General features: G+C 38.4%; 36 protein-coding genes and 1 other annotated feature (1 of these 37 only partly in view). Of the genes, 21 read left to right on the forward strand and 15 right to left on the reverse strand.

The genetic code is table 11. The annotated features are described in order from the left end of the window. A protein-coding gene (lolC, locus tag J3U42_RS08890; RefSeq protein ID WP_366518661.1) for a lipoprotein-releasing ABC transporter permease subunit LolC crosses the window boundary here: on the reverse strand, positions 1-297 show its beginning. It extends 906 nt beyond the left edge of the window; the window shows 297 of its 1,203 coding nt (coding positions 1-297); its start codon is at positions 295-297; the stop codon falls past the left edge of the window. Between the two features lie 172 nt (positions 298-469). On the opposite strand from lolC, the gene mfd reads away from it, so the two are divergent. From mfd to mmuM, 5 genes are all read left to right on the forward strand, one after another. Then, entirely contained in the window at positions 470-3,922 is a 3,453-nt protein-coding gene (mfd, locus tag J3U42_RS08895) for a transcription-repair coupling factor (RefSeq protein ID WP_267336246.1), read from the forward strand. A 32-nt stretch (positions 3,923-3,954) separates the two neighbouring features. Beyond that, positions 3,955-5,511 carry a DUF945 family protein gene (locus tag J3U42_RS08900; protein WP_267336247.1) on the forward strand — a complete coding sequence of 519 codons (1,557 nt, stop codon included), beginning with the start codon at positions 3,955-3,957 and terminating at the stop codon, positions 5,509-5,511. Between the two features lie 345 nt (positions 5,512-5,856). Next, positions 5,857-7,329, forward strand: a complete 1,473-nt coding sequence (locus J3U42_RS08905; RefSeq protein ID WP_267336248.1) for a YdgA family protein — start codon at positions 5,857-5,859, stop codon at positions 7,327-7,329. A 97-nt stretch (positions 7,330-7,426) separates the two neighbouring features. Next, positions 7,427-8,827 carry an S-methylmethionine permease gene (mmuP, locus tag J3U42_RS08910; RefSeq protein WP_220219521.1) on the forward strand — a complete coding sequence of 467 codons (1,401 nt, stop codon included), beginning with the start codon at positions 7,427-7,429 and terminating at the stop codon, positions 8,825-8,827. Continuing rightward, the gene (gene mmuM / locus J3U42_RS08915) at positions 8,817-9,761 is read left to right on the forward strand and encodes a homocysteine S-methyltransferase (RefSeq protein ID WP_267336249.1); all 945 of its coding nucleotides are present in this window, start codon (positions 8,817-8,819) and stop codon (positions 9,759-9,761) included. The genes mmuP and mmuM overlap by 11 nt, the downstream gene beginning before the upstream one ends. 313 nt (positions 9,762-10,074) lie before the next feature. On the opposite strand, the gene hxlB is transcribed toward mmuM, so the two are convergent. The 8 genes from hxlB to J3U42_RS08955 all read right to left on the reverse strand — a co-directional run bounded on the left by hxlB (position 10,075) and on the right by J3U42_RS08955 (position 17,012). Beyond that, entirely contained in the window at positions 10,075-10,611 is a 537-nt protein-coding gene (gene hxlB / locus J3U42_RS08920; protein WP_267336250.1) for a 6-phospho-3-hexuloisomerase, read from the reverse strand. A gap of 3 nt (positions 10,612-10,614) precedes the next feature. Then, complete coding sequence (locus J3U42_RS08925; RefSeq protein ID WP_267329379.1) at positions 10,615-11,271, reverse strand: ribulose-phosphate 3-epimerase; 657 nt, start codon at positions 11,269-11,271, stop codon at positions 10,615-10,617. Between the two features lie 13 nt (positions 11,272-11,284). After that, positions 11,285-11,800 carry a YjbQ family protein gene (locus J3U42_RS08930; protein ID WP_267336251.1) on the reverse strand — a complete coding sequence of 172 codons (516 nt, stop codon included), beginning with the start codon at positions 11,798-11,800 and terminating at the stop codon, positions 11,285-11,287. Positions 11,801-11,914: 114 nt separating this feature from the next. After that, on the reverse strand, positions 11,915-12,199 hold the full coding sequence (locus tag J3U42_RS08935) for a PTS sugar transporter subunit IIB (protein ID WP_220219516.1): 285 nt from the start codon (positions 12,197-12,199) through the stop codon (positions 11,915-11,917). A 14-nt stretch (positions 12,200-12,213) separates the two neighbouring features. Next, positions 12,214-13,551, reverse strand: a complete 1,338-nt coding sequence (locus tag J3U42_RS08940; RefSeq protein WP_267329382.1) for a PTS galactitol transporter subunit IIC — start codon at positions 13,549-13,551, stop codon at positions 12,214-12,216. Positions 13,552-13,582: 31 nt separating this feature from the next. Beyond that, positions 13,583-14,038, reverse strand: coding sequence for a PTS sugar transporter subunit IIA (locus J3U42_RS08945; protein WP_220219514.1), 456 nt, complete (start codon positions 14,036-14,038; stop codon positions 13,583-13,585). Beyond that, entirely contained in the window at positions 14,028-16,004 is a 1,977-nt protein-coding gene (locus J3U42_RS08950; protein ID WP_267336252.1) for a BglG family transcription antiterminator, read from the reverse strand. Before J3U42_RS08950 ends, J3U42_RS08945 begins: the two co-directional genes overlap by 11 nt. A gap of 399 nt (positions 16,005-16,403) precedes the next feature. Then, positions 16,404-17,012 carry a riboflavin synthase subunit alpha gene (locus tag J3U42_RS08955; protein ID WP_220219512.1) on the reverse strand — a complete coding sequence of 203 codons (609 nt, stop codon included), beginning with the start codon at positions 17,010-17,012 and terminating at the stop codon, positions 16,404-16,406. 294 nt (positions 17,013-17,306) lie between these two features. Between J3U42_RS08955 and crcB the strand changes: the two genes are divergently transcribed. Both crcB and J3U42_RS08965 read left to right on the forward strand, forming a co-directional pair. Then, entirely contained in the window at positions 17,307-17,687 is a 381-nt protein-coding gene (gene crcB, locus J3U42_RS08960) for a fluoride efflux transporter CrcB (protein ID WP_267336253.1), read from the forward strand. Between the two features lie 103 nt (positions 17,688-17,790). Further along, a complete protein-coding gene (locus J3U42_RS08965; protein ID WP_220219510.1) occupies positions 17,791-18,189 on the forward strand; it encodes a cell division inhibitor SulA in 399 nt (132 codons plus the stop codon). Positions 18,190-18,621: 432 nt separating this feature from the next. On the opposite strand, the gene J3U42_RS08970 is transcribed toward J3U42_RS08965, so the two are convergent. After that, complete coding sequence (locus J3U42_RS08970; protein ID WP_220219509.1) at positions 18,622-19,239, reverse strand: TetR/AcrR family transcriptional regulator; 618 nt, start codon at positions 19,237-19,239, stop codon at positions 18,622-18,624. Between the two features lie 199 nt (positions 19,240-19,438). On the opposite strand from J3U42_RS08970, the gene J3U42_RS08975 reads away from it, so the two are divergent. The 11 genes from J3U42_RS08975 to hisIE all read left to right on the forward strand — a co-directional run bounded on the left by J3U42_RS08975 (position 19,439) and on the right by hisIE (position 30,101). After that, on the forward strand, positions 19,439-20,647 hold the full coding sequence (locus J3U42_RS08975) for a Tm-1-like ATP-binding domain-containing protein (RefSeq protein WP_220219508.1): 1,209 nt from the start codon (positions 19,439-19,441) through the stop codon (positions 20,645-20,647). A gap of 14 nt (positions 20,648-20,661) precedes the next feature. Further along, positions 20,662-21,489, forward strand: coding sequence for a phosphoenolpyruvate hydrolase family protein (locus tag J3U42_RS08980; protein WP_220219507.1), 828 nt, complete (start codon positions 20,662-20,664; stop codon positions 21,487-21,489). A gap of 414 nt (positions 21,490-21,903) precedes the next feature. Further along, the gene (locus tag J3U42_RS08985; protein ID WP_220219506.1) at positions 21,904-22,314 is read left to right on the forward strand and encodes a DoxX family protein; all 411 of its coding nucleotides are present in this window, start codon (positions 21,904-21,906) and stop codon (positions 22,312-22,314) included. A gap of 550 nt (positions 22,315-22,864) precedes the next feature. After that, positions 22,865-22,990: a sequence feature (His leader region), on the forward strand. Positions 22,991-23,028: 38 nt separating this feature from the next. Continuing rightward, positions 23,029-23,928 (forward strand): ATP phosphoribosyltransferase, encoded by a 900-nt coding sequence (hisG, locus tag J3U42_RS08990; RefSeq protein ID WP_267336254.1) that lies wholly within the window; start codon positions 23,029-23,031, stop codon positions 23,926-23,928. Positions 23,929-23,935: 7 nt separating this feature from the next. Further along, positions 23,936-25,237: a histidinol dehydrogenase gene (hisD, locus tag J3U42_RS08995; RefSeq protein ID WP_267336255.1), complete on the forward strand. Its 1,302-nt coding sequence runs from the start codon at positions 23,936-23,938 to the stop codon at positions 25,235-25,237. 9 nt (positions 25,238-25,246) lie between these two features. After that, complete coding sequence (hisC, locus tag J3U42_RS09000; RefSeq protein WP_267336256.1) at positions 25,247-26,305, forward strand: histidinol-phosphate transaminase; 1,059 nt, start codon at positions 25,247-25,249, stop codon at positions 26,303-26,305. Positions 26,306-26,313: 8 nt separating this feature from the next. Then, positions 26,314-27,381 (forward strand): bifunctional histidinol-phosphatase/imidazoleglycerol-phosphate dehydratase HisB, encoded by a 1,068-nt coding sequence (gene hisB, locus J3U42_RS09005; protein WP_267336257.1) that lies wholly within the window; start codon positions 26,314-26,316, stop codon positions 27,379-27,381. Continuing rightward, the gene (gene hisH / locus J3U42_RS09010) at positions 27,381-27,968 is read left to right on the forward strand and encodes an imidazole glycerol phosphate synthase subunit HisH (RefSeq protein ID WP_220219501.1); all 588 of its coding nucleotides are present in this window, start codon (positions 27,381-27,383) and stop codon (positions 27,966-27,968) included. The genes hisB and hisH overlap by 1 nt, the downstream gene beginning before the upstream one ends. Before the next feature lie 17 nt (positions 27,969-27,985). After that, positions 27,986-28,723 (forward strand): 1-(5-phosphoribosyl)-5-[(5-phosphoribosylamino)methylideneamino]imidazole-4-carboxamide isomerase, encoded by a 738-nt coding sequence (gene hisA, locus J3U42_RS09015; RefSeq protein ID WP_366518662.1) that lies wholly within the window; start codon positions 27,986-27,988, stop codon positions 28,721-28,723. Continuing rightward, positions 28,705-29,481: an imidazole glycerol phosphate synthase subunit HisF gene (hisF, locus tag J3U42_RS09020; protein WP_220219499.1), complete on the forward strand. Its 777-nt coding sequence runs from the start codon at positions 28,705-28,707 to the stop codon at positions 29,479-29,481. The genes hisA and hisF overlap by 19 nt, the downstream gene beginning before the upstream one ends. Next, positions 29,475-30,101, forward strand: a complete 627-nt coding sequence (gene hisIE / locus J3U42_RS09025) for a bifunctional phosphoribosyl-AMP cyclohydrolase/phosphoribosyl-ATP diphosphatase HisIE (RefSeq protein ID WP_220219498.1) — start codon at positions 29,475-29,477, stop codon at positions 30,099-30,101. The genes hisF and hisIE overlap by 7 nt, the downstream gene beginning before the upstream one ends. A 67-nt stretch (positions 30,102-30,168) precedes the next feature. Here hisIE and cysB read toward each other — a convergent pair whose 3' ends face one another. The 3 genes from cysB to matP all read right to left on the reverse strand — a co-directional run bounded on the left by cysB (position 30,169) and on the right by matP (position 34,406). Further along, positions 30,169-31,140, reverse strand: coding sequence for an HTH-type transcriptional regulator CysB (gene cysB / locus J3U42_RS09030; protein WP_220219497.1), 972 nt, complete (start codon positions 31,138-31,140; stop codon positions 30,169-30,171). A 170-nt stretch (positions 31,141-31,310) separates the two neighbouring features. After that, the gene (topA, locus tag J3U42_RS09035; protein ID WP_220219496.1) at positions 31,311-33,911 is read right to left on the reverse strand and encodes a type I DNA topoisomerase; all 2,601 of its coding nucleotides are present in this window, start codon (positions 33,909-33,911) and stop codon (positions 31,311-31,313) included. Positions 33,912-33,941: 30 nt separating this feature from the next. Further along, positions 33,942-34,406, reverse strand: a complete 465-nt coding sequence (gene matP, locus J3U42_RS09040; RefSeq protein WP_220219495.1) for a macrodomain Ter protein MatP — start codon at positions 34,404-34,406, stop codon at positions 33,942-33,944. Positions 34,407-34,554: 148 nt separating this feature from the next. Here matP and J3U42_RS09045 point away from each other — a divergent pair, with 148 nt between their 5' ends. Next, positions 34,555-36,237, forward strand: coding sequence for an amidohydrolase (locus J3U42_RS09045; protein WP_267336258.1), 1,683 nt, complete (start codon positions 34,555-34,557; stop codon positions 36,235-36,237). A 139-nt stretch (positions 36,238-36,376) separates the two neighbouring features. Here J3U42_RS09045 and J3U42_RS09050 read toward each other — a convergent pair whose 3' ends face one another. Both J3U42_RS09050 and J3U42_RS09055 read right to left on the reverse strand, forming a co-directional pair. Continuing rightward, complete coding sequence (locus tag J3U42_RS09050) at positions 36,377-37,780, reverse strand: PTS fructose transporter subunit IIC (protein ID WP_267336259.1); 1,404 nt, start codon at positions 37,778-37,780, stop codon at positions 36,377-36,379. Then, positions 37,773-38,207 (reverse strand): PTS sugar transporter subunit IIA, encoded by a 435-nt coding sequence (locus J3U42_RS09055; protein WP_267336260.1) that lies wholly within the window; start codon positions 38,205-38,207, stop codon positions 37,773-37,775. The genes J3U42_RS09050 and J3U42_RS09055 overlap by 8 nt, the downstream gene beginning before the upstream one ends. A 552-nt stretch (positions 38,208-38,759) precedes the next feature. Here J3U42_RS09055 and J3U42_RS09060 point away from each other — a divergent pair. Beyond that, complete coding sequence (locus J3U42_RS09060) at positions 38,760-39,599, forward strand: SDR family NAD(P)-dependent oxidoreductase (protein WP_267336261.1); 840 nt, start codon at positions 38,760-38,762, stop codon at positions 39,597-39,599. Continuing rightward, positions 39,596-41,125, forward strand: coding sequence for an AMP-binding protein (locus J3U42_RS09065; RefSeq protein WP_267336262.1), 1,530 nt, complete (start codon positions 39,596-39,598; stop codon positions 41,123-41,125). The genes J3U42_RS09060 and J3U42_RS09065 overlap by 4 nt, the downstream gene beginning before the upstream one ends. The last annotated feature ends 208 nt before the right edge of the window (positions 41,126-41,333 follow it).

Below are 41,333 nucleotides of genomic sequence, written 5' to 3' on the forward strand. Positions count from 1 at the left end.
GGTGACTAAGGGCGTAATGCGGTTAACGCCGGGTATTTTTTCAAATTGTGATGAAGGAAAGGCAACCGGATCGAGTCGACCTTGTTGTGTGGTAATTTGCGCTTGCGGAAAAAACTTTAAAATACTGTTTTGCATCTGTTCTTCAAGTCCATTCATAACCGATAACACAACAATCAGACCGATAGAACCTAGCATAATGCCGATCATCGACAGCCATGATACAAACCTGCCAAAGCCGTCGGTCTTTTGACCGTAGACATAGCGCAAGCCAATAAAAAACACTAATGGGCGAAATATTTTTGACATAAACGTATACAATACCTGAAACTTTGTGATAAAGCTTAACGAGTTGAATGTAAAGTGCTTATCATACAGGATTAAACAGATATAGAAAACAACCACGTAATTACGTTATAATCCTGCGATAACTATCGCAACGATATCAATTAACCTTATCATGCCTAATATAATGAATATTTCGACAATCATTCCTAAAAAATCCGGTGATATCAAGCAAGTGGGTGAACTTGTTGGCTCATCATTATCTCAACTGTGTGCGCAAGTAATTGAAGCGCATAATGGCTTAGTTGTGATTATTACCGATGACATGCAACAAACTACCCGAATTAATGAGGAGCTGAAACAGTTTTCTCGCTTTCCGTCAATATTCTTTCCCGATTGGGAAACCTTACCTTATGACAGTTTTTCACCACATCAAGATATTGTATCGGAACGTTTATCGTGTCTTTATCATTTAGGACATTTGACTAAAGGTGCACTCATCTTACCGATTAATACCTTAATGCAAAAAGTCTGCCCACAAAGCTATTTAGGCGGGCATGTCTTTATGATGAAAAAAGGCTTAAGTATTAGCCGTGAAAATCTACGTTTACAGCTGGAAAATGCCGGTTATCGATCTGTCAGCCAGGTTATGGAACACGGCGAATATGCAACCCGTGGCGCCCTGTTTGATATTTTCCCTATGGGGAGTGATAATCCGTATCGGATTGACTTTTTTGATGATGAAATTGATAGCATTCGAACCTTTGATGTCGAAACACAGCGCACCCAAGATGAAATAACCGAAATACAATTACTTCCGGCTCACGAGTTTCCTTTTGATAAATCGGCTATTGAACTATTTCGCAGCCAGTGGCGTGAACAATTTGAAGTCAGACTTGAGCCAGAAAGCATCTATCAGCAAGTGAGTAAAAATATTTTGCCCACCGGCATTGAGTATTGGCAAGCACTGTTTTTTAGTGAGCCGTTAACGCCACTATTTTCCTATTTTTTAGATAATACGTTGATTATCAATACGGCAAACATTGAACAATTCGCCAATAAGTATTGGCAAGATATTTTGCAACGATATGAAAGTCGCCGTGTCGATCCTATGCGGCCATTATTAGCGCCAACGACGATTTGGTCTAAAACCGACGAAATATTTGCTTTTTTAAAAAATTATCCCCGCATTGTGGTTTCTCATACCGCCTTTAAACAATCGGCGAAAAGTATCAATCTGCCTTATCGCACTTTGCCCGATATTGCCATTGCGATGCAACAGAAAGATCCTTATTTACACTTTCAACAATTTATTGATGATTTTAACGGTAAAATTGTCTTTTCGGTCGAGTCGCAAGGCCGCAAAGAGGCGTTGCAAGAAGTGCTTGGTCGTATTCGGATTCACCCAACAACAATCGATCAACTCACTGAATTAAACCAGACTGAAAACCGATTTTGTTTGATGATTGGCGCCAGCGAGCAAGGCTTTATTGATGAACAACAAAACTATGCCTTTATTACCGAAAACGAGTTGTTAGGTCGGCGGATTATCCGTCGTAAAAAAGAGCATAAACAAGCGATTAATACTGATAGCTTGATTCGAAGTTTAGCCGAATTAACGCCCGGTAAACCGGTTGTGCATATTGAGCATGGGGTTGGACGATACGCCGGACTCACAACTTTAGAAACCGGTGGCATTAGTGCCGAATACCTTATCTTACTTTATGCAAATGACACTAAGCTTTATGTTCCGGTATCTTCATTAAATTTAATTAGCCGCTACTCAGGTGGTGATGAAGAAAATGCCCCACTAAACAAACTGGGCACCGATGCATGGAGTAAAGCCAGACAAAAAGCCGCCGAAAAAGTTCGGGATGTGGCCGCCGAATTGCTGGATATTTATGCTGAGCGGGAGAGCAAACCCGGATTTGAATTTAAACAAGACCGTGAACAGTATGAACTATTTTGCAGTGCATTTCCCTATCAAGAAACGGAAGATCAGCAAAATGCCATTGGTGCTGTTATTGGCGATATGTGTTCACCTTATGCCATGGATCGCTTAGTGTGTGGCGATGTTGGCTTTGGTAAAACCGAAGTCGCTATTCGCGCCGCATTTTTAGCGGTGATAAACCAAAAACAAGCAGCAGTATTAGTCCCAACTACCCTGCTTGCTGAGCAACATTATGAGAGTTTTTGTGACCGTTTTGCTAATTGGCCAATTCGAATTGAAAGCTTATCTCGCTTCAAAACCGCCAAACAACAACAAGCAATTATTAAAGCGTTGGGCGAAGGTAAAGTCGATATTGTTATTGGCACCCATAAATTACTGCAAGAAGATGTGAAATGGAAAGATCTTGGATTACTTATTGTCGATGAAGAGCACCGTTTTGGTGTTCGGCAAAAAGAACGAATTAAAGCCATGCGTGCCAATATCGATATTTTAACGCTAACGGCCACCCCTATTCCACGTACGCTTAATATGGCAATGAGTGGTATGCGTGATTTGTCAATCATCGCAACGCCACCAGCACGTCGACTCGCTGTGAAAACATTTGTTCGGGAATACGATGATTTAGTGATTCGTGAAGCGATATTACGTGAAATTTTACGTGGTGGTCAGATCTACTATTTACATAATGATATATCAGACATTGAAAGCGTAAGTGAAAAACTGGCGCAACTGGTACCGGAAGCTCGAATTACCATTGGTCATGGTCAAATGCATGAACGGGATTTAGAGCGGGTGATGAATGATTTTCATCATCAACGTTTTAACATACTGGTTTGTACAACCATTGTCGAAACCGGTATTGATATTCCCAATGCCAATACAATAATTATTGACCGTGCCGATAAATTTGGTTTAGCACAATTGCATCAATTACGAGGTCGTGTTGGGCGCTCTTATCATCAAGCTTACGCTTATTTATTAACGCCTCACCCTAAATTACTGAGTAAAGATGCGAAAAAACGCCTTGATGCCATTGCCACTTTAGAAGATTTAGGCGCCGGTTTTGCACTTGCCACCCATGATCTTGAAATTCGTGGCGCTGGTGAACTACTGGGTAGCGATCAAAGCGGGCAAATCGAAACTATCGGTTTTAACCTTTACATTGAATTGCTTGAAGATGCGGTCAAATCCCTAAAAGAAGGCAAAGAGCCGACGCTTGAATCCTTGCTTAATAGCCAACAGACTGAAGTAGAGTTAAGATTGCCAACCTTAATTCCCGATGATTTCATCCCCGATGTCAATACCCGTTTGTCACTCTACAAGCGAATTGCGAGTATTGAAAATCTTGATGAGCTAACCGACATTCAAGTTGAAATGCGTGATCGCTTTGGTCAATTACCCGATGCAACAGTGTTTTTATTAGCCACAACTAAAATCCGTTATTATGCTAACCAATTAGGTATCACAAAAATTGAATTTAGCGATAAAGGTGGTTATATAGAATTTGGTAATAATAACCAAGTTTCGGTCGATTATTTAATTGAACTAATTCAAAAAGAGCCTAAAAACTATCGTCTCGAAGGAACAAATCGATTAAAATTACAGCAAAAAGAGTTACAACAAAATCAACGTATTGATTATATTAATAATTTACTAAGTGATTTTGCAAAGCACCGTGAAAATCCATAATGAAATTTAACAACAAATAAGGAATTATGATAATGAAGAAGGCATCAGTCGCGATTGGGATAGTTGCTGTATTAGGCATAGCTTATGTTGGCTCAACTTGGTACTCGGGAAACCTTATTGAAGATAATATCGATGAGCAGATAACCGCTATTACAAAGCATCTTAACAGCAATAAACGTTCGGTTAGATTTAACCTGATTAAGAGTCATTACGAAAAAAATCTGTTTTCGAGCAAATTTCACTTAAAAGTGACGCTATCTCAACAACCTAAATACCAATCGGAGGCTAGCGATGATGATCAACTTACCCTATTTGAAGATGATATAACTATTCACCACGGACCTTTTCCACCTGCCGCCTTAGCTAAAGGTAATTTTACCCCTCAACTCGCTTTGATTGAATATCAAATGTCCGAAAAAAAGAACCCTGATCTTTGGAAGAAAGCGGGTAATCAGCCTCCACTTACTGGTTATATAACTATCGACTATAACAGCAATAACCAGATTAATTTAATCACCAAAGGGGGAGAACTAACACATAATGAAATCCCGTCACTTAGCCCTGATGTAACAATAGAATATGGTGAAAGTAGCATCAATTTATTTAGCAAAAATCATGGTCATGATATGGGTGGTAACATAAAAAGTGATAATTTCAGCATTTATGCCAACAATGAAAACAAACTATCAATTTCTCAGTTTGAAGCTTCTCTCTCCTCGCCTAATGGTCTGGGTTTACAGGATTTTGAGATAAATATTGGCAAGCTATTTCAACGTGATCTTACTGAATTTCCTCTAGATGCATTATCCGTAGATGTTGAGCTTTATGATATTTTGAAATTAGAAAATTTTAAAGCCAAAGGCCGTGTTAATGGCATAACTAAGGATATAGAGATACATAACACTTTGGATAAATTAGTCTCGTTATCTGAGGAGGAGCCGGATTTAGTGTTATCTAATATCGACCTGAAGCAAATTTACCGCGCAGCTAACGATAATCAACTGCCAAATGGTTCCCTGCAAATGAAAATTGAGTCAATCAATTATGGACAACAACACCTCGGTAAATTGATATTCGATATCGATTTTTCAGATTCGAATGATTTGTTTGTCAGGAAACTTGTTTCATTAGGACTTGGAGCGATTGAATCTAATCATGCTAGTGTCCCTAACAATCCGAACATTGCATTGAATATATTCAATTTTCATTCCGATGCAGGGGATTTAAATTTTTCTTTCAAAATTAAACAATTAAGTCTGGGGAGCATCAAGATGTTTTTAAACGATACTGTTCTAACAAAAATCAAACTTGAAGCACCATTTGCCGTTTTAGATCGCTTTGTTGCTCAAGTGTCAAATCCTGATTCGAGTGATGTCACTGATGAACAATTATTTGAGACAAACAAAATAATAGACTCACTGTTACATGAGCTTGAAGATAGTCCGATTGTCGATATCAAACAAGGAAGTAACCCGGGCATTTATAGCGATATTGAAATTCATGGCAATAAAGATAAAATAAGGCTAAATAATCATTTCATATCAAAAGAAGAGTTTTTACAATTTTTCGAATCAAATGTGTATGATTAAAAAAACAGTCATCCTTAACCTATTGCGCCAATATTATTGGCGTAATATCGCTGAAAATCAGCAAAAATGGTAAAAAATACCCCTATACAGCCAATAATCTCCCCCCTACTCAATTATTTTCCGATCGCACTATTCGCCTGTCTGTAACGATAAAAATGTTAAAGTAATAGGGCTTACCCATTGTCAAAGGTTTAAAAAGTTATCGCTTCATAGGCTTAAATCGTTTAGAATTGCCAACGATCAGCTTTAACAAATTGAATGCGTTATAAATTTGTTCGTTGATTTTGGATTTTGCTAAGAAACAAGAACAATAATTTACAATTTTATAAATGAAAGAGATTTGACATGAAAAAAAGTACACTAGCTATTGGTATTATTGCAGTATTAGGCATTGGATATGTCGGCACATCATGGTATACAGGAAATGTAATTGAAAATAATTTCGACAACAAGATTGCTGAAATCACTAAAAATTTCAACAACTCTCAAGAAATGTTCAATGTCGTTATCACCCATAATCAACCGGAAAAAGGCCTCTTTTCAACTAAGATGCATGTAAATGTAATGCTAACGTCATTAGATGATGGCAGTAGCGTTAAATTATATGATGATAATATCACGATTCATCATGGACCTTTCCCTGTTGCTGCGTTAAGCAAAGGTACTTTTTTGCCACAAATGGCTTGGGTAGAATTTGAACCTACTGAACAAACATCGCCAGAAGTTTGGAAGATTGCTGGTAATAAGCCTTTTTACAAAGGTCATTTGGGTATTACTTATGGCGAATTTTTAACATTACAATTGGTCTCTAGCGCAATCAATCTATCTTCAGATGTCATTCCAGCAATCCCTAGTGGAAACTCACTGGCATTTAGTAGCAGTGAAATAACGGTTAAAGGTAATTCTGATTTATCTGATTTGCAAGTCAATACAAAGTTAGATGACCTGGATGTCACCATTAGTGACAGTAATGGTAAAAATAACATTAAAGTCGACGGTTGGAGTTTATCTATTCAGCCAGAAAACTATCAAAATTTTCTATTTGAATTTAAAGTTGATGAGGTAAAAGTCACTGCATTTAATAGCATCCCTTTACTGAAAATACATAATTTTACTCAAAAAGGTACGTTTAACTTACTTGAAAAGCACCAAGATGTAACAGCAAGTATTGATAAAATTGAAGTCGATCCCCGTCCATTAACGATGGGACAAATCGCAAACTTTTCTATCAGTGATTTACAATTAAAGCAAAAAACACAAATTGATGATAAGGAAAGAGTCAATGGCTCATTGTTATTGAAAGTAGGTTCTTCAACATATGGAAAACAAAACTTAGGTGATCTTACTTTTGACTTCAGTGTTAAAAATCTATCTCAAGAATTTGATAGAAATCGTTATTCTACTGCCATTGGTTCAGAAATTACTGTCAATGAGATTAGTTTGCACAATGAAGCAGGTGTTGCAAAAATAAGTGGCTTATTTAAAGCAGCTGATGAAGTGGATGAAGAAGATCTAGATATTAATAACATACTAAATTGGGATACAGTTAAAGGACAACTTGAAATCCCTTTCAGTGTAATAGCATTAGTGAAAACACAAATAGAATCGCCTAATGATGAGAAAATATCACAAAATAAAGTTGATATGAACCGAATGCAGGTAGCAACTATGGCTAAAATGGCTTTCGCTGATAATCCTATGTTTAAAGTTGATGACAATGGTATTTCAAGTAATATATCAATTATAAAAGATCAAGAGTATAAGTTGAATGGTAAAACATTTACTAAAGAAGAATTAGAAGCATTAACGAGTCAATGACTCCATTAAACGCCGTACCTCAATTTATTCACTCGTCAATTCCACTAGCTTAGCTAGTGGAATATTATTTTTAATTTATCAACATTGAAACATCCCTATGAATACTCAACCTTCGTCGTTAGATCAAAATCAATTTAAACGCACCATGAAGACAAGGCATCTGATAATGCTGTCACTAGGTGGGGTCATTGGTACAGGACTCTTTTTTAATACGGGTTATATCATTGCCACTGCCGGCGCAATAGGGGCAATTATTGCTTATTTAATTGGCGCTTTAGTGGTCTATTTAGTCATGTTATGTTTAGGTGAACTTGCCGTTGCCATGCCTGAAACGGGTGCTTTTCATACTTACGCTTCACGCTTTATCAGTCCCGCTACGGGATATACAGTTGCTTGGCTTTATTGGCTCACTTGGACAGTTGCGCTAGGCTCGAGTCTGACTGCTGCTGGCTTATGTATGCAATATTGGTTCCCGCAGGTTTCGGTATGGATCTGGTGCTTAATTTTTTGTATCGTTATATTTACGTTAAATATTATTAGCTCACAATTTTTTGCCGAAAGTGAATTTTGGTTTTCAATCATTAAAGTTATCACCATTATTGTTTTTATTATCGCAGGTAGCGCTGCAATCTTTGGTTTTATTCCAATGAAGAACAACATGCCAGCCCCATTTTTACATCATATTACTGAAAATGGTTGGTTCCCTAACGGTATCACCCCAATTATTATGACAATGGTCACTGTTAACTTTGCTTTTTCTGGAACAGAACTTATTGGCATTGCCGCCGGTGAGACACATCATCCGGAAAAAACGATTCCATTAGCGATAAAAACAACGATTTTACGACTGATAATTTTCTTTGTTGGCACCATTTTTGTGCTGGCCGCTTTACTCCCGATGAATCAAGCAGGAGTAATAAAAAGCCCTTTTGTTGAGGTATTTGAAAATATTGGTTTACCTTATGCCGCAGATATCTATAACTTTGTTATTATCACCGCTATTTTATCCGCCGCTAATTCGGGACTTTATGCCTCTGGTCGAATGTTATGGTCTCTGTCAAATCAAGGGACTTTACCTAAGTGTTTTAGCCGACTCACTGGCAACGGTATTCCAACTATGGCAATTATAGTCAGTATGTTAGGGGGATTATTAGCACTCTTTTCCAGTGTGATTGCGCCCGACACGGTATTTGTTGCGCTAACGGCGATCTCTGGATTTGCGGTCGTTGCTGTTTGGCTGAGTATCTGCGCTTCTCATTACTTTTTTAGGAAGCAACTCACTGATGCTCAAGTTAAATCGTTAAAATATAAAGCACCATTTTATCCATTCGTTCCCATTTTGGGCTTTATACTTTGTTTAGTTGCTTGTGTCGGATTAGCGTTCGATCCGAATCAGCGCATCGCGTTATATTGTGGTATTCCTTTTGTCATTTTCTGCTTTATTGCGCACCATTTTACTCAAGTCTATCAAAAACGAGCAGTTAAAAATGAAATGTAATAACCTAATTGACCAACTATTAAAACAGAAAAAATATATTATCATCGACGGCGCTTTAGCAAGTGAGCTACAACGCCGAGGATGCGATCTTAATGATAGCCTTTGGTCAGCCAAAGTGCTCATTGAACAACCGGAACTTATCAGCCAAGTCCATTATGATTACTTTAAAGCTGGCGCCGATTGTGCCATTACAGCCAGTTATCAAGCTTCACCGCAAGGCTTTGCACAAAAAGGCATTGATTTAACAACATCCATTGCCTTAATTAAAAAAAGCGTTGAGCTTGCTAAACAAGCAAAACAACGCTATTTAAATGAAACGGGGCTCAATAAACCACTCATTATCGCCGGCTCTGTCGGCCCTTATGGTGCCTATTTGGCAAATGGTTCCGAATATACTGGCGATTATCAACTTAGCGAAGCGGCTTTTATTGATTTTCATATTGATCGAATAACCGCCTTAATTGAAGCGCAGGTTGATATGTTGGCATGTGAAACACTGCCTTCATTTGCTGAAATTAAAGCCTTAGCTAAACTTATCACTAATTTTCCGTCGATTAGCTGTTGGTTTTCTTTAACGTTAAAAGATGAACATCATCTCAGTGACGGCACCCCATTAACTGAGGTTATCGAATTTTTAAATGGTTGTGATCAAATTGTCAGTATTGGTATTAACTGTATTGCGCTGGAAAAAGTCACCCCTGCCCTTGAAGTATTAAGCACACTGACTCAAAAACCATTAATTATCTACCCTAATTCGGGTGAACAGTATGATCCAACAACCAAACAATGGCATGCAAACCATAGCCATAATTGCACTTTTAGCAATCAATTACCCCGCTGGATAGAATTGGGTGCCAAATTGATCGGTGGCTGCTGTCAAACAACGCCGGATGATATTGCCCAAATAGCCCGGTTATTAAAAGATAAAATGTAACCGCTTTTTGACAAGAAGTTTCAGAAAATGTATATGTTTAAGTATAAAGCTTTTTTATATAATAGACCTATTATGAATCTATCCCTGTACCATACATAAACATTAATACCTTCTTGTCAAAAAGTTTCAGAAAATGTATATGTTTGAGTATAAAGCTTTTTTTAAATAGTAAACCGATTAAGAATCTATTCTAGTACCAGACATAAACACTCATAGCTTCTTGTCAAAAACTTTCAGAAAATGTATATGTTTCAGTATAAAACATATCAAATACTGACTAATACACTATTTGATATGTTTTTATTATGTGACGTTATTCAATATTGGCATGCCTTGACTTCATCAGTTCAGGCGATTGATGTAACTGCCCCATTAATCGATAAATCACGCTATCATAAATCAGTAATGCTAGTTGTTCAAAAGTACTGCCCATGGGTTGGGTAAAATGGGATAATTCAATCTTGACAGTCACACAGCTATCGGCCAGCTTCGCCAATGTTGAGTCGGCATTGCCGGTTAGAATAATGACTTTCACTCCCAGCTTTTGCGCCTGTTTGGCATAAGCAATTAAACTTGCGGTTTCACCGGAATGGGAACCCAGTATCAGCACATCATCCACATTGGCTTTGGGCTTACTGATTTCGTTAATCACACTTACTGACAATCCTAAATGCATTAAGCGATTGGCAAAAGCACTAATTATTAGACCCGATCGCCCCGTTCCGGCTAAAAAAATGTGATTGGCAGCAATAATAGCATCACAAAATTGATTTAACTGATTTTGCTCAATATGATCAATCTGTGCAGTAATTTCATCTAATATATTGTTAAGTATGGTTTTAATTTGCATATTTTATCCTTGTGCCATGATTGCGGTTAACTTAGCAATATTGTTTTGGATATCATTGTTTTTGAAAATAAAGCCACCGGATACAATGTTTGTCGCACCGGCTTGTAAACAGTCTGATAAATTTGCATCGGTAATATTACCGTCGACTTGAATATCGTAATGGTAATTATGCTTAATCTTTTCCGATTGCAATTGAGCCATTTTCGCCAGCGTGAAGGGTAAAAAACGCTCTCCCTTTTGTCCCGGATTAACGCTCATCACTAATACACGATCAACAATCGGCAATAACAGTTTTAGTGCGGCGACCGGTGTTGACGGATTGATCGCAATACCAACTTTAATCCCATAACTGATAATTTTGTCGATTACAAAAGCGTGGTGAACAGTTGATTCAAAATGAAAGGTCAAAATATCAGGTTTAACGGCAATAAAATCCATAATCGATAGTTCCGGTTTTTCAATCATCAAATGACAATCGACCTTAAAGTGAGTATGTTTTTTTAAACTTGCTATAAATTCGCTATTAAAACCTAAGTTTGGCACATAGTGATTATCCATAATATCAATATGCACATCACTTATCCCACAGCTTTGTAAGGTGGATAAGGTGTCTTTAATCAGATAGAGATCTGAATTAAATAATGAGGGTGACAACAACATAATGACTCCTTATTTAAAGCCCCATAAGCATAAAATTTACTGTACGTTGCCTTGCTCGCAACGTATCCCAATCGACAAAGTAAATTCGTCCAAGTGAGCCAAGTAACGGCTTGCCATTTTTGACGATAATAACCAGCGAACAGCTACCAAATAATGAGGATTTTATATGGGCATCGGTATTTAGCATTACCCATTTTTCGGCAGGATAATGGGGGTCATTTAAACTTAAACCAAACGCAATATGTTTTGGTCCCGGGCTGTTATACTGGTTTTCACTGGTCATTTTGGGCACTATTTTTTCTAAAATATTATTAATGTCTACTTGTAAAAGCTCGTCCCCATAAAAGTTGGTGTCATGCATTGACTCTTCAAAAAATAAAGAACAAGTGGTGTGCGTTGTGGCAATGGTTAATTGCCCGTTTTGGATATTAGCGTGTTGCATAAACTGATCGAGTGCATTACTAATATCATGATAAGAGTGCCGACCAGCTACTGTACTGATCGTTAAAGTATGATGATAGATTTTCATTTTTGACGCTCTGCTCTCTCCTCCCCCGTTTTTAATCACTCTGCGTTATATGCCGCAAGTTGAGTTAACCAAAACAGAGTAATATTAACGAGGGAATTAATCTGATAAATGGTGCTAAACCGCTAAACGTTTGCTTAACTCTGCAAAAAACTCATCTAGCCCGACACCAGTTAATAGAGGTAACCCATTTAGCACTTTATCTTTTATCGACTCAGGAACAATGGTTGTGCTGACAACGACATCATAAGCGTCAATTTTGTTAAGTTCATCGGCAATTTTGGATTGATAAATAGTGACATCATTTAAGCGGTTTTCATCCGCCAACCACTTGTTTACCTTACTGACTGCTATCGTTGATGTGGCATGCCCTGCTCCGCACATTATTAATAGTTTTTTCATCGTTTGTTTTCCTTTTAATACATTTCAATTTTTTTGATTTTGTTGATATAGATAAGTAGACATAAGATCACAAGCGCTAAGCCTATTAATCCTAAATAACCCAAATAATTTAGTAACAGTACAAATAAGGTAACTGGCCATAATCCACATAAGATAACGCTAACGGTGCCAGCCATACCCACATCGTAATTAGCTAAATGAAAAACGTCGGTAATAATCGGCGCTAACCAAGTTGACATATACAGGCATATCACTAAATAGATTGTTCCGCCCAAAATTGAACGGACAATATTGCCTTTGAAAAAAGGGACCATTAGGCAGATGCCAAAAGCGTAAAAAGCTAAATCACCAAAGGGTAATACTTTGTTGCCCGGTAAAATTAATGCCAGCAGTAATGAGACCGGCACCATAATTAAAGCGGTTGCCATAACGGCAGGATGACCGACTGTTAATGCGGCGTCCATACCGATGTTAACCTGTTTTCCATTGAGTTTTTTTCGGGTAAATTCACGAGCGGCATCGGCAACCGGTAGTAAGCCTTCCATAAACATGGCAACCATTTTGGGCATGATTTTCATAATGGCTGCCGTTGAGATCCCTAATTGACCAATTTTAGGGACATCATAGCCTGCCAATATACCGACGACTAAGCCGATGATTAATCCAATTACAACCGTATCACCAAAAATACCAAATTTTTTGGTTAATGTTTCTGAATCGGCATTGAGCTGATTTAATCCGGGGATGCGGTCAAATAACCAATTGAGTGGAATGGCGACAATTGCGCCGGATAATGCCATTAAATGGGTGATTGCAATGCCGGGATAACCAAAAAACGAGCTAATCGCTTTTTGCAGTAAATCAGCTAACAACCATTGCAACATCACCGCAGTAACAGCGCCGATTATACCGATCCAATATTCACCTGTGACCGCATAAGCAACCAACCCTAAGAAAATAGCAAACCAGAAGTTCCAGATATCAACATTTAATGTCCGTGTCCAGCCTAAGGATATAAATAAGAAATTGATCACAAGTGAGGCCGGTATAAGTAATAATCCCAGTGTGGTTGAAAACGCCAATGGTCCGCCAACACCACAGCCAATATCCATTATGCTTAATGATGTGCCATATTGTTCACCCATTTTTTGAATGGCGACCCCTAAGGTATCTGACAATAATGAAATCACTAAGCCTAATCCAACAATACCAATACCGACTGTGATGCCCGACATTAACGCTTTGGAAAAACTGACCCGAAAAAAAAGACCAATGACAAAAATAATGATAGGTAAAAAAACTACCCCACCAAGATTAATTAACCATTGAAAAATGCTAGTTACACTCTCCATTTGTACCTCCTTGAATAAAAGTAAAGGCGCATTAGTTCACGCCTGCTTGATCTAAAATAGCGATAAATTCGTTAACGCAATGACATGTTGTTAAGCGGGCTATTTGTTGTTCATTTTGGAATAAAGCGATTAAGTTCTGTAAGTTTTCAACTTGTTCATGGGGTTGTTTCATTGCCAACATAAAAATAAATTTGACGGCAACTTTCTCCTGCTCATTTGTCATGGCTGAAAACATAATCGGGTGTTTTAATGATGCAAAACAGATTTGCGATTGATTAACTTTTGATGAATCGGTATGCGGCAGAGCAAAACCAGTTGAGTTAACCAATAATCCGGTAGGGTATTGTTGCTCTCTTTGTAAAATTCCGGCTAAAAAATCCTGTTTTACCATGCCGTGCACGTATAACATTTGTGCCATGGTAGTTAAGATCTCTTGCTGATTTGTTGCCTCAATATCAAATAGGCATAACTGTTTATCAAAGTACATCTTTCATTCCTCTTTGATTATCCAAAAATTGTTTTAGTTGTTTAAAATGCGTGATATTTTTTAGCCTCGATATCGCCGCTTTATTTGACACAATCTGATAAATCTCAGTAAAAACATCATTGATATTACTAATATTTTGCTCGCAAAGGCTGACCATAATAATGACGCTTATATCGATCGTTCCCCACTTAATTGGTTTACTTAAGGTCATAATTGCGATGCTCGAACGGCAAACAAACATCGGGGAGCCATGGGGTAAAGCAATACCCTTTTCAATAGAGGTATCGCCAATCTGTTCACGCTGGAGTACTGATTGCCGATAACGATCTGTGACATAGCCGTTATCTTCAAGCAGGGTGATTAATTGATTAAGGCAATCGCTTTTGTGATGAATATCAACTTGAAGTTGTATTAAATCCGGCATAATAAATTTTGCTATTGCGGGATAGTGACCTATCTGATCGGCAAAATTGTTGGGGCGATTAAGCACATAATCCGCATAAGCTTGCATTATCTTTTGATAATCATGAGTATTTAATAGTGATGATATTTTCACTATCGGTTTATTAACATTATGAATATCGAGCGTAGTAATAATTAAATCGACATTGGTTAAATCGGTCGAGGCTAACTTTAACACGGAAAAAACTTCGATATTATCCTTTGACGGTAATAATTTACGCACTTTGCTCAGCACTAAATTAGACGAAGCGCAACCATATTGGCAGATAATCACAATATTGTTAGCGTCAGCGGCTTTGTCTAAGGCAATTTGAAAATGGATCAATAAAAAAGATATTTCATGATCATTAAGGCGAATATCAAATTTGCGCTCTAAGTCCGATAACGCATACCAAAGCACACTAAATAGCGTTGAGTACTCTTGTTTTATCTCATTTAGCAATGGGTTATTTACTCTGATCTGTCTTTGCATACGGGTGATCATGGGTGGAAAATGAGATAACAATGAGTGAAATAATTTGCTATCCTTGCTCAGATCAACCCCCTCAATATCGCTAATTTTTTTGATAATTTGCCTAACGGTTTGTTCATAAAAGCTGTTATCAACTTTGAGTGATTCATCAAAAATACGGTGCGCAAAAAAGAGTTTACTTAGATATTTGATATCATTGGTTGCAAAGTTAACGGCAAAAGTCGTTTCGAACTGTTTAGTCAGATCAACTGCAATCAAATAAGATTGCATATAGCGGATGTGGTTAAATAAGAAATCTTCTTGCTCATCAATGGTAAAACCTAATTTAAGCCTTTTTAATAAAATGGTTATCGCAATAAGCAAAGAGGATAGATAGTATTCTGATGTTTGTTGAACTAACGATTCATCGTGGTTAAGTAGTATCTGGCTAATTTGCTCAAAGGACTTATCGCCAAATAGTGACATCATCAACTGATTGATATAAATACTGTCTTGTTTATTAACATAGCCGGAGAGAAAATATTTGATAGCTCGCTGTATTTGGCTCTCTTTACCTTGAACAATAATGCGCTTGTGGGTCACTTTAATGGTTACCCCTTCTTGTTCTAGTAAGCGATTAATAGACTCGATATCTTTATGTAACGAAGTTTTACTGACGATATAATCATTCGATAATTGCTCAAGCGAGAGGGTTTCATGATTTAAACAGCAACGTTTTACAATATCCAACCGTCGATACTCAGGCGTTAACCGGCGAGCTTTTTTATTAAAATACCCATGGGTATTGTGTTGCTCAAGGTAACAGATTATTGGTTCAATTGGCTGTTTTTTACCGACTAAAATAAGCCCTTTGCGTGGTGATTTTTCAATAAAAATTTCAGTATTAAAGGCTTTTGCTAACTGCTGATTTAGCTTTTCAACATCTGCATAAATGGTTTTGGTTGAAATTGATAATTTTGCGCTAAAATAGATTGCGGGTTTAAATGCCGATTCATTAAAAAGTAGCTTAAGTAAATCGATTTGCCTGTCCATTCCCCCACTCCCTTTTATCTCTGTTGTTGCAATATTTTTTCTGACTGATTAGTAAAAAGTATAATGAGTTGAATAGATAAGACGATGACATTTTTTTCCGCATTAATATGGAAGCAAATGTCATAATCAGAAGGCGGGAGCAGCTTTATGATGAGATGTGTCATCATAGATTGGCTATAACGTAATGGGTTTAAAATGGGCAGGAAATGTGTGCAAGCTTGCTTTGTTTGATCCAATAAAAAACCGCCGTAAAGCGGTTAATCATAGTATTACAGCGCGGTCGATGTTTGTTATCATCAAACAAAATAGATAAAAACCGTTAAGCTTCGCGCTATTATTGGCGGATCATAATAGTGTATTACCCGCAAAGCGCCATTAGCTTTAAGTTTTTAAATTTGTCTATTTTTTGGTTGCCAGCACTCTTTCAACGGTATCGACTATGGCTTGTGTTTGCGAATCAATTTCGATATTGACCTTATCATCAACTTGCTTATTGCCTAGCGTTGTTATTGCTAAAGTTTCCGGAATAAGATGAATATCAAATCCATTTTGCGTCACTTCGCCAATGGTTAAACTGGCTCCGTCGATGCCGATAAAGCCTTTGTATAACACATATTTCATAAACTGTTCTGGCAGGGTTAAATGCATGGTACAGTTGGTCGGTGTTTTTTCAATCCGTTCAATTGTTGCAGTGCAAGAGATATGCCCGGACATAATATGTCCCCCCACTTCATCACCAAATTTGGCACTACGTTCAATATTAACGTAATCATTAATCTGTTTACTGCCTAACGTGGTTAAGGCGAGCGTTTCTTGCATGATATCAAACCAAACCGTATCATTTTCAAATTTGGTTACCGTTAAACAACAACCGTCATTAGCAATTGAAGCGCCAATTTCAATCTTAGCGGTTAACGATTTAGGTAACTTGACTTTATAAGTTCTTAATTTATCACGATCGACAATATCAATAATTTGTCCAACGCCTTGTACAATACCGGTAAACATATCTTTTATATCCTGTTTATATTGACTCTTGGCGGTTATTCTAGCCTAATGTCATGTCGATTTCCTGTTAATTCATCGGATATTTGCGATAACCAATTTAACTTGTTAATTCTTAATCAAAAATAATTCAATCGATTGAAAAGCGTGGCGACCTTGGATTAAAAGATATTCATTTTATGATGCAACTGTTATGATCATCATCCTACAATTATCTATTGAAATCAGGCTGGTTAATGATTGCCATTTAGATGCTATTGCCAATATCATTACGCCTTAAATGATTAGGAATTAATTATGCTAAAACTTATTTTAGCCATTTCAGTCGGGTCGGTTGCTGGTGGTTTGTTGCGTTGGTTTTTATCGCTTAAATTTAATCTTATTGCCTTTGCGATACCTTTAGGCACGCTACTGTCAAACCTGATCGCCGGTTATATTATTGGCTTTGCTATTGCTTTTTTTAATCACGCCAATCTTTCCGCCGAATGGCGATTATTGGTCATAACCGGTTTTTGTGGCGGTTTATCCACCTTTTCGACTTTTTCTGCCGAAATTGTTAACTTTTTGCAAGAAGGCCGTTATACCTTAGGGCTGATAATGATTGCCGTTCATGTGATTGGGTCAGTTTTGATGACGTTTTTAGGAATATTGTCCTATCAATTTTTACGAACATGCTAATGACTTAATCAAAAATATTTCAAAAAATCGACATCAAGAGAGTTTACAACCTTAAAATACTGTATTAATATACACTGTATACAAATACAGTATCGAGGTTATTATGCTTATTGAACATTCAACGCCCCAATTAACGGCGATAGATTTTGAATCTCCTTTTCAACAAATTTTACAACAACAACGCCCGTTATTACGATCGTTCAATAAAGCCAAAAAATGGCAATTATGGTTATCTGATCGCCCAATGTTAAAACGGTCATGGATTAATACTGCCGGCCTTGATAAGCAAAAAGTGGTGCATTTAAGCAATTTAAAAGACGAAAGTTTAGTTGCCACTATCGAAAAAGCACTGCAAAGCAAAACTTGCAGTTATGTGGTTGCTTGCATCAACCAACTCAACGATCAAGATAAACAGCGTCTTGAGCAAGCGGTACTGTCGAGCGATACATGCTTACTTTTAGTTCACGATCAGTTGAGTGAACAACCTGTCGCCTACCATTAATTTAATCATGATAAGACAATACGCCTACTTTCATGCAGGCGTATTTGAGTCCACGGCTGAATTAATCATGCTAAGACAGTACGTCAGTAGAATAATAAATAGCGTTATTACTCTACTGATCGCTTAACCTTAATTCGACCAATCAAGCCTAAAATAGATAATGCCTCTACAGCATTATCATTATTTCAAATATAACATTAGCCACCGCACGCTTTTTTTGTTTGACGTTCAATCTGTAAACACGATGAAACGATCACACTTATCGAAAAAGTGCAGTTAACAACAGCAAAACTTCGCTTGCAATTGTATGGCTAATGAACGATCGACTATCAATTGTTTTGTATTTTAAACTTTACTAATGATTGACTAAAATAACGGTTATCGTTTTGTTAAGTCATTTAAAGTAGATAAAAAATGTATGCAATAAGGTGTTTATTGCTTATTTAATGCATCTTGTCGGGCTTGATTTATGATTGCTTTAGACATCCATTGGGCAATAGATATCAGTTGTTGATTATTTAAGTTCCAAATATCTTTTAATACCATAAAGATTTCTGAACCGTAGACTACCGAAATAGCATAAACAACCTTTTGGTATAACTCTTCGGGTAATTCAAACTTTAACGGTTGCAATATAGACGGTAGTATCTCTTTACGATTACCCCGTACAAACTTTTTCTTTTGAGGTTCAACATTGCGCCGTTGATTTGCCCACTGTTGTAAAGATATTCTCAAAGCAGCACGCAAAGCGCCTTCATGTTTTAACATCTGCGGAAAGGCAAAAGCCAGAAAATCATTGACTCTTTCCTGACAATCGGATTTATCCGACTTCCAATAAAAGATAGGACCTAATGAGCATTCAACCACCGCCGCAATCAAATCACTTTGCGTCGGAAAATAACGGTAAGCTGTCGCTCTTGATATACCTGATTTATCGGCAAGTTCGGTAATGGTTAATTCACCGCCCTCCTCGAGTGCTTCCAATGCTGTGTTAATTAAACGATGAAAAGTTCGCTTTTTTGCTCCAGTATATTGTTGAAACAAAGCCATAAGATATATTCGCCTAAGAATTTTTTTTGAAGGTTTAATGTAGGTGGCGCCTATAATACTGCATTTTTTTTAAATTTTTAAAGCATATTTTTTGAAAAAAAATGAGACTTTAGTCTCATTTTATATATAATGTACCACTAACCTGGATTCGTTTGGTTAATGTTTTGAGTTCGACTTTATATCCAACAAGGAGAAATAAATGGCATTACAGGACACGATTTATTTGGTAACAACCCTTGACACCAAAGGTGAAGAGGCCGTTTTTATAAAGAATTTACTTGTACAAAAGAATCTCGTTTGTAAGTTAGTCGATATTTCAACTCTTTCACATCAATACAATCACTTCGCAGATATTTCATCCGAAACCGTCGCAAATTTTCATCCCAATGGAAAAGAAGCAATCTTTAATGCCGATAGAGGCAATGCCATTGTAGCTATGGCAAGTGCATTTAAATCATTTTTAATGGCGCAAAAGGATGTTGCTGCAATTTTAGGTCTGGGTGGTTCAGGTGGAACAGCATTAATTACCCCAGCAATGCAATCATTACCGGTCGGTGTACCAAAATTAATGGTATCAACCATGGCATCGGGTGATATTTCCGGCTACATTGGCGCCAGTGATATTGCCATGATGTACTCCGTCACCGATATTGCCGGCATAAATGTTATTTCACGTAAAGTTTTAACAAACGCCGCTAATTTTATTGCCGGCGCAGTATTATTTAAATCTCAAGAAGCCGTTGAGGATAAACCGGCTATTGGTTTGACCATGTTTGGGGTTACCACCACTTGCGTACAGTCTGTCACAGCAAAACTTCATGACAACTATGACTGTCTGGTTTTTCATGCAACCGGCAGTGGCGGTAAAGCAATGGAAAAATTGGCTGATAGCCATTTATTGCAAGGTGTGCTTGATATCACCACAACTGAAGTATGCGACCATTTATTCGACGGCGTACTCGCTTGTGATGAAGATCGCTTTGGTGCGATTGAAAGAAGCCAAGTTCCTTATATCGGATCGACCGGTGCGCTTGATATGGTCAATTTTTCAAGCCCGGATACGATACCGCAAAAATATCAAGATCGCTTATTTTATCCGCATAACCCACAAGTAACCTTGATGAGAACAACGCCGGAAGAAAACCGAAAAATGGCGAATTGGATAGCAACCAAACTCAACAAATGTCAAGGCAAAGTAACATTTATTATTCCTGAAGGTGGATTTTCAGCTTTAGATATTCAAGGTGGTGCTTTTTGGTCACCGGAAGCAAATAAGGCATTTATTGATGAATTTGAGAAGGTTTTTAATCAAACCGAAAATAGAAAATTAATTAAAGTGCCTTATCACATCAACTCACCAGAGTTTTGTGATCTTGTTATCAATGAATTTACCAATATTATGAAATAACATTTGGAGAATATATGAGTAGTAAACGTGCACAATTGCTTAAAAAATTCCATGACATGATTTCAAAAGGTCAACCTATTATTGGTGGTGGAGCAGGTACAGGATTATCAGCTAAATGTGAAGAAGCAGGTGGCATAGATCTCATCGTTATTTATAACTCCGGTCGTTATCGTATGGCTGGACGTGGTTCGTTAGCAGGGCTTTTAGCTTATGGTAATGCTAACGAAATTGTCATGGATATGGCAAAAGAAGTTTTACCCGTAGTGAAAAACACACCGGTGCTTGCTGGTGTTAATGGTACTGATCCATTTTGTATGTTTGATCAGTTTTTAGATAAATTAAAAGAAACAGGTTTTGCCGGTGTGCAAAATTTCCCAACCGTTGGACTTATCGACGGTAATTTTAGAGCTAACTTAGAAGAAACCGGCATGGGTTATGCGTTAGAAGTTGAAATGATTCGTAAAGCCCATGAAAAAGATCTTCTCACAACACCTTATGTCTTTAGTGAGCAAAATGCCATTGATATGGCAAAAGCCGGCGCTGATATTTTAGTACCTCATATGGGATTAACCACCGGTGGTAGTATTGGTGCTGAAACAGCACTTAAGCTTGCTGATTGTGTACCATTAATTAATCAATGGGCAAAAGCAGCTAAAGCGATTCGCCCGGATATTATTATCCTTTGTCATGGTGGTCCAATTGCTACCCCTGAAGATGCTCAGTATATTTTACAAAACTGTCCGGACTGTAACGGCTTTTATGGTGCTAGTTCCATGGAACGACTACCTACAGAAGTTGCTTTAAAGCAAACTACAGAACAATTTAAACTTATTCGTCGCTAACAATAATGAAGAAAGCAATAACGGCTACAGCAATGTAGCCCGTTATTTATTCCAACCTCTCCCCTACTAATCTAACGCTTATCACCTTTAATTATCCTCGGTTTGCCAAAACAATTAATCTTCATTTTATTGATCAAATAAATTTAATGATTACTGACGAGAGAGTGTTTAAATAATGCGTGCTGAATTTTTTTGCTTGGTTGCCATTTAAGTTTATCTAGCATCGGTATGATTTTCTATGACTTATCACAATGATTTTGGCGTTTAAATTCACGTATAACTTTACAAGTTGTCATAATTTATGAAACAATCACTTCGTATTATCCTATTTTGACCGAGTAATAGCCATTAGTATCATTTTATACCATTATCAATTGATGTTATTTTGCTAACTTAAATATAGGAAAAATAAAAATGAAACAATATCAAACTGATCTAGCAGCACTTTTTTTACGAATTGCTTTAGGTGTTATGTTTTTGGTTCATGGTTTCACAAAATTACTGGTTTTTACCCCGTCCGGCACTTCACAATATTTTGAATCTCTTGGCTTCCCTGGCTTTACTGCCTACATTGCAATCGTGTTTGAAATTGGTGGCGGTGCGTTGTTACTGCTAGGTATTTTTACCCGTGTTATCGCTATTATCGCTGTGATTGAAATGTTGGTTATTACCTTTATCCATTATGGCAATGGTTGGCAATTTTCCAATACTGGCGGCGGCTGGGAATATCCGGCATTTATGACTATTACCGCCCTCAGCCTTGCGCTATTAGGCAATGGGCGTTATAGCGTATTAAGACATAAATACCCGCAATTGGCAGAGTAAAATCTGGTAACCAATTTTATTGATACCCTCAAATTCAATCGATAATGCTACTTAGAAGGTATATGTTTTAGGTCAAAACATATACCTTCCGCATTTTATAAATCCTGTTGTTACAATCTAAATAATTTTCAGTCAGTTTTGTTATAATTATTTCAATAATCTATCTAAATGAGTTTGCTCAGTTTTCGCAATCTCATTCAAGTATCGACCATAAGCTAGTCATACCTCAAATAAGATTACCGTGCTTTGAATAATCATGAATCTTATCAGCATCAAACTCACCCAATATCACCTCATTAACAATCGCTTTAGGCTGACTATACGACTATTACGGCAATTTGTGCAGGTATTAATAAATCCGCTGTTTAGCTATCCAACGCCATGCTCTCTTACTGAACAAGGTAGTATGGTAGGTAACTATTTTTTATTAAATTAAAAAAAATAGTTGCGAGTAAATAATTTCTGTTATATTTTGTTCACTAATTGACACAGTAAATCAAATTAATGGTTTTAATTTTATGAATTGTTTTTGCGTTTTAGTTATTAAACATCATCATCACCATCATTCCTGAATAGTCTTCGGGCGATTGGTGCTGGAAGACATTTGGTCTTCCGGTGATATCGCGAAAGCAAATAGAAAACCCTCGGAAGATCAAACTTCCGAGGGTTTTTTGTTTGTGGTTTAAAATTTTTTTGGATAAGTTGGAGAATAATATGTTGGATAATTCACGTTTACGTATAGCAATGCAAAAATCTGGGCGCTTAAGTGACGAATCGAAAAAGTTACTGGCACAATGTGGCATTAAGATTAATCTACAAGAGCAACGCTTGATTGCCTTTGCCGAAAATATGCCAATTGATATCTTGCGTGTTCGCGATGATGATATCCCCGGTTTAGTCATTGACGGCGTGGTTGATATCGGTATTGTCGGAGAAAATGTGCTTGAAGAAGAAGTACTTGATAGACAAGCTGAAGGCGAAGATCCTAAGTATAAAAAATTACGTCGGTTAGATTTTGGTGGATGCCGACTATCGATTGCAGCACCAAGAGATTTTAACTATACCGGTCCTGAATGTTTAAATAACCTACGAATCGCCACCACTTATCCTCACCTACTCCGTCGTTACCTCGCTCAATATAATGTTACCTTCAAAACCTGTTTGCTTAATGGATCGGTTGAAGTCGCACCTCGTGCCGGACTGGCGGATGTGATTTGTGATTTAGTCTCAAGTGGCGCAACGCTTGAAGCAAATGGTCTACAAGAGATCGAAATAATCTATAAATCCAAAGCATGTTTAATTCAACGTGACGGCGAGATGTCAGTGACTAAACAGGCATTAATCGACAAAGTAATGACCCGTATGCAAGGGGTGATACAAGCTCGTGAATCTAAATATATTATGCTACATGCCCCAACCGAAGTATTAGATGAGGTGGTTGCATTATTGCCGGGCGCAGAAAATCCAACAATATTGCCATTAACCGGTGAACAAAATCGAGTTGCCCTGCATATGGTAAGCTCCGAATCGCTGTTCTGGGAGACCATGGAAAAGTTAAAAGCATTAGGCGCAAGCTCAATCCTTGTGTTACCAATTGAAAAAATGATGGAGTAAAACAGCTATGAAACTCTCTTACTGGCAACAATGTACTGAGCAACAACAAGCGCAGCTATTAACTCGCCCCGCTATGGCGGCTTCTGATAGCATTAGTCAAGCGGTTAGCTCCATTTTAGATCAGGTAAAACAAACTGGCGATGTCGCTTTAAAAGCGTTAAGTCAGCAATTTGATAAAGTTGAAATCAATCAGCTTAAGCTATCTCAAGATGAGATTAAAACCGCAACCGCTCAAGTTGATCTGGCATTAAAACAGGCGATGCAATTAGCGGTGAGCAATATTAAAAAATTTCACCAAGCACAAGTTAAACCGTCGATAACGGTTGAAACGATGCCCGGCATCACCTGTCAATTAGTCACAAGACCTATCGACTCGGTGGGGCTTTACATTCCCGGTGGCTCCGCCCCACTACTCTCTACGGTATTAATGCTGGCAACCCCGGCAAGCATTGCTGGTTGCCGCAAAGTGATACTCTGCTCACCGCCACCAATTGCTAACGAAATTCTTTATGCGGCTGAGCTGTGTGGTGTGACAGAAATCTATCAATTAGGTGGCGCGCAAGCGATTGCAGCAATGGCATTTGGTACCGAAACCGTTCCGAAAGTGGACAAAATATTTGGGCCAGGCAATGCCTACGTTACCGAAGCAAAACGCCAAATTAGCCAGCGGCTTGACGGAGCAGCAATCGACATGCCGGCAGGTCCTTCAGAAGTTCTGGTTATTGCTGATAGCTCAGCTAACCCATCATTTATTGCCGCTGACTTATTATCTCAAGCAGAACATGGCCCCGATTCGCAAGTGGTACTGCTGACGCCGGATGAAAAAATCGCACACGCAGTATCAATCGAAGTCGACAAACAGCTGGCACAATTATCACGCCAGGCGATTGCCGAAAAAGCGTTACAAGAAAGCCGACTTATTGTCACTAAAGATTTACAGCAATGTGCTGAAATCAGTAACCGTTATGGACCTGAACATTTAATCATTCAAACCCAAAATGCCGACGAGCTTGTCGAGCAGATAACCAGTGCCGGATCGATTTTTCTAGGTGACTGGTCGCCTGAATCAGCCGGCGATTATGCATCGGGCACCAACCATGTATTACCGACTTATGGTTACACCGCTACCTACTCAAGTTTAGGATTAGCTGACTTCCAAAAACGCATGACCGTTCAAAAATTAACGCCGGAAGGCTTGCAAGCAATTGGTAATGCGGTTGAACTTATGGCGCAAGCTGAACAACTCACCGCGCATAAACAAGCGGTCACCCTTCGTTTAGCGGCATTAAATGCAACCAATCAAAAGTAGGTAAATAACATGGATATTAATCAATTAGTCAGAAAAAATGTACAAAAATTAACGCCGTATCAATCTGCTCGCCGCATTGGTGGTCAAGGCGATGTATGGCTTAATGCTAACGAATACCCTGTTGCACCTCACTTTGAATTAACCGAGCAAACATTAAACCGCTACCCGGAGCCGCAACCGGAGCAAGTGATAAAGCGTTATGCGCAATATGCCGGCGTACAGTGTGAACAATTAATTGTTAGCCGTGGCGCCGATGAGGCAATAGAGTTACTGATGCGAGCGTTTTGCGAACCGGAGCAAGACAGTATTTTATACTGCCCGCCAACTTACGGTATGTATCAAGTCAGTGCTGAAACGCTAGGCATTAAAATTAAAACGGTACCAACGACTTCAGACTGGCAGCTTGATTTACAAGCCATTGCGCAAAATCTTGATACCGTTAAATTAATTTACGTTTGTTCGCCAAACAATCCAACCGGTAACTTGATAAAACCGGAAGATATTAAAAGCTTGCTCAAGCTGGCAAATGATCGTGCTTTAGTGGTAATTGATGAAGCCTATATTGAGTTTACTCCTCAATCATCTGTGGTGAGTTGGCTCAATGAGTACCCAAACCTCGTGATTTTACGAACATTATCGAAAGCCTTTGCTTTAGCGGGATTGCGCTGTGGCTTTGCTATTGCTAACAAACCAGTGATCGACGCCTTACAAAAGGTGATTGCGCCTTATCCATTAGCCACCCCGGTCGCTGATATTGCCAGTCAAGCACTGAGTAAAGAAGGCATTGAGACAATGAGACAAAATGTCGAAAAGCTTAATAACCAAAAACAGACATTTATCGAGGCGCTCAATAAATTATCAATAGTTGAAAAAGTTTACCCTAGCTGGTCTAACTATTTATGTGTTAAATTTCAAGAAGGTAAAGACGTATTTAAAACCTTATGGGATCAAGGCATTATTCTGCGTGATCAAAGTAAATCCACCGGACAAACTAATATGATTCGCATCTCTATTGGTACTCAAAGCGAATGTGAAGCGGTGATCACAGCACTTAAAGCGATAAACTAGGAGCAATCATGTTACAAAAATATTTATTTATCGATCGTGACGGAACCTTAATTACTGAACCGCCAATTGATTTTCAAGTTGATAGTTTCGAAAAACTAGCATTTGAACCGAATGTCATTCCGGCACTACTTAAATTACAAGCAGCGGGTTATAAGTTGGTCATGGTGACCAACCAAGACGGTCTGGGTACTGACAGTTACCCGCAAGCGAGTTTTGACGGTCCACACAATTTGATGATGCAAATTTTTGCATCTCAAGGGGTGAATTTTGAAGAAGTGTTAATCTGCCCACACTTTCCGCAAGATAATTGTCAATGTCGAAAACCTAAGATTGAATTAGTCTTACCTTACTTAACCAGTGGAGAGCTTGACAAAGCAAAAAGTTATGTAATTGGTGACAGGGTCACAGATATTCAACTTGCTGAAAATATGCAGATCAACGGATTACGTTATGACCCAATTACCCTTAACTGGAATGAAATAGCCCAACGATTAACCACCGCTGATCGCTATGCAAAAGTGCAACGTAATACTAAAGAAACCAAAATACTTGTTGAAGTTTGGCTAGACCGGCAAGGTGGTAACCAAATCAATACCGGTATCGGCTTTTTTGACCATATGCTTGACCAAATTGCAACACACGGTGGTATTAAACTCAATATTCAAGTTGAAGGTGATTTACATGTTGATGATCATCACACGATTGAAGATACCGGTTTAGCTTTAGGTGAAGCCTTAAAATTGGCGCTAGGTGATAAACGAGGCATTACACGTTATGCTTCAGTCATCCCTATGGATGAGTGTTTAGCTACATGTGCAATGGATATATCTGGCCGTCCTTATCTGGTCTTTAAAGCGCAGTTTACCCATCAAAAAGTGGGCGATATGAGCACCCAAATGGTTGAACACTTTTTTTACTCAATCAGTTATGCAATGGGTATTACGCTCCATATTGAAACGCAAGGCGATAATGATCATCACAAAATTGAAAGCCTATTTAAAGCCTTTGCCAGAACGCTTAAGCAAGCAATTAAAATCGAAGGTGATAGACTACCTAGTTCAAAAGGAGTTTTGTAATGAATATCGTCATTTTAGATACGGGGTGTGCCAATCTGGCCTCAGTAAAATATGCGATTGAAAGGCTTGGCTATCAACCCATTATTAGCCTTGACCCCGATGTCGTTATCAACGCTGATAAGCTGTTTTTACCGGGCGTTGGCTCAGCTTCGGCGGCAATGGAAAAATTAAAACAACGCAATTTAATCGACCTTATTAAAGTCTGTACTCAGCCAGTGCTTGGTATCTGTCTTGGCATGCAACTGTTAGCTGAGTATAGTAGTGAAGGACATGTTCACACGTTAGGTATTATTGATGAAAAAGTAGCGAAAATTCCGGATACCGGATTACCGTTACCTCATATGGGGTGGAATCAAGTATACCCTAAAGCCGGTCATCATCTATTTAGAGATATTCCTGATGGTGCTTATTTTTACTTCGTACATGGATACGCCTTACCATTATGCTCATCAACTATCGCAGAAACCAATTACGGCGAAAGCTTTACAGCTGCCGTACAAAAAGACAACTTTTACGGTGTTCAGTTTCATCCCGAGCGTTCTGGCTCGGCCGGTGCAAAATTGCTGAAAAACTTTTTGGAGATGTAACAATGACGGCTAACCCAATTATCATTCCTGCGCTCGATTTAATTGACGGCTCAGTTGTTCGCTTGCATCAAGGCGACTATGAAAAAAAACGCGATTATGGTAACGATCCATTAACGCGTTTGCAAGCCTATGCCAATGAAGGCGCAAAGCTATTGCATCTGGTTGATTTAACCGGTGCCAAAGATCCTAAAGCCCGCCAAATATCACTAATAAAAACGCTGATTAATGGTGTACAAGTACCGGTACAAATTGGTGGTGGAATTCGTCATGAAGACGATGTTAAAGCCCTACTTGCCGCCGGTGCTAGTCGGGTTGTCATTGGCTCAACGGCAATTAAAGAGCCTTCATTGGTTAAGCAGTGGTTTAAAACTTATGGCGCCGATGCGTTAGTTTTGGCATTAGATGTCCGCATTGACCAACAAGGCAATAAATATGTTGCTATTCACGGCTGGCAAGAGGATTCTAAAAAGACGCTTGAGCAAGTGATTGAAGATTATCTCCCTTTTGGTCTTAAACATGTACTATGTACCGATATCTCTAAAGACGGTACACTCAGCGGTAGCAATATTGAATTATATCAACAAATCAGCCAACAGTACCCTCAAATTGCTTTTCAAGCTTCCGGAGGCATCGGTCAATTAGCCGATGTGCAAGCTTTAAAAGACAGTGGCGTGGCCGGGGTCATTGTGGGACGAGCATTGCTCGAAGGTAAATTTACAGTTCAGGAGGCAATTTCATGCTGGCAAAAAGGATAATCCCTTGTTTAGATGTGCGTAACGGGCAAGTGGTTAAAGGCGTACAGTTTCGCAATCATGAGATTATTGGTGATATCGTACCACTGGCAAAAAGATATGCTCAAGAAGGTGCTGACGAACTGGTTTTTTATGATATTACTGCGTCATCAGACGGCCGGGTAGTAGATAAAAGCTGGGTGGCCAAAGTTGCCGAAGTGATTGATATCCCCTTTTGTGTCGCCGGCGGCATAAAAACAGTTGAAGATGCCGGGCAGATTTTGGCTTATGGCGCAGATAAAATTTCAATCAACTCGCCGGCATTAGCAAACCCCAAATTAATCACTCAGTTGGCAGATTGTTATGGTGTGCAATGTATTGTTGTGGGCATCGATACTTGGTATGACAAACAGACGAATAACTATCACGTTTATCAATTTACCGGCGATGAAAAACGCACTGTGGCAACTAAGTGGAATACTATTGACTGGCTGCAAGAGGTACAACAGCGCGGCGCCGGTGAAATTGTTCTTAATATGATGAATCAAGACGGCGTTCGTCATGGTTATGATCTTGAGCAATTAAAAACCATGCGTGAAGTGTGCCACGTGCCGCTAATTGCCTCCGGCGGTGCTGGTGAGATGAAACATTTTTTAGAAGCATTTAAAGACGCTCATGTCGACGGTGCATTAGCCGCTTCAGTCTTTCATAAACAAATTATTAATATTGGCGAACTTAAACAATATTTAGCTAACCACGGAGTAGAGATACGATTATGCTAGTTTCAAATTCTAATGACCCATTTGATCCAAATCAGCTTGATTGGCAAAAAGTTGACAATTTAATGCCGGTGATTATTCAACACTATGTTTCAGGCGATGTATTGATGCTTGGTTACATGAATCAATCAGCACTTAGCCAAACGCTCGCTAGTGGTAAAGTCACCTTTTATTCACGCACTAAAGCCCGTTTATGGACAAAAGGCGAAACATCAGGGAATTTTTTAAATGTGGTCAGCATTTCAACCGATTGTGATAACGATACTTTGCTTATTTTAGTCGATCCGGTTGGCGCAACTTGCCATACCGGCTCAAATAGTTGCTTTGCCAACGCACAAACACAGTGGGGATTTTTATATCAGCTCGAACAGCTGATTGCTTCGCGCAAAAATGCCGATCCTAAGTCATCTTACACCGCTAAACTCTATCATGACGGTACGAAGCGTATTGCGCAGAAAGTGGGAGAAGAAGGGGTTGAAACAGCTCTTGCCGCAACGGTACGTGATACTTTTGAACTTAAAAATGAATCTGCCGATCTGATTTATCATCTGTTGGTGTTACTGCAAGATCAGAATCTATCTTTACAAGATGTGATTGAGATATTAAAAGCAAGACACAAATAGTTTTACTTAATCAAAGTGTGATCCGTTTCGCACTTTGATTTTTTACAAACCTCATTGGGCAAATCATTTAACGGATCGGCAGTTTTACCCCATTAAACATTGCCTGAACTTGAACATTATTTTCACACAAAATCAACTTATCAACCGTCTGTTTATTTAAATGCGGCGAAAATTGACTGATAAACTCATACATATAATTACGTAAAAATAGTGAACGTGCAAAAGCGATATAAGTTGTGCTATAAGGAAAGATATGCCCGGCATTGAGCACAACAAAATCACTATCGGCTGATTCATTAACGGCCATTTTCGCCACTATCCCTACCCCAACCCCTAACTTAACATAGGTTTTAATCAAGTCAGCATCGGTAGTACTAAAGACAATATTAGGCAACTGATTGGCTTTGATAAAAGCTTGATTTAAGTCTGAACCGTCGTTAGAAAAATCGTAACTGACTAGCGGGTATTTCGACAACTCTTCAATGCTGATCAAACTGCTTTTTGCCAGCGGATGATCTTTCATCACAATTACCGCTTGATTCCAATGATAGCAAGGTAAGGCTATCATATCATCGTTAAGCTGTGCCAGATCGGTAATAATGGCAAAATCGGCTTGTCCACTTTGCGCCTGCAATAAGCATTGTGAAGATGAGCCCTGCTCCATGTGTAAAGTAATGCTTGGGTATTGTTTCATAAACTGTTGAATGACAACGGGCAAGGTATAACGGGCTTGAGTATAGGTGGTTGTGATTGTTAGCGTCCCTTGGTTTGGTTGGCTAAACTCTTTAGCGATAATTTTTATATCGTGTGATTTGTTTAAGATTTCCCGGGCTAAACTAACAATTTTTTCGCCGACCGGCGTGACTTCTGAAAGGTGTTTTCCCACTCGGGTAAAGATTTGAACACCTAATTCATCTTCAAGTAATTTAATCTGCTTGCTAATGCCAGGCTGTGAGGTATAAAGCTTTTCCGATGTTAACGATACATTGAGATCATTATTGACGACTTCAACAATATATCGTAGTTGTTGCAATTTCATGATAAAGGCTCCTTTAACTTTACCGGCTTTGCTCTTTTTCGAAACAAGCAAAAAAGAGAACAACCATAAAGTTATTCCTTTTACACTTTAGCACAAACCTAAACTGCATTTTTATACTAAAACGTAGACAAAACCCGAAACAGTGTAATGACTGTTTCGGGCACTCTTAGCTATTTTTTACCGCTAATCCATTTGCCATCAACATATTGCATTACCCAGCCGGTCGATTTTCCGTTAACTTCAGAAGTCACATATTGTTGTTTACTTTTTCGGCTAAAACGAACGATAGCTGGGTTACCGTCAGGGTCTTTACTTGGTGCTTTAGTAAGATAGAGAAACTTTTCCGGTAAACGATCTTTAAATCGTTGCAATTCCTCGATCAATGGCGCACGTGTTTCTCTGGATTTAGGGAAATTATGGGCAGCTAAAAAGATCCCCGATGCACCGTCACGTAACACAAAATGCGCATCTGACTTAACGCATTTTAATTCAGGCAAATCAACAGGATCTTCTTTCGGTGGTGCCACATCACCATTTTTTAAAATTTTACGGGTATTTTTACAATCCGGGTTAGTACATCCCATATATAACCCAAAACGACCCGATTTTAAGTGCATTTCAGAACCACATTTTTCACACTCAATAATCGGACCTTCGTAACTTTTTACTTTAAAGTTTCCTTTTTCAACAATAGAGCCATCACAAATTGGGTTGTTACCACAAATATGTAATTTACGCTCATTATCCAATAAGTAGCTATCCATTGCAGTGTGACATTTTGGGCATCGTTTACGTGCACGTAAAGCATCGGTTTCAGCCGTGTCGGCCTCTTCTAAGATGTTTAGCGTTTCGTGTTCAGGTATCAGGTTTATGGTTTGTTTGCAGCGCTCTTTAGGCGGTAAAGCATAACCCGAACAGGCTAAAAATACGCCCGTTCCCGCAGTTTTAATTCCCATTTCACGCCCACAATTTGGACATTTAATTTCAGGTGTTAAAACTAAAGGATTAAGTTGCATACCACCTTTATCTGGCGCTTGCTCTGCAACTTCTAAATGCTGACTAAAATCACTAAAGAACTGATCGAGCACTTCCCGCCACTCTTGTTTTTTGTGAGCAATCTCATCGAGCGCATGCTCCATACGGGCAGTAAAATCATAGCTCATTAAATCATTGAAGTTTTCATTCAATCGGTCAGTAACAATCTCACCAATCTTTTCAGCATAAAAACGGCGATTATCTAAACGAACATAACCCCTATCTTGAATAGTCGAAATGATCGTTGCATAAGTCGACGGCCGGCCAATCTCACGTTTTTCAAGCTCTTTAACTAATGACGCCTCGTTATAGCGTGCTGGCGGTTTAGTAAAGTGCTGATTTGGGTTTAGGCTGATTAAATCCAACTTATCATTAACCGCAACGGTCGGTAAGATTTTATCTTCACTGTTTTTGGTCAACTGTGGTTGTACTTTTGTCCAACCGTCAAATCGTAAAGTACGCCCTTTGGCTTTTAAAATAAAATCGCCAGATTTGACCGTAATAGTTGTCGAATTATATTCGGCTGATGTCATTTGACACGCCACAAATTGGCGCCAAATTAATTGATATAACTTACACGCATCTGCTTCAACATCACTGATATTGTCGGCCAAAATGGTGACATCAGAAGGACGAATAGCTTCATGGGCTTCTTGCGAGTTCTTTTTACTGGTGTAAACATTAGCCGTTTTAGGTAAGTACTTATCACCAAAATGCTGTCCAATATAATCTCGCACCATGGTTAACGCATCTTGACTTAGATTGGTCGAATCGGTACGCATATAGGTAATATAACCGGCTTCGTAAAGGCGCTGTGCCAACATCATCGTCTTTTTAACGCCAAAACCTAAACGGGTGCTAGCAGCTTGCTGCAATGTCGAGGTTATAAAAGGGGCTGTTGGATTACTTTTGGTCGGCTTTTGCTCAATATTTGTTACATGATACTGACTATTATTAAGCTCAGCTAATGCCATATCAATGGCAACTTTATCTTTAGGCTCAAATGCTTCATCTTTGTAATGCGTCACTTGTAGCGTTAATGGCTCTTGTTTGGCAGTACTTAAGTCGGCATAGAGATCCCAATACTCTTCAGGAATAAATGCATGAATTTCACGCTCACGCTCAACCACAAGGCGCACAGCAACAGACTGAACACGACCAGCCGATAGCCCCCTTGCGACTTTTTTCCAAAGTAGTGGTGATAACATAAAGCCCACAACACGGTCCATAAATCGGCGTGCTTGCTGAGCATTGACCCGATCCATATCAATCATCGCGGGATGATTAAAGGCATTTTTGATAGCGGTTTTGGTGATCTCATTAAATACCACCCGACGATATTTGCTATCATCGCCACCTATCACATCTTTAAGATGCCAAGCAATGGCTTCCCCTTCTCTATCCAAGTCGGTTGCCAGATAGATCATATCGGCATCTTTGGCTAATTTTTTAAGTTCGGCAACCACACGTTCTTTGCCGGGTAAGATCTCATAGTGTGCTTTCCAACCGTTATAAGGATCAACACTCATGCGATCTACTAGCGCCTGTTTTTCAGAACGCTTAACTTTTTTCTCTGTTTTATCTTTGGCGGTTTTTTCTGTGCGCTGGCTACTGCCACTTACCGGAAGATCTCGAATGTGCCCCACGCTTGATTTAACCACGAAATCTTTGCCAAGATATTTATTTATCGTTTTTGCTTTGGCTGGTGATTCCACAATAACAAGGGATTTTCCCATAATTAAACCTATATTATCCTGTTGTTTACGTTATTTACTCTCAACTTCGTTAAGAAGAAGCGAAAGTAAATCATCTTTAATTGTCGATACTTTATTGACGTATTGCTCTTTTTGCTCAGCATCTTCAATCAGTTGTGTAATTGTTTGTGACAACGTGCAACCTCGGCGCTTAGCTAAACTTGCCAATCGTTGCCAGACTAGAAACTCTAAATCAATTGATTTTTTTCGGGTATTTTGTTGTTCAGCATTAAAATGTCGTTTACGTCTTGCCCGAATGGTTTGCTTCATGCGATTGTCTAAATCGGGATTTAAATGCGCTTTTATCCAATCAACGACACGTGTTGGATTATGCTCTAATAACAGTAATTCATTGACGGCATGATTTGCAGCGCTTTTTTCTAAATAACGCGTAATAGCTTCGCCTTCTAAATGCCTTTTTACTAGATAGTGCCACTTCCAACCACATTCAAGGTTTTCTAATTGCTGATATTTCATAGGTTCACCTTGTGACGCTGTAACTATTTCGCCTATTTGTAGCATAAACTTAAAACACAATAAAGAAAATTATTGCATTTGACAAATTTTTTATAAATCTGCTATCGTTCACCTTTCACTTTGTTCTTCATTTAAGGAATCGCAAATAATGGCTAAAGCCGATGTTATTTATATTAATGGTTACATTTATACCGCAGATAGACAAGATACTGTCTGTGAAGCTATAGCAATTAAAAATGGTTATATCATTGCCACTGGTAGCACGCAAGAGATAAATAACAGTCATTATGTAGATAATCATACTACAGTTTACGATCTGCACGGCAAAACAATGATGCCAGGCATTATTGATTCACATTTGCACACCTTCTGGGGTGGGATGCAACTGTCATCTTGCAATCTCAACTATCAAAGTTTAACGGTCGAACAAACGCTAGCCATTATTCAAGATTATTTAGATAAAGATGAAACTAATCATGATTCACACTGGCTACAAGTTCGTGGTTGGCTAAGACAAGAAGTCCTGCCGATTGGTACTGACATCACTCGTTTTGACCTTGATAAGCTAAATACCAAGCGCCCGGTTATTTTGTTTTCTAATGACTGTCATACTTTGGTTGCTAACACAACGGCTTTGGAAAAATTCGGCATCGATAAAAATACCCCGGAACCGACTGACGGTAAAATCGGTCGCACCGATGACGGTGAACCGAATGGCATTTTAGAAGATGCGCCGGCCATGCGTGCTTTTGATAGTATTTCGAAACTGACCGAAGAACAAGCCGCACATATTGCTAAATTAGCACAAGCGGAACTAAACAAACAAGGGGTAACAGCGGTTATGGATGCTCGGATAACCGAAACCCAAGCCGATGCCTTTTTAAAGCTACAACAGCAAGATCAACTTACTATACGCTTATTTGGCGCACGTGAGTTACCGCCGGATGATGTCACCTCAATCGAAGCTATCCCGGCTTTACTGGAAAAAGTTAAACAGTTTGCCAGCCGTTACGACGATAAAAACTGGCAACCTAAGCCCGGTATTAAAATTTCACATACTAAACTGTTTGTTGACGGGGTAATGCAAGCGCCATTAATGACAGCAAGACTGTTGCAACCTTATCAACTTGAGCATGAAAAAGATCGTTATGGTGATTTATACTACTCAACTGAGATGCTAAATGCTTTAATTTTAGAGTCATCTCGTGCCGGTTTTCATCCACATATGCATACAGTTGGCGAAGGTGCCATTGAAGTGGTGCTTGATGCCATCGAAAAAATGCGCCAAGCATTACCCGATGCCGATATCCGCCCTAGCACGGCACATAATGAACTCAGTGCAGCACATCAATATGCAAGGTATAAGCAATTAAATGCTTGTGTCGTGTTTTCATTCCAATGGGCTGGCTGTAGCGATGCCATGGTTGAACAATATCAAACACTATTTGGCGAAAAGCGCTATAACGGTTTAGAATCCCATGGGCAATATATTGATGCAGGCGTCAACTGCGCCTTTGGTAGCGATTGGCCAATCGATCCATTAAATGAGTGGTATGATTTTCAAGTAGCCATGACCCGACAAATTGATGCACAGCATCCACGATTAAACAGTGACCGTAATTTAACCGCTACCGAAGTTTTACGCTGTGCAACCATTGGTGCCGCTTATGTGCTCAAACAAGACGAGTATATTGGCTCAATTGAAAAAGGTAAATTTGCTGATTTGATTATTTTAGATCGCAATCCATTTACCATTCCGGCAACCGATATGCAAAATGTCAAAGTGTTAACCACAATTGTCGGTGGTAAAACAGTTTATCAGCAAGATTAAAGTAAAAAAGCGTTTTTATTACTATAAAAATTTAAGTTGACTATCTCCAATCGTGTGGCGAGATAGTCAATTTGGGCTGATAATGCAGCCTCAACTAGATAGTATTACACCGTCAGCATTGACGGTGTAATATCATTGATTACTGATCTTCAATGACCTCTTCAGTCTGATCGGCATTTTTTCGGGTAAAGTGTAAAATGGCGGCAATAATAAAAGCGCCAATAAACATATCGATCACATACCAAACTGCACCTTTCGTTACGCCACCTAAAGCAACTAGTCCACCAAATGCTACCAGCGAATCGATACCATTAATCATACCTAACATACCGGCAATGGCTGTACCAACCACAATAGCAATAATCACTCGTTTAGGATCTTTGGCGGCAAAAGGGATTGCACCTTCGGTAATGCCAGCCAGTGACAGAAAGAAAGCTGTGATACCAAACTCTTTTTCTTCTTTGGTATATTTAGCTCGAGACACAATTAACGAAGACAACGCTAACCCTAATGGCGGAATGGCACAGCACATACGAAATACACCATTAGGGCCATATACCCCTTCTGCCATTGCGGCTAACGTAAAGGCCGTGGCGGCTTTACTACAAGGTCCACCCATATCTAATGCCGCTAATATGCCAATACCGATACCTAAAAATGCCGCGTTGACTTCTGACATACCTTTTAGTGTTTCCACCATGGCTTTGACAAACCAATCAAGTGGATAAGATAAGCCATAGATATAGATCGGAGCCATAACCAATAATGTCACCGTTGGAATGATCATAACAGGCATTACTGAGGCAATAACAGGATGAACTTTAACCGTTTTAAACCACTTAACAAAATAGCCGATTAAAATACCAAAAATCATTGCACCAATAAAACCAGTGCTGACTTGATTAACACCAATAGGATTATTAACCACATACCCCATAATAAACGCCGGTGCGAGCGCAGCGTTACCGCCAATAGAATAAGCCATATAAGCGGCTAAAACCGGCACCATCATCGCAAAGCCATAAAAAGCGACTTGCTGAAGATCGGCAAAGAATTGATTACGAGGCAATATGGTATCGTTAGTCACCTCACCTGTCATTAACACTAGGGAAAAGAGTATGCCTGAGGCAATAATAACCGGCAGAAATTTACTGATACCGGTATTAAGTGCTCTGAAAATCTCTTTGCCAATGCTGTCTTTAACCACGTGAGTAGCAATCTTATCGGCATTATCAAAAATGTTAACGGTGTTTTTCACCGCTTCGCCGGTGCTCACTTTAATGATATTGTTAAATGGCTCTAATCTATCTGCATTTTCAATTGAAATATCCGTTGCTAATAAAATCACATCAGCACTTTTTAAATCTTGTTCCGCCAAAGCATTATCAATGCCTGCTGCACCTTGCGTTTCTACTTTACAATCCCAGCCACGTTTTTTGGCTTCATTTTCAATCTTCCCTTTAGCAATATAAGTATGTGCCATACCGGCTGTACAAGCACAAATTGCGACGATCTTTTTGCTTTTCACTGACGCTTTATTCATACAAACCTCGAATCTTATCGGCAAGTAGTTGGGTATTACAATTGAGTAAATCTTGGACAAATTCATCATTTGCCAAATTGGAGGCTAATTTGGCAATAATGGTGAGATGTTCTTGATTAGCGTGTTGCGGAGCACCAATCATAATAACTAATTTGACTTTGTTATCATTATTCCAAACTACCCCTTTAAGATATCGACCAATGACAATAAACGGTGTTTTGACCGCTCCACTTTTAGCATGAGGCAAGGCAATATCTGTCAGTACATCTGTTTCCATTTCTTGCTCATGAGCGATGACATCTTGAAAAAATTGTGTGACATCCGTTAAATACGCTTTACTACTTTCTGCCATTAATTGGATCACTAATGATTTATCTTGAGCAATATCATCAGTTAATTCGACAGGAATAACAGGAATTGAAGCCATAAATAAATCCTCTTAATTATTATTCTGTATAAAATTTCAATAAAATAAACATATACAAAACAAATATATAACGATTCTTTTTTATTGACACTCAATTTTTGGCTTAAATAATTAGACTTTGATCACAAATCTGAAAGATTTAAAATTTATCAATTTGAAAATAAGCATTGCGTTTATTAGCAAATTCTCACACCGAATAAAACTCGTCGCTAAGCATTATCAGCTGAGGAGCAACCCAATCCGCTTGCTTCAATTTGTTATCAGCATAATAACGATACTTAAACATTTAACAGAAAAAACTTCAGGTTTATTAAGCTTAGTAGCTAACGCTGATAAAGCAAAAATTTTAATAGGTGAGAAGCAAGCTAGTAAGAAACAAGCTTGAAATACTGACAGTTAGAGATCAATACAATAATTTCAAGTTTCTTAAGGAAGGTCTGTTTTTTATTTAGATATAAACTTTAAAATCAACTTATTTTAAAAAACATTAACTTGTTGACTGATTGAATGTTTACCTTATACTATGCGCAATTGTTTACCGGCAGTACAAAAATGTTCAACTCCTCAAATCTTCTCAATTGTGTACTCTTTCCAATCGTTAAGCCTAATTATTCAAAATTAAATCGCCAATTAGAAAATAAAGTGATTGTCATTACCGGCGCTAGCTATGGAATTGGTGAAAGTCTGGTTAATCTTTTAGCCAATATTCAATGCCATCTTATTTTAGTTGCTAGAACACATGATAAATTGATAAATATACAGCAGTCATTAGCTCACAAAAAAGCTAAGATTGATATATTTTCAGTTGATTTACGCGAATCGGAACAATTGGATAATTTAATGACTAATTTACAGCGATACTCTGTTGATATCTTAATCAATAATGCTGGCAAATCAATTTGTCGACCAATACTGCAATCATTATCACGTATGCATGATTTTGATAGAACGATGAAGTTAAATTATTATGCACCGGTCAAACTCTGCTTGGCGTTAATTCCCCATTTACAGCGTAATCAAGGGCAAATTATTAATGTTTCCGCCATAAACGTACTTTTAGCCCCAACGGCTAATTGGGCTGCTTATCAAGCCTCAAAAACGGCCTTTGACCAATGGTTAAACTGTGCAAGGCCAGAATTGGAAAATCAGAAAATAAATGTTTCAACAGCTTATTTACCTCTTGTTAAAACACGAATGATTGAACCTACTAAGATTTATAAGAGATTTCCTGCCTTACAAGCTGATGAAGCTGCAACCATAATTTGCCGTTTATTACAAACAAAAAAACATCAATATAAACCATGGTGGGCCATTATTGTTCAACTTGCCTCATTATTTTTTAATAATATTTGGGTTAAATTGAACCGTTATTTTTTGAAGAAAAAGCTATGATAAAACTTATTAAAGCGCTATATAAAAAGAAATTATTAACTTTATTAGGCATTTGGCACTTATTAAATAGCATTCATATTGTTGGTATCAATTTAATGGCGTTGCTTTATGTTCGTCAAAAACTTTCTCCTAACCAAATTGCTATCGATGAGAACGGCACTGGCACCGATTATCGTACCCTTTTTAACCAATCTCAGCACCTTGCCAAACAATTAGCAATTAATTTTAAAATAAAGCGTCATCAAAAAGTCGCTATTATAGCGCACAACCACCTACTCTTAGTTCATACTTTATTTGCTATGACAAGATTAGGCGTTGATGTTTATCTTATCAATACTGAACTGTCGACAAATCAACTTAAGTCCATTCACGAAAATGTCGGTTTTGACTGGATAATTCACGATCCAGAAATAGCGTGTTTATCAAATGTAAAAAGCTTACCCATTTATCATGAAAGCCTTATGTCAATTCACTCTCTATTAGTTTCAACCTCGACAATTGATGTAAAAATTAAAACGACCCACTTCTCAAAAATTACTGTTTTAACGAGTGGCACAACAGGTCGTTTTAAATTAGCAGCGCGCGATAGTAAGGCACAAAATTTTATTAGTCCATTTTGTCAACTACTGGTGAAACTAAATCTTTTCCGTTATCAAAAAATCTATATTGCAACGCCTATTTATCATGGGTTTGGCATGGCAAGTTTATGTATAGCTGTGTTATTAGGTGCAACAATGTTTTTAACAAAAAAATTTGATAGTCAAAAAGCATGTGGGTTAATTGCGAGTAACCAAATAGAGGTGGTTACACTTGTTCCTTTGATGTTAAATAGGATGTTGAAATGCTCTAAACATCAACTCACTAGTTTAAAATGTATTATTACCGGAGGAGCGCCAATTACAGCAATATTAGTTGATCAAGTCATTACTACGCTTGGAAAGATATTATTCAATTTGTATGGCACATCAGAAGCAGGTATTTGCATGATTGCCTCGCCCGATGATCTCTCTATTAAGCCAGAAACCATTGGTAAACCGCTGAGAGGATTATCAACTAAATTGCAGAAGCAAAACAATGAATCACAAAAACACCATGAGTTGTTTATTAAATGTGCTTGGTCAACTGTAGGCAACCATTGGGTTTCAACAGGAGATTTAGTCTATCAAGATGCTGACGGTTATTACTTTTTAGCAGGTCGAGTTGATGATATGATTGTTTCAGGTGGTGAAAATGTTTATCCATATGAACTTGAACACTGCTTATCAACTCATCCGGAAATTAATGATGTAACAGTGATAAGTGTGCCGGATGAAGAATTCGGGCAAAGATTGGTCGCCTTTATTGTTTTAAATCCTAATACCGAACAATCCGAAACTAAAATACAGGATTGGCTTAAATCAAAAATAGCCCGTTATCAGATGCCAAAAAAAATCATTTTTATCGACGAACTACCGATGACAAGCATTGGAAAAATAAACCGTAAAAAATTACAAAAGCTATTTTTTAATCATTTAAGTAATGCATAACATTTAGTTAGCAATAAATGAACTGTTGTCCATTATTATATTCGACCCTATAAATAAATTTGTGTATTTGCCTATTTTTGAACTACTCTAACGAGTAAAAAATGGGTAGATATAAATGGACGAAAAAAAACTAAGAGAAATGGCCGCAGAGCTCGCCAAAGGCATTAAAACTCAGGAAGATTTAGGCAAATTAACGGGCTTTATGAAT

Origin of the sequence: Gilliamella sp. B2923, from assembly GCF_026536565.1 — a bacterium.
Lineage (GTDB): Bacteria > Pseudomonadota > Gammaproteobacteria > Enterobacterales > Orbaceae > Gilliamella.

Excerpts from the sequence above, each read along its gene's own strand:
- mfd (WP_267336246.1), top strand. The coding sequence starts at position 470 with ATGAATATTTCGACAATCATTCCTAAAAAATCCGGTGATATCAAGCAA.
- J3U42_RS08900 (WP_267336247.1), top strand. The coding sequence starts at position 3,955 with ATGAAGAAGGCATCAGTCGCGATTGGGATAGTTGCTGTATTAGGCATA.
- J3U42_RS08905 (WP_267336248.1), top strand. The coding sequence starts at position 5,857 with ATGAAAAAAAGTACACTAGCTATTGGTATTATTGCAGTATTAGGCATT.
- mmuP (WP_220219521.1), top strand. The coding sequence starts at position 7,427 with ATGAATACTCAACCTTCGTCGTTAGATCAAAATCAATTTAAACGCACC.
- mmuM (WP_267336249.1), top strand. The coding sequence starts at position 8,817 with ATGAAATGTAATAACCTAATTGACCAACTATTAAAACAGAAAAAATAT.
- hxlB (WP_267336250.1), bottom strand. The coding sequence starts at position 10,611 with ATGCAAATTAAAACCATACTTAACAATATATTAGATGAAATTACTGCA.
- J3U42_RS08925 (WP_267329379.1), bottom strand. The coding sequence starts at position 11,271 with ATGTTGTTGTCACCCTCATTATTTAATTCAGATCTCTATCTGATTAAA.
- J3U42_RS08930 (WP_267336251.1), bottom strand. The coding sequence starts at position 11,800 with ATGAAAATCTATCATCATACTTTAACGATCAGTACAGTAGCTGGTCGG.
- J3U42_RS08935 (WP_220219516.1), bottom strand. The coding sequence starts at position 12,199 with ATGAAAAAACTATTAATAATGTGCGGAGCAGGGCATGCCACATCAACG.
- J3U42_RS08940 (WP_267329382.1), bottom strand. The coding sequence starts at position 13,551 with ATGGAGAGTGTAACTAGCATTTTTCAATGGTTAATTAATCTTGGTGGG.
- J3U42_RS08945 (WP_220219514.1), bottom strand. The coding sequence starts at position 14,038 with ATGTACTTTGATAAACAGTTATGCCTATTTGATATTGAGGCAACAAAT.
- J3U42_RS08950 (WP_267336252.1), bottom strand. The coding sequence starts at position 16,004 with ATGGACAGGCAAATCGATTTACTTAAGCTACTTTTTAATGAATCGGCA.
- J3U42_RS08955 (WP_220219512.1), bottom strand. The coding sequence starts at position 17,012 with ATGTTTACCGGTATTGTACAAGGCGTTGGACAAATTATTGATATTGTC.
- crcB (WP_267336253.1), top strand. The coding sequence starts at position 17,307 with ATGCTAAAACTTATTTTAGCCATTTCAGTCGGGTCGGTTGCTGGTGGT.
- J3U42_RS08965 (WP_220219510.1), top strand. The coding sequence starts at position 17,791 with ATGCTTATTGAACATTCAACGCCCCAATTAACGGCGATAGATTTTGAA.
- J3U42_RS08970 (WP_220219509.1), bottom strand. The coding sequence starts at position 19,239 with ATGGCTTTGTTTCAACAATATACTGGAGCAAAAAAGCGAACTTTTCAT.
- J3U42_RS08975 (WP_220219508.1), top strand. The coding sequence starts at position 19,439 with ATGGCATTACAGGACACGATTTATTTGGTAACAACCCTTGACACCAAA.
- J3U42_RS08980 (WP_220219507.1), top strand. The coding sequence starts at position 20,662 with ATGAGTAGTAAACGTGCACAATTGCTTAAAAAATTCCATGACATGATT.
- J3U42_RS08985 (WP_220219506.1), top strand. The coding sequence starts at position 21,904 with ATGAAACAATATCAAACTGATCTAGCAGCACTTTTTTTACGAATTGCT.
- hisG (WP_267336254.1), top strand. The coding sequence starts at position 23,029 with ATGTTGGATAATTCACGTTTACGTATAGCAATGCAAAAATCTGGGCGC.
- hisD (WP_267336255.1), top strand. The coding sequence starts at position 23,936 with ATGAAACTCTCTTACTGGCAACAATGTACTGAGCAACAACAAGCGCAG.
- hisC (WP_267336256.1), top strand. The coding sequence starts at position 25,247 with ATGGATATTAATCAATTAGTCAGAAAAAATGTACAAAAATTAACGCCG.
- hisB (WP_267336257.1), top strand. The coding sequence starts at position 26,314 with ATGTTACAAAAATATTTATTTATCGATCGTGACGGAACCTTAATTACT.
- hisH (WP_220219501.1), top strand. The coding sequence starts at position 27,381 with ATGAATATCGTCATTTTAGATACGGGGTGTGCCAATCTGGCCTCAGTA.
- hisF (WP_220219499.1), top strand. The coding sequence starts at position 28,705 with ATGCTGGCAAAAAGGATAATCCCTTGTTTAGATGTGCGTAACGGGCAA.
- hisIE (WP_220219498.1), top strand. The coding sequence starts at position 29,475 with ATGCTAGTTTCAAATTCTAATGACCCATTTGATCCAAATCAGCTTGAT.
- cysB (WP_220219497.1), bottom strand. The coding sequence starts at position 31,140 with ATGAAATTGCAACAACTACGATATATTGTTGAAGTCGTCAATAATGAT.
- topA (WP_220219496.1), bottom strand. The coding sequence starts at position 33,911 with ATGGGAAAATCCCTTGTTATTGTGGAATCACCAGCCAAAGCAAAAACG.
- matP (WP_220219495.1), bottom strand. The coding sequence starts at position 34,406 with ATGAAATATCAGCAATTAGAAAACCTTGAATGTGGTTGGAAGTGGCAC.
- J3U42_RS09045 (WP_267336258.1), top strand. The coding sequence starts at position 34,555 with ATGGCTAAAGCCGATGTTATTTATATTAATGGTTACATTTATACCGCA.
- J3U42_RS09050 (WP_267336259.1), bottom strand. The coding sequence starts at position 37,780 with ATGAATAAAGCGTCAGTGAAAAGCAAAAAGATCGTCGCAATTTGTGCT.
- J3U42_RS09055 (WP_267336260.1), bottom strand. The coding sequence starts at position 38,207 with ATGGCTTCAATTCCTGTTATTCCTGTCGAATTAACTGATGATATTGCT.
- J3U42_RS09060 (WP_267336261.1), top strand. The coding sequence starts at position 38,760 with ATGTTCAACTCCTCAAATCTTCTCAATTGTGTACTCTTTCCAATCGTT.
- J3U42_RS09065 (WP_267336262.1), top strand. The coding sequence starts at position 39,596 with ATGATAAAACTTATTAAAGCGCTATATAAAAAGAAATTATTAACTTTA.